This window comes from Pseudomonas sp. PSPC3-2 (assembly GCF_049897085.1).
GTDB classification, from domain to species: domain Bacteria; phylum Pseudomonadota; class Gammaproteobacteria; order Pseudomonadales; family Pseudomonadaceae; genus Aquipseudomonas; species Aquipseudomonas paraveronii.
Genome location: NZ_JAFCVO010000007.1, coordinates 1 through 54,759, shown reverse-complemented (window position 1 = coordinate 54,759; position 54,759 = coordinate 1). Strand labels below are relative to the sequence as shown.

The following is a 54,759-nucleotide window of genomic DNA, read 5'->3' as shown; positions in this document are numbered from 1 at the left end:
TGGCTGTGGAGCGGGTGCGCGTTGAAGCGCGCAACAGTTTCGCCAGCACCATCAGCGGCACCGACCTGATCGTCGGTGCGCGTTCCGGCTCGGTCAACCTGCTGCTGTATTCAGTGTTCCGCATCGGCAACGCCACCAACAATATCCGCTGGGACAGCTACGAACACTTCGCCGCCAGCCCCCAGGTGAAATGGGCCATTCCGATTTCCCTCGGCGACTCCCATCGCGGCTACCGGGTGATGGGCACCAACGCGTCCTACTTCGAGCACTACCAGTACGGCCGCAAGCAAAACCTCGAGCTGGCCAGCGGCCGCGCCTTCGCCACCGATCCGTTCGAAGTGGTGCTCGGCGCCGAAGTGGCCGAAGCGTTGCACTACAAGCTCGGCGACAAGCTGGTGCTGGCCCACGGCGTGGCGGTGGTCAGCCTGGTCAAGCACGATGACAAACCGTTCACCGTGGTCGGCATCCTCAAGCGCACCGGCACGCCGGTGGACCGCACGCTGCATATCAGCCTCGGCGGCATGGAGGCGATCCATATCGACTGGCACAACGGCGTACCCGCCCAGGGCAAAGGCCGCATCAGTGCCGATCAGGCGCGCAACATGGACCTGACGCCGCAAGCCATCACCGCCTTCATGCTCGGGTTGAACAACAAGATTTCCACCTTCGCCCTGCAACGCGAGATCAATGAATTTCGCGGCGAGCCGATGCTGGCGATTCTGCCGGGCGTGGCGCTGCAAGAGCTGTGGAGCATGATGGGCACTGCGGAAAAGGCGCTGTTCGTGATCTCGCTGTTCGTGGTGCTGACCGGGTTGATCGGCATGCTCACCGCGATCCTCACCAGCCTCAACGAGCGCCGTCGCGAAATGGCGATCCTGCGTTCGGTGGGCGCACGGCCCTGGCATATCGCAACATTGCTGATCTTCGAAGCCTTTGCCCTGGCGCTGTCCGGTGTGATCGCAGGCGTGGGTTTGCTGTACGTGTGCATCGCGGCTTCGCGCGGGTATTTGCAGGCCAACTACGGCCTGGACCTGCCGATGGCCTGGCCCAGCGAATATGAATGGACCTTGCTCGCCGGTATCCTGGCGGCGGCGCTGCTGATGGGCAGCGTGCCCGCGTGGCGTGCTTATCGACAATCCTTGGCCGATGGCCTGTCCATACGTTTATGAGGAAGGCTTCGATGCGTCGTGCCCTGTTTACCCTGTTGTTGCTGCTGGCCGCGCCCGCCTGGGCGGAGGATCAGCCCAAGGATTTGTCCTGGCAGGAGATGATTCCACCGGACGCGCCGCCGGAAATCCCCAATATGAAACCGCTGCACGACCTGTCGAAGATGGCCGATGCCTTGTCGGTCGAGGCCGCGCCAGCGGCCAAGCAGGACTTGCCCAACGCGCCGGTGGTGCAGAGCCTCAACGGCCAACAGATCCGCCTGCCGGGCTATATCGTGCCGCTGGAAGTCAGTGAAGAAGGCCGCACCACCGAGTTCCTCCTGGTGCCGTATTTCGGCGCGTGCATTCACGTACCGCCGCCGCCGTCGAACCAGATCGTGCATGTGAAAAGCGAAGTCGGCGTGAAGCTCGATGAGCTGTATCAGCCGTATTGGATCGAGGGCGCGATGCAGGTCAAACCGTCGTCCAGTGAGTTGGCCGACGCGGGCTATCAGATGGACGCCGAGAAGATTTACATCTACGAATTGCCGGAATAGCGCTTATCACCCTTTCATTGAGCTGCGTCAAAAGACCAAGCGGAACGATCTTTACCATTGGATGTACAACCTTTAAACGTCCTCTGGAGCTCCCATGAACAAGTCCCTGCTCGGCGCGTCCCTCTTCGCCCTCGCCCTCGCCGCCCCTGTTGCCCACGCTTACGAGGCCGGTGACATTCTGGTTCGTGCCGGTGCAATCACCGTGAACCCGAATACTGACAGCGGCAACGTCAAAGTTGACCAGGGTCCATTGAGCGGCGCCAACCTGGGTGGCAAGGCGACCTTGAGCAGCAACACGCAACTGGGTCTGAACTTCGCTTACATGTTCACCAGCCACTGGGGTATCGAACTGCTGGCGGCCACGCCGTTCTCGCATGACGTGAAGCTCAAGGGCACCTCCGTGGGCGCAGCCAACGGTAAACTCGGCTCCCTGAAACAACTGCCGCCAACCCTGAGCGTCGTGTACTACCCGCTGGACAGCGCCTCGAAGTTCCAACCGTATGTAGGTGCAGGTATCAACTACACCTGGATCTATGACGAGAGCCTCAGCGGCACCGCGAAACAAAACGGGTTCAGCAACTTCAAGGCCGATAACTCCTGGGGCTGGGCCGCGCAGATCGGCGCCGACTACATGATCACCGACAAGTGGATGATCAACGGCCAGGTCCGTTATATCGACATCAGCACCACGGCCACCGTGGACAACAACGCCCTGGGCCAGGGCACCCGCGCCAAGGTCAATGTGGACGTTGACCCACTCGTTTACATGGTTGGTATCGGCTACAAGTTCTAAGCGATATTTCACAAACGCCACAAAACCAATGTGGGAGGGGGCTTGCCCCCGATAGCGGTGGTTCAGTCAATGATTCTGTTGACTGACACCGGGCTATCGGGGGCAAGCCCCCTCCCACATTTTGCTTTGGGGTGTTTCAGCTACGGCGGTAAAACCGATCCAGCAACGCCGGCAACCCCGCCCGCCACGCCCGTGGTTTGATGCCGAAGGTATGCAGGATTTTCTTGCAGGCCAGCACCGCGTGTTGTGGTTCTTCACCGGCATCCGGCCGAGCCGCATGGGCCTGGGCGGTGGGCGCTTCGATGGCCAGCGCACGGAAACTGCGCGCTTCGGTGAGGATCGCCTGGCCCAGCGCCAACGGCGTGGTCGCCTCGTGACCGGCGTAGTGATAAGTGCCCCACAGCGGCGCCGCGCAATCGAGTTGCTTGAGCACGGAGATGATCACCCGCGCCGCATCGTCCACCGGCGTCGGGTTGCCGCGACGGTCGTCTGCCATCAGCAATTCTTCAGGCTTCTCGGCCCGCGCCAGGAAACGCCCGAGGGTACCGTCGACACTGTCATCCAGCAGCCAGCCAAACCGCAGCAGCACATGTTGCGGGCACGTGGCGCGCACGCTTTGTTCGATACGCCACAACGCCTGGCCGCGCAGGCCCAGGGGCACCGGCTCGTCCTTTTCGCTGTAGGCGGTGGCGCGGGAGCCATCGAACACGCGGTAGCTGGACGGTTGCAGCAAGGTGATGTTGTGGTGCTGGCACAGTTCGGCCAGGCGTTCGATCGCAGACTCCTGGGCGGCCAGACGGCTTTCGCTGACCGCTTCGGCCTGGAACCAGTCGAAATAGTAGGCGAGGTTGATCAACGCATCGGGACGGGTGTCGTCGAGCAATTGGGTAAGGCTCGCGGCATCCCAGCCGTCTTGGGGCGGTTTGGGGGCGAGGAAACCGATGTCTTCCTCTGCACCGAGGCGAATCAGCGCCTGCCCGAGGGCATTCCCGCCGCCCAATAACATAAGGCGCATTCGCATAGATTGAGCAGGCCCGGTCTGTTTGGAACGATGGTTAGTATCGACAGGCGTTTGAGCCTTGCCGTGGGTGTTTGCCAGAATCGTTGCATTTTGCGGGTTTGTAGCGCAACCGTCACGGATAAACTGCGGGCTTGCCAGGTATTGCTCGCCGCAGTAGCTGAACACGTGACCGCCGATAAAGCTCTTTATTCTGCACGATGACGCATTAACAGCGAGGCGTTCTGCATGATTCACACGCCAAACCGGCTGCGATACTCGCTGGGCGCCAGGCCGGTGATTTTCTTGAACGTGGCGCGAAACGCGCTGGGGTCCTGATACCCCACGGTCCAGGCGATATGGTCGATGGTGCCATTGGTAAATTCGAGCATTTGCCGGGCCTTGCCCACTCGCAGGTGCTGGCAATATTCAGTGGGTTTCAAACCCGTCGCGCCGCGAAAGCGCCGCAGGAACGTGCGCTCTTCGAGGCCCGCCTGCTGCGCCATCGCCGCCACCGAGACATCCACCGCGCCGCTCGCTTGCAACCAGTGCTGCACTTTCAGGATCGCGCCGTCGCCATGCCCAAGAATCGGCGCGAAGTTGCTCCCGCACTGGCTGGCGCTGTCGCTGTGTTCGATCACCAAAAAGCGCGCCGTGTCGGCCGCAATGCTCGGCCCCATGAGGCGGTCGACCAGGCGCAGGCCCAGTTCGGACCACGCCATCAGCCCGGCGGTGGTGATCAGGTCGCCGTCGTCAACGATCGGTTTATCCGCTTCCAGGCGCACCGCCGGGTAACGCGCAGCGAAGGTGCTGGCGGAAGACCAATGGGTGGTGGCGCTGCGCCCGTCCAACAGACCACTGCGCGCCAGCATGATCGAGCCGATGCACACGCCACCGAGCACGGTGCCCGCTGCGTGTTGCTGACGTAGCCAATCCAGCAGCGCGGGGGGCGTCTGTTCCTCGGTGAATTCGCCGATCGACGGTGGCACCAGCACGGCCATCAGTGGTTGGCCTGGACCGGGATGGCTGGCGAATATGCGCGCGGGCGAGCCATCCGGCGCCACCTGCCAATGGCTGACCCGCAGCAGCGGCAATTGCGCGGATTGGTGCGCGGCGGCGATCCGATTGGCCACCCCGAACAGATCGGTCAAGCCATGCACCGCCGCCAGTTGCGCGCCCTGGTAGATCAACACACCCAGCTCGATGATCGAGCGTTCCACGGCCATTGTCAGTTTTCCCCCTGTTATTGTCGGTGCAGCCAATCCCCGCTCTGCGCGCCAGCTAAGATACTGGCCCCATCAACCCATCACGAGGCAACACACATGGCCAAGCAAGCGCTCATCCTAATCGATATCCAGAACGACTACTTCCCCCAGGGCAAGTGGCCGCTCGACGGCGTGGAGGCTGCGGCAGACAAGGCCGCGCAGGTGCTGCAGGCATTTCGTCAGGCGGGCGATGCGGTGATTCATGTGCGTCATGAGTTCACCTCGGACGATGCACCGTTCTTCACCCCAGGCTCCGAAGGCGCGCACCTGCATCCCAAGGTGCTGAACGAAGGCAGTGAGCCGGTGGTGCTTAAACACTTTGTGAATGCGTTTCGCGAAACCCAACTGCGCACGGTGCTGGAACAATGCAGCATCACTGACGTGGTGGTGGTCGGCAGCATGAGCCATATGTGCATCGACGCGGTGGTACGGGCGGCGGCGGACCTGGGTTACAAGGTCACGCTGATCCATGACGCCTGCGCCACGCGGGATCAGGAATTCAACGGGCAAGTGATTCCGGCGGCGCAGGTGCACGGTGCGTATATGGCGGCGCTGGCGTTTGGGTATGCGAGCGTAGTGTCGACACAAGAATACTTGCAGGCCCAGGCGGCGGCCTGACCGCCGCGTGCGGGCGTGGCGCTAGCGGGTCGCAATGATGAACAGGCGCGGGAAAGGCAGAAGTACGGTGCCATCATCCAGGGCCGGATAAGCCTGGCTGATCCGCGCCTTATAGTCCTGCAGGAAAGCGGCTTTTTCGTCGTCGCTCAACGGCGCGAGGAACGGCCGCAATGCCGAGGCCTTGAACCACTCCACCACGGCCGCGTGATCCGCCAGCGGGTGCAGGTAGGTGGTGCGCCACACATCGACGGTGCTGCAGTGTTGGCTCAACAGCTCGTAGTAATAGCTCGCTGTGTGCCGTTCATTGTGTTTAACCGTGCCGATCCTGGCGGACCATGGGCCATCGGCCGCGACCTCACGGGCCAGCCGATGGGCGGGCTCGTCGAGGTTGTCCGGGGTTTGCACCGCCAGGGTTCCGCCGCGTGTCAGTTGGCTGACCAAGTGCGGGTAGAGCGTGGCGTGGTCCGGCAGCCATTGCAGGGAAGCATTCGCCAGGATCACATCGAAGGGTTGTGCCGGGGTCCATGCGCCGATGTCCGCCAGTTCGAAGCTCAGCGCCGGCAAGCGTTTGCGGGCGTCGGCCAGCATGTCGTCGGAGCTGTCCATGCCGGTAACGTGAGCCTGTGGAAAACGCTCGGCCAACACTTGCGTGGAATTACCGGGGCCGCACCCCAGGTCAACGGCGGTTTGCACAGCGGTATTGGGGATGGCCGCAACCAGATCGCGGACGGGGCGTGTGCGCTGCTGCTCGAACAGGGTGTATTGCTTGGCTGACCAGGTCATCACGGCTTTCCTTTTGTTTAACGGTTGGCCACAGCCTAAATCGTGTGAGCCATGAGAACAAACGCCAGGGTTCACCTCACCATCCGAAGATGCACAACCCCCCTGCGTAAGGTCCACGAACGATTTTCTGTTTGCGCCATTGCGCACCGAGGGCATGGCCGCCCAAGCGAGCCGTGGGATGGCAGGCTCATTATCCATGGGGGCGACGATCAGAGGGTGCTGGGTTTCGACCGCTGTCTGCACGTTGTAGCCGACGATTCCCGTGCCGCGCGTCATCATGGAGCGGCTGCCTGGGTCGGTCAGTGTGCACTTGAGTTTTATTGTCTTTAATGTCAGAAGCTCGGATATTTCCGTTTCTTACTGCCTGGACGATTTTCGATGAATCTACCTGAGATCAGTACGTTTATTACTCGCTGGCCCTTGCTGGGCCTGGCTCCCCCTGCCGCTTGGCTGGTTTCCCAGGACTGCGAAAACCAAGTTATGGCTTTGCTGGCACGGCTTGGAGAGGGTTATCGACGCCAGGGAAACTGTGCCGTCCACGAAACTGCGGTTGTTGAGCAAGGCGCTGTATTAAAGGGCGCGATTATCATCGGCGCAGGATCCTTCGTGGCGGCGGGTGCCTACCTACGTGGAGGGGTTTATCTCGGCAGCCATTGCATTGTTGGCCCAAGCTGCGAAGTGAAAAGCAGCTTCATGCTTGACGGAAGCAAGCTGGCACACTTCAACTTTGTCGGCGACTCATTGATTGGCGAGAACGTGAATATCGAAGCAGGTGCAATCATAGCCAATTACCGCAACGAGCTAGATGGTGCGGATATCAAAGTCCGCTATGCAGACAATGTGATCGAGATAGGAGTTAACAAATTCGGTGCCCTGGTCGGCGATGGCTGCAAAATTGGGGCGAACGCAGTCATCGCTCCCGGTGCGCTACTGCGGCCAAACACACATGTCCCACGTCTCGGGTTGATTGACCAGTTTGCCTACGACTAGGAAAGCCGGCCAGGCCCTGCTCGTGGCTGCTATTACTTGGCCAGTGAGCTTCGGCGGTAAACTCCTACGGAACTCATTCTTGCGCAAGTTTGGCTGGCCCCACTGATGCGATAGCAACTGCTGCGTCGGCAGTCGCTCCAGCACGTCTTATAGGTATAGGGGTCATGCCCATTCATACGCGCCGATTGGATCAAACTCATAATCGCCGTTGCCCGTTTGCCGCTGCGCAGCGAACCTGCAAAAAGCCAGTTTTTGCGGCCTAATGCCCATGGTCGGATCTGATTCTCGGCCCAATTACTGTCAATGGGTACGGCCCCGTCATCGAGATAGCGCGACTGCGCCGGCGAAAACCGACGATAGGCTCATCGCACAATTGCACGGCCTGGGTGGTCATGGCAGGTGTTAAACGATGGAAATCGCGCGGCCTATGGAAAGCAAACCAATTTAGCGCTGTTAGATAAGCAGAATCAGGAAAGCTCAACCAAAAATTGGCCGAGCATTTTCACCACTGAGTGACCGCACCGCATCGATTTAGAACAACGCTAATGTATAACTGACTATCAACCTATTCTGGTCTGCATCGCGGGAGGCTTCACTGTGTGACCTACCGTTTCGCCATCCGAACCCCACCCCCTTCAGCGCTCCCGACGGTACAATGTAGTCAATTGAGAGGTCTCGCTCCCACTCCGTCTGATCAGAACCCGCGGCCGTCTTTATGCCTCGTCCATCCAGGTACATCAACGCGGCCTTAAGCCCCGGAATACCCAGCGCAGCAAAGTCATAACCATATTGCACGTAGGTCGTATCCTCGCCTGCCCGGATGAAATTCTGGATTAACCTGTCGGTATACAGGTACACCCCCGCTCCACCGCTACCCTTGCCCACCAATCCGCCTTGATTCGGCTGAATGAAGTTACTGTCGTCAGAAACACTCTGATAGCCCATCAGAAACGAATGCGCCCCCAAGCTATAAGTAAACGTTGCACTCCATGTATTGTTGTCGATCTCGCCGTTGGTTCCGCTCGTGTAACCACTTGTCCCATAGCCCTCAGCACGACCTGTAGCTGAACTGTTCTTGCCATCGGAGCGGGTACTAAAATATCGCAGGTCCGAGGTCAACGAACCCACCTGCCCCATAGGCAGTCGGTGCAGTAAACCCAGAAAATGCTGAGTATAAAAATCCTCAAGATGCCCGAAGTAATACTGCGCCGTCAGGTCTTTCCCAACCCTATAGTCAACCCCCCCAAAGAGGAATTTATTCGTGTCCTGACTAGCCCCGGCCACGGATAATCCCGTGGAGTCGCTGGAGCCCCTTGCAGTCGCTGACATCAGTTGCCCTCCGATAATGGTCGCATTGTCCAGATCGTTGGATGTGAACTGCAACCCTTCAAACGACTGCGGCAGCAGTCTTCCGTCAGTGATCGTCAACACCGGCAGCTTTGGGGTGAGCGCACCGTAGCGTAATTCGGTTTTCTGTAGCCGCACCTTCATTGTGGGCTCGAACCTCGTCCAGTAGTCGGCGGCCCGGTCACCATCATCTGGAAACATTGAGCTTGCATAGTGGCGACCTTTTCCGCTGTCCAAGGTTACGCCCAGCATAAGATTCGCATCCACCCCGAATCCCAGTGCACCCTCGGTAAATCCTGACGCATAGCGCAGGATGAACCCTTGACCCCATTCGCGATTTTGGGATGGCCGGGCGTTCCCACTGCGCCAATCATTATCAAAGTAGAGATTTCTAGCTGAGATATCAGCCTTGCCGTCTGTTAGAAAGTCAGCATGCGCTGAAATACAGTTACACGCCATCAAAGCGCATCCGGCCGCACTTCCAAGTTTAATTTTAGTAATCATGGACAAAGCGTTCCCCTACGCGAAACTGCGTATTAAAAAATTAAGGTACGGGGGCAGAGTTATTAACTGTGCAACTTATATTCTTATATTTACCAGCATCGAACTTTTCTCGGACCGACCAACATCGAGCGCTACAGGGCCGCAATCACTTGAATTTCAATCTTATAGTGAGGCTTCGCCAATACGGAGTGAACGCAGGCTCGAACGGGCGGTTGCGTGCCTTCAAGCCACCGTTCCCACACCTGATTCATCGCATCGAAATCACTCATGTCCGTTAACCAGATTTGCGCCCATATAAGTTTTGTTCTGGCCGAGCCAGCCTCAATTAAAAGTTGATCAATTTTCGCGAAAATATCAACCGCTTGCTCCTGAACGCCGCCCGTGCTCTGAGATGTCTGCCCCGAGAGGTAAACGGTTCCGTTATGTACGGCGACTTGGCTGAGCCGAGCGTTGCTGCCGGTTTTTTGGACAATGTGCATTGTTATCTCCCAACCTTTTTATATAAATGCCCAGGCGTATTGCCCATTGGCTTTTGTAATGTGACCCACAGAACACTTGGTAAAATGACTAGTGAATACCGTGGCACAATTAACGTCCGCGTATTCAAGCAGCCATCGTCTGGATACCCGCGCGGCGACTTGTTCGGCGCAGAAAACAGAGTTCCATTGCGGTAGTGCGACCTGCAACGGGCTGTGCATGACATCACCGCAGAAAACGACGAGGCCATCACCGGATTCAATACTGATGCTCATGTGCCCAGGGCTATGACCAGGCGTTGGGTGAAACTTGATGCCTGGCAAGTATTCCTCTCCACCGTTATTGATGGTCGCCAGTTGCCCCGCATCCCTTACAGGCTTGATGCTGTCTTCGAAAATCATCAGTCGCGGGGCCGCAGCAGGTGTCCCGTAAAAGTCCAGTTCCGCCTGGGAGCAGACATGCATGGCGTTGGCAAAGGTGGGCACCCACTTCTCACCGTCCCACACGGTATTCCAGCCAACATGATCCACGTGCAAATGCGTATGCAGGACGAAATCGATGTCTTCAGGACGCACACCTGCTCGCTCAAGGTTTCCCAGCCATGGGCTTTGCAGTTGATGAAATATGCTGCTGAAAGGCCGATCCTTGAAGTTTCCAGAAGCTGTATCTATCAACAGCCGATGCTGAGGCGTTTCTACCAGCCAGCTATGGATGCTCATTTCAACCGGTGTGTCTTGCCTCATCTGCTCGCGGCTTGAGGTTGCTTCAAGCAAGTGAGGCGTTGCATCCGGATAAAGCTGGGCAACGGACAGAGCGCTAAATACCTGCTCGGTAATTTTCGAAATACGTAAATCACCGATTTGATAAACGTCAGATAGGTTCATGAAAGCTCCTGTACCAAACACCGCGAATCATCAGCTTGCCTGGACGGCTGATAGTGAAAGCGATTGTGAGCGTTTAACGGCCAATGCTGCTGTCGTATAGAGGACGGCTGCCAAGGCTGCGGACACGGTTGCGACAATCGCCAGTGCAAAGCCCAGGGCATTCTCTCTGTCGCCCAATTGCTGGCTGATATAGCCAACGGCGTATGGCCCGATCCCACCTCCAAGCACGTTGGTCATGAATACCAATAGCGCGATAGAGCGACCACGCATTCTGTTGGGGATCGCAATTTGCAACGGGATGGGGGCCAATGCCATGACGATGCTCGCTGCAAACGCGCAAAGCCCGTAGAAGATGATCGCCATGTTGAATGAGGCCAAAGGTGCGATGAGCGCAAGAGGGGTTAACAACGTGCAGGCGTAGGCTGCCACCTTGAGAACAGTCCCGAGCGCTTGCTCATCCTTGGCGCGCCTTACCAGAAGGCCAGCGGTAAGAACACCGACTATCCCGCCGAGCATGTAAAGGGGCCCCGTTATTTTCCCGACATAGCTGGCTTCCAGGGCAAAGTGTCGAATCAACACCGTGGGAAACCAGGCGGTGAACGAGTAAAACAACATGATCAAACTGGCGTAGCCAAAAAAGTACGGCAAGCAGAAGCGATTACGAACAAACAATTCACGCAGCACTTCACTGAACGGTGGAGCCACCTCTCGCTCGGTATCCTTGCCTGCGCTCGCATGATCTCGTCTTGCCGGTTCGCTTACGGTTAAGAACACGATAGCCGCAAGCAAAAAACCCGGCAGGCCAACAATCAGAAACACCATCTGCCAGGCGTGCATCGAGGTGCTGGCGAGAAACTCATTGCCTGGTTGACTCAACCAGCCCAGCAATGCCCCGCCCCCCGTCAATGCGACACCACTACCGATGTAAGGCCCCAACATGAAAATACCGGTAGCGCGGCTAAGGCGTCGTGGTGCGTACATGTCGGCGAACAACGACAACACGGCAGGACTCAGCGCAGCCTCGGCAATGGCAGTACCTGCTCGCCAGACCAACAGTTCGGTAAAACTTCCGGCGGTGGCACAAAGCGCCGTGGAACACGCCCAGATCGCCACGCACACGGCAATGATGCGCACCCGGTTTGATCGGTCGACCATGCGCGCAACAATAATCCCTGCGGTTGCGTAGCACAGGGTGAACGAGAAGCCCTGCAACATGCCGATTTGACTATCAGTGATGCCCAGCGTGGCTTTCAATGGCTGAACGAGGATGCTGACGATCTGGCGATCCAAGTACGAAAAAGCAAAGCAGATGAGAAACAGGGCAGCACTGTAGGCTGAGCCATGGTTATCTTGGGCCACGGGTTCTACAGAACGGATTACGCTCATAAGACACACTCCAGACGCGATTCAGTCGTCATTGCCAGGTGGTAGGAGAAGCCAGCACGGCAATACAGTCGCCCGCCGCCACATGAGAAAAGGTCCGCTGAACCATGATTTCGCCATCCCTGCTGAAATACAGCTCCTCTGCTGGTTTCCAGGGTGCATAAATGTCAAACAAACGACCCGCGAGCTGGCCTTTTTCAACTTGATCACCCAGAGAGAAGCAGGGTTCGAAAACACCGCCTGCGGTGGCAAACACGTAGTGTCCTGAATCCTCGACTTTGACCAGGCGCGTCGGTTTGGCCGGCGCGACTGGAACGTCTTTGATAACACCAAGGCTATGCAATACCCGGTGCAATCCGTCTTCGACAATCTTGAGATTCTCAGGGCTGCACGACGCACCGCCGCCAAACTCACCACAAAGAAACAGTTTCCCCTGTCGCTCGGCAGCCGCTCCATAGGTGCGATCTTCGCCCAGCAGGTTCATGACCATGGTGGTTGGAGCCCCGAATGCATCGACAAGACGCAGGTAATCATCGTGCTGCGCCGCATTGGCTGGCAGGGAAGCCAGAAGTGCTGGCGCGTGCTGGAAAGAGGCACCACCGGCATGCATGTCCAGAATAACGTCCGAGATAGGGAACAGTTCTGTATTGACATAGTGCGCAATCATTTCAGTGATACTGCCGCTACGGTTACCTGGGAACAGGCGATTCAGATTGCCCTTGTCGATGGGCGATGTTCTCGTTCCATTCTGGAAAGCAGGGAAATTGAGACCCGGGACGACGATCAAGCGGCCGCTGATTTCCAGCGAACTCATCCGCTGAATGAGCTTCATCAGCGCGATTGGCCCCTCCAGTTCGTCCCCATGATTGCCGCCGGTGAGAAGAACTGTCGGCCCGACCCCGCGTTTGAGCACTACGATGGGGATCGGGATACGGCCATAGGCTGAGCGGTCATGGGAATGCGGAAGCATGAGAGCTCCCTTCTGAAAGCCTTCCAGAGAGAAATCGACCGTGGACGCAATGAGTGATCCTTGGTTATTCATACAAACCCTCCTGAAACTGAAATATAAGCGTGGTAACGGACCACACCCACTATCTGTCAGGACATTGCATGAGAATATTGCCGTTTTATGAGATCAGCGATGCCTGAAAGGCATCACTGGCCAGAATGGCACTTCCGCGCTTCGGTCAACACTTGGAGAAATCGCTGAAGCAGCGGGCTTTCACTGTTTGCGCAGTATGCAAATACCAGCGGCATCGGTACTGACAGATCCAGCAGTTTCAAAAAACTGACAGACGCCGGTGGCCGGCCCAGGTTCGCAGAGTTGACGAGCGCTGCCCCCATACCGGAGCCCACCAACGCCAGAATGGCCGACTCGGTCTGCGCCTCTTGAACGACCTGAAGACTGACTCCCAGCGCTCCACAGGCAGCCATGAGCTGGTCGTAGTAAGTCGGGTACACCCATCGTGGAAAGGTTATGAAAGGCAGGTGGGCGATGTCCGCGAGCGAGACCTCATTACCCCCAAGGTCCCAATCAACTGGTATCGCTAGAACCAGATTGTGTTCTACCAGTTGTAGTACCTCGCATCTGTTTGAAAGGGGACGGTATAGGTACACAAAACCACCATCGAGCATCCCGTCCTCAATACGCTGGACTTGCTCAGGCGTGTTAAGGGGATTGAGTTCCAGACTCGCATTAGGGATTGCGATCTGAAACGCTCTCAGCGCCTTGGGGACAATACCGTCCCAGCTGCTGTTCTCCACAAACCCAAGGCGTAGCTGTCCCTCCCATCCCGTAGAAATACGCTTGGCTTTACGTGTTGCAGCTTCGAGGTCACTCATGATCTGCCGAGCATCAGACAAAAATGATTCACCCGCTGGCGTCAAGGTTAACCCTCGGGGATGTCTGCTAAACAGCTCAAACCCTAGCTGCTCCTCAAGATCGTGAAGCTGGCGAGAAACAGCTGGCTGCGTGACATGGATACGCTCCGACGCTAGTCGAATGCTTTTGTGCTCGGCCACAGCTATGAAATAACGCAGATGGCGCAATTCCATTTATTTTCCTCAGATGTAGAAAAGAGATACTCCCGGCAGCCTATCATCGAACACCTTCGGGAGGTTTAGAGCATTAGCATCCGCAAATGAAGACGCCGTCGATGGGTGAATCGGTTCGCGGGCTGCCCCCGCACCTACAAGTGGCAGCCCGATTTCGGCCAATTGCGACGAAGTGGACTACTCCTTCGCTCCGGGGAAATTGCCGAGACTTTTCCCCATTTTTTTGACGTAAAAAAAGGCCCCATACTCTTTACAGAGATGGAGCCTTCGTCTTTGGCAAAAAATCCTTTGATTACTTGGACTTAACCGTAAGTAGCAATCAGAAAATCTTTACATTCTTACCTTATGAGGGTCAAAACGGGATATCGTCATCAAAGCTGTCGAAATCCGGAGCCGGTTGCGGAGCGGCCTGTTGTGGCGCTGGGCGCGACTCACGCTGCGGCTGCTGGCTTGGCTGCGGACGCGACTGCTGTGGACGCGGTGCCGAGTTGGACATGCCGCCCTGGCCCTGTTGGTCGCCCTGTGGACGGCCGCCGAGCAGTTGCATGGTGCCTTGCATGTCGACCACGATTTCAGTGGTGTAACGCTTGATGCCGTCTTTTTCCCACTCGCGGGTCTGCAGTTTGCCTTCGATGTAGACCTGCGAACCTTTGCGCAGGTATTCACCGGCGATCTCCGCCACTTTGCCGAACATCGACACACGGTGCCATTCGGTTTTCTCGACCTTCTGGCCGGTCTGCTTGTCGGTCCACTGTTCGCTGGTCGCCAGACTCAGGTTGGTCACGGCGTTACCGTTAGGCAAGTAGCGAACTTCGGGATCCTGGCCGCATGTACCGACCAATATGACTTTGTTAACCCCACGGGCCATAACGTTCTCCTAAGCTGGGCGCGCTGTCGGCACTGGGTTGACCAGTTGCTCGAGCGTCGCGCGATCCAATAATTCGGTGTCCAATTTGATGTAAATGGCCGCTTCTTCAGCAACCACGACTGCATCGGTTACCCCAACGACGGCCTTCAGGCGCTCGACCAGGCCAGCTTCACGAACGGCTTCGGGCGACAACGGCAGGCGCAGGCTTGTGACGTATGGGGGTTCGCGCATGGTAACAGCAAAGGCCAGCCAAAGTGCAGCAAGCCCGGCGCATCCAAGGAAGACAACCGACAAACCGCCGTGCTGGAACATCCAGCCACCCATGATGCCGCCGAGTGCCGAGCCCAGGAACTGGCTGGTGGAATACACCCCCATCGCCGTGCCCTTGCCGCCGGCCGGTGAAACTTTACTAATCAGCGAAGGCAACGAAGCCTCTAGCAGGTTGAACGCGGTAAAGAACACCACCGTACCGATTACCAGCGCCCGCAGGCTGTCGCCGAACTGCCAGAAGAATAGCTCAGTGAGCATCAGCGTCACGACGGCGCCGAGTAAAACTCGTTTCATTTTGCGTTTCTTCTCGCCATAGATGATGAATGGGATCATGGCGAAGAATGAAATCAGCAGTGCGGTCAGGTAGACCCACCAGTGCTGTTCCTTGGGCAGCCCGGCTTTTTCCACCAGGGCCAGGGGCAAGGCAACGAAGCTGCTCATCAGCATCGCGTGCAATACAAAGATACCTAAATCCAGGCGCAGCAGGTCCGGATGCTTGAGCGTCGGCAGTAAGGCCTGGCGCGCAACCCCGGATTCACGGTGCTGCAGGGTGCCGGTGGAGCGCGGCACCATAAAGGCCACGATCACGATACCGAACAACGCCATGCCGCCGGTGGCCAGGAACAGTCCGTGCAAACCAAAGGCGCGGGTCAGCAACGGGCCGATCACCATCGCGACGGCGAACGATAGGCCGATGGTCATGCCGATCATGGCCATGGCCTTGGTACGGTGTTGTTCCCGGGTCAGGTCCGACAGCAAGGCCATGACCGCCGCAGAAATTGCCCCGGCGCCCTGCAGGACACGTCCGGCGATCACGCCCCAGATAGAATCGGACTGAGCCGCGAGCACGCTGCCGAGGGCGAACACGATCAACCCGAGGTAGATCACCGGGCGGCGGCCGATGCGGTCGGAAATGATCCCGAACGGAATCTGGAAAATCGCCTGGGTCAGGCCATAGGCGCCAATGGCCAGGCCGATTAGGGCGGGGGTCGCGCCTGCGAGGTCCATCCCATAGGTCGCCAGTACCGGCAACACCATGAACATGCCAAGCATACGGAAGGCGAACACCAGGGCCAGACCGCTTGCCGCTCGGGTCTCGCCGCTACTCATGCGTTCGCTGTGGGGATCGTGCATGGAAAAACCTCGTGTGAACCGGCGGCGATTCTACCAGTCCCATCGATTGAGAGGGTATATGCGGCGCTTTGCCGCGCAGGTTTCATGTAAGGCTGCACCTAGCACCTTGACAGTGTATATTCATCCAGTCTTTATCCGTATACTCCTGCATTATTTACGCCCGCCGTGCGAGGCCATCTTGGACAAGATCCTGATTCGTGGGGCTAGAACCCACAACCTGAAGAATATCGACCTGACCCTGCCCCGGGACAAACTGATCGTCATCACCGGTTTGTCCGGGTCCGGCAAATCGTCGCTGGCGTTCGACACGCTGTACGCCGAAGGCCAGCGGCGCTATGTCGAGTCGCTGTCGGCCTATGCCCGCCAGTTCCTGTCGATGATGGAAAAACCCGACGTCGACACCATCGAAGGCCTGTCGCCGGCGATTTCCATCGAGCAGAAGTCGACGTCCCATAACCCGCGGTCCACCGTGGGCACCATCACCGAGATCTACGACTACCTACGCCTGCTCTATGCGCGCGTAGGTATCCCGCGCTGCCCGGACCACGACATTCCGCTGGAAGCCCAGACCGTCAGCCAGATGGTCGACCTGGTGCTGGCCCAGCCGGAAGGCGCCAAGCTGATGTTGCTGGCGCCGGTAATTCGCGAGCGCAAGGGTGAACACCTTTCGGTGTTTGAAGAACTGCGGGCCCAAGGTTTCGTGCGTGCGCGGATCAACGGCAAGCTGTATGAGCTGGACGAAGCGCCGAAGCTCGACAAGCAGAAGAAGCACTCGATTGATGTCGTGGTCGACCGTTTCAAAGTGCGCGCCGACTTGCAGCAACGCCTGGCCGAATCCTTCGAGACCGCCCTGAAGCTGGCGGACGGGATTGCCCTGGTCGCGCCGATGGACGACGAGCCTGGCGAAGAGATCATCTTCTCCGCACGCTTTGCCTGCCCGATCTGTGGCCACGCCATCAGCGAGCTGGAACCCAAGCTGTTTTCCTTCAACAACCCGGCCGGCGCATGCCCGACCTGTGATGGCCTGGGGGTGAAGCAGTTCTTCGACATCAAGCGCCTGGTCAATGGCGAACTGACGTTGGCGGAAGGCGCGATACGCGGCTGGGACAGGCGTAACGTCTATTACTTCCAGATGCTCGGGTCGTTGGCGTCGCACTATAAGTTCAGCCTGGAAGTACCGTTCAACCAACTGCCGGCAGATCAGCAGAAGGTCATTCTCAACGGCAGCGGCTCGCAGAGCGTCGACTTCAAATACCTCAACGACCGTGGCGACATCGTCAAACGCTCGCACCCGTTCGAAGGCATCGTGCCGAACCTCGAACGCCGCTACCGCGAGACCGAGTCGGCGAGCGTGCGTGAAGAGCTGGCGAAGTTTCTCAGCACCCAGCCCTGCCCGGATTGCCGTGGCACCCGCCTGCGCCGTGAGGCACGGCACGTATGGGTTGGCGAGAAGACTCTGCCGGCAGTGACCAACCTGCCGATCGGTGATGCCTGTGAATACTTTGGTGTCCTCAAACTGACCGGACGCCGTGGGGAGATCGCCGACAAGATCCTCAAGGAGATTCGCGAGCGCCTGCAGTTCCTGGTCAACGTCGGCCTGGATTACCTGTCACTGGACCGCAGCGCCGATACCTTGTCTGGCGGTGAAGCCCAGCGTATTCGCCTGGCCAGCCAGATCGGTGCGGGCCTGGTGGGTGTGCTGTATATCCTCGATGAACCATCGATCGGCTTGCACCAGCGCGACAACGATCGCCTCCTGGGCACGCTGAAGCACCTGCGGGATATCGGCAACACGGTGATTGTGGTCGAGCACGATGAAGACGCGATTCGCCTGGCAGATTATGTGGTCGATATTGGCCCGGGTGCCGGCGTGCATGGTGGACATATCGTCGCCCAAGGTACGCCTGCCGAGGTGATGGCCCATCCGGACTCACTGACGGGCAAGTACCTGTCCGGTCGCGTGAAGATTGAGGTGCCGGCCAAGCGCACGCCACGCAACAAGAAGATGGCGTTGCACCTCAAGGGCGCGCGTGGCAACAACCTGCGCAATGTCGACCTGGAGATTCCCCTGGGCCTGCTGACCTGCGTGACGGGTGTTTCCGGCTCGGGCAAGTCGACGCTGATCAACAACACGCTGTTCCCACTGAGCGCCACCGCCTTGAACGGCGCGACCACTCTGGAAGCGGCTGCACATGACAGCATCAAGGGCCTTGAGCTCCTGGACAAAGTGGTCGATATCGACCAGAGCCCGATTGGCCGCACACCACGCTCCAACCCGGCGACCTATACCGGGCTGTTTACGCCCATTCGCGAGTTGTTCGCTGGCGTCCCGGAATCCCGCTCGCGGGGCTACGGGCCGGGCCGGTTCTCGTTCAACGTCAAGGGCGGGCGCTGCGAAGCGTGCCAGGGCGATGGCTTGATCAAAGTGGAAATGCACTTCCTGCCGGACATCTACGTGCCATGCGATGTGTGCAAGAGCAAGCGCTATAACCGCGAAACCCTTGAGATCAAATACAAGGGCAAGAACATCCACGAAACCCTGGAGATGACCATCGAAGAAGCGCGGGTGTTCTTCGACGCGGTTCCAGCGTTGGCGCGCAAGCTGCAGACACTGATGGATGTGGGCTTGTCGTACATCAAGCTGGGGCAATCGGCGACCACGCTGTCCGGTGGTGAGGCGCAGCGGGTCAAGCTGTCCCGCGAGCTGTCCAAGCGGGATACGGGTAAAACCCTGTATATCCTCGATGAACCGACCACGGGCCTGCACTTCGCGGATATTCAGCAATTACTGGATGTGTTGCACCGCCTGCGTGACCACGGCAACACCGTGGTGGTGATCGAACACAACCTGGATGTGATCAAGACCGCCGACTGGCTGGTCGACCTCGGACCGGAAGGCGGTTCCAAGGGCGGCCAGATCATCGCGGTGGGTACGCCGGAGCAGGTCTCCGAAATGCCGCAGTCGCACACGGGTTACTACTTGAAACCATTGCTCGCACGCGACAGGGCGTGATTTATCCGACCCAATAAAAAGCCCCTGTCACTTCAACGGTGACAGGGGCTTTTTTACAGCCGGGAATCAGAACTGCGATTGCAGGTAATTCTCCAGGCCGACCAGCTTGATCAGGCCCAACTGCTTTTCCAGCCAGTAGGTGTGATCTTCTTCGGTGTCGGCCAACTGCACGCGCAGAATTTCACGCGTGACATAGTCGTTGTGCTGCTCGCATAGCTCGATGCCCTTGCACAGCGCGGCACGGACCTTGTACTCGAGGCGAAGGTCGGCTGCGAGCATCTCAGGCACCGTGGTGCCTACGTCCAGGTCGTCCGGACGCATGCGTGGCGTGCCTTCGAGCATCAGGATACGGCGCATCAGCGCATCGGCGTGCTGCGTCTCTTCTTCCATCTCGTGGTTGATACGTTCATAGAGCTCGGTAAAGCCCCAGTCTTCGTACATACGCGAATGGATGAAATATTGGTCACGAGCAGCGAGTTCGCCCGTCAGCAACGTGTTGAGGTAATCGATTACGTTGGGGTGACCTTGCATCGCCCTACATCTCCCTGCTTGAAAGTCTTCAGTTTGAACCATGCTGACCTATAGGTCACGGAAGCAACGGCAGAAAAGTGAAGATTTACAGAGAAAAGTAGCTAAATTAGCGCAAAAACCGCCCAAATGAGGGCGGTTCTGCTTATCGTTTAGAGTCAGTTAAGCGATACACCCAGTGCCTTTGCGATTGCTTCTCCATAAGCCTGATCGGCTTTGAAGAAGTGCTGCAACTGACGCTGGACCACATCACTGGAAACCCCCGACATGGCGCCGGCGATGTTGCCGGTGAGCAAGGCCTTCTGCTCATCGTTCATCAGGCGGAACAGCGCACCGGCATGGCTGTAATAGTCGGTGTCTTCGCGGTGATCGTAACGATCTGCGGCACCGCTCAGGGCCAATGCAGGCTCGGCGTACTGTGGTGCTTGTTTCGGCGCGTCGGCATAGCTGTTTGGTTCATAGTTGGGAGTCGCACCGCCATTGCTGCCGAAGGCCATCGAGCCATCACGCTGGTAGCTGTTGACCGGACTGCGTGGGGCATTCACCGGCAATTGTTGGTGGTTGGTGCCGATACGGTAGCGATGTGCATCTGCATAAGCGAAAACGCGGCCCTGCAGCATGCGGTCTGGCGACAGACCGACACCCGGGACCATGTTGCTCGGGCCGAACGCAGCTTGTTCCACTTCAGCGAAGTAGTTCTGTGGATTACGGTTGAGCTCCAGTTCGCCGACTTCGATCAGCGGGAACTCCTTTTGTGACCAGGTTTTGGTCACGTCAAAGGGGTTCTCGTAATGCGCGTTGGCTTGGGCCTCGGTCATGATCTGAATGCAGACGCGCCATTTCGGGAAGTCGCCGCGCTCGATCGCACCAAACAGATCGCGCTGTGCGTAATCAGGATCGGTGCCAGCCAAGCGTGCGGCCTCAGCCGGTGCAAGGTTCTTGATGCCTTGCTTGGTCTTGTAGTGCCACTTTACCCAGTGCCGCTCGCCCTTGGCGTTAATCAGGCTGTAGGTGTGGCTACCGAAGCCGTGCATGTGACGGTAACCATCAGGGATACCACGGTCCGAAAATAGGATGGTGACCTGGTGCAGCGCCTCCGGGGAGTGCGACCAGAAGTCCCACATCATCTGCGCACTTTTCAGATTGCTTTGCGGCAGGCGTTTCTGGGTGTGGATAAAATCAGGGAACTTCAGAGGGTCACGGATGAAGAACACCGGCGTGTTGTTACCGACGATGTCCCAGTTGCCTTCTTCGGTGTAGAACTTCAAGGCAAAGCCACGAGGATCGCGCTCGGTATCAGCCGAACCACGCTCCCCACCCACCGTGGAGAAGCGCAGAAAGGTCGGCGTTTGTTTGCCCACGGACTCGAACAGCTTGGCGCTGGTGTATTCAGCGATGTCCTGGGTAACGGTGAACGTGCCGTAAGCCCCCGAACCTTTGGCATGTACTCGACGCTCAGGGATGTTTTCGCGGTTGAAGTGCGCGAGCTTCTCAATCAGGTGAAAATCGTCGAGCAACAACGGGCCACGTGGGCCGGCGGAACGGGAGTTCTGGTTGTCCGCCACGGGAGCGCCGCTGGCGGTGGTAAGAATTTTGTTCTGGCTCATGCTCAATCTTCCTCAGGTCGGACTTGGAACTGCCGGCTAATCGGCTTGCAGTGAGTATTGATCATCAACATGACACCTACAAATTCATTAAATTGTGGGAATCAATAGAAAATTACTACCAATACACCTGGCCACCATCGTGCCAGTGTTGACCTGACGCAGCTTGTACAAATGGCGTTTTTCTTACGCGCACAAAAAACCGGGCACGAGGCCCGGTTCTTCGTTACAGACTGTCGTCTTACTCGGCGCTTACAGCTTCGCCGGCAGTAGCACGATCAACCAACTCGACATACGCCATAGGCGCGTTGTCGCCAGAGCGGAAACCGCACTTGAGGATGCGCAGGTAGCCACCCTCACGGGTAGCGTAACGCTTGCCCAGGTCGTTGAACAGCTTACCAACGATAGCTTTCGAACGAGTACGGTCGAATGCCAGACGGCGGTTAGCCAGGCTGTCTGTCTTAGCCAAAGTGATCAGCGGCTCAGCAACGCGACGCAGTTCTTTAGCTTTCGGCAGTGTAGTTTTGATCAGCTCGTGCTCGAACAGCGACACCGCCATGTTTTGAAACATGGCCTTACGGTGCGAGCTGGTACGGCTCAGGTGACGTCCACTTTTACGATGACGCATGGTTCATTCCTTACCAAACTCACGTTCGGTGATTACGACGATCAGGCAGTCGCCTTGTCGTCCTTCTTAAGACTTGCAGGCGGCCAGTTGTCGAGGCGCATGCCGAGGGACAGACCGCGGGAGGCCAGAACGTCCTTGATTTCAGTCAAGGATTTCTTGCCCAGGTTCGGAGTCTTCAACAGTTCTACTTCGGTACGCTGAATCAGGTCGCCGATGTAGTAAATGTTTTCCGCCTTAAGGCAGTTAGCCGAACGTACAGTCAGTTCCAGATCGTCAACCGGGCGAAGCAGGATCGGATCGATCTCGTCTTCCTGCTCGATTACCACTGGTTCGCTGTCACCTTTGAGGTCGACGAACGCAGCCAACTGCTGTTGCAGAATGGTTGCAGCGCGACGGATAGCCTCTTCAGGGTCCAGAGTACCGTTGGTTTCCAGATCAATAACCAGCTTGTCCAGGTTAGTACGCTGCTCGACACGGGCGTTTTCCACCACGTATGCGATGCGGCGAACCGGGCTGAACGAAGAATCAAGCTGCAAGCGACCAATGCTGCGGCTTTCGTCTTCATCGCTCTGACGCGAGTCGGCCGGTTCATAACCACGACCACGAGCTACAGTGAGCTTCATGTTCAGGGCGCCGTTAGACGCCAGGTTAGCGATTACGTGATCGGGGTTAACGATCTCGACATCATGATCCAGCTGAATATCGGCAGCGGTAACCACCCCCGAACCCTTCTTCGACAAGGTCAGCGTAACTTCGTCACGGCCGTGCAGCTTGATAGCCAGACCTTTAAGGTTCAACAGGATTTCAATTACGTCTTCCTGTACACCTTCGATGGCGCTGTACTCGTGGAGCACACCGTCAATCTCGGCCTCGACTACTGCACAGCCGGGCATTGAGGACAACAGGATGCGGCGCAGCGCGTTGCCCAGGGTGTGGCCAAAACCACGCTCGAGAGGCTCGAGAGTGATTTTGGCGCGGGTTGGACTGACAACCTGCACATCAATGTGGCGGGGTGTCAGGAACTCATTTACCGAAATCTGCATGGATGCACCTATTTTCTAGCCCTTACTTGGAGTAGAGCTCGACAATCAGGCTTTCGTTGATGTCGGCGGACAGATCACTGCGAGCAGGAACGTTCTTGAAAACGCCCGACTTCTTCTCAGTGTCTACTTCTACCCATTCTACGCGGCCACGTTGGGCACACAGATCGAGAGCTTGGACAATGCGAAGTTGGTTTTTTGCTTTCTCGCGGACAGCGACCACGTCACCAGCACGAACCTGGTAGGACGGAACGTTTACGGTCTGACCGTTAACGCTGATCGACTTGTGCGATACCAGCTGACGGGATTCGGCACGAGTAGAACCAAAGCCCATACGGTATACAACGTTGTCCAGACGGCATTCGAGCAGTTGCAGCAGGTTTTCACCGGTTGCACCTTTCTTGCCAGCAGCTTCTTTGTAGTAGCCGCTGAACTGACGCTCGAGAACGCCGTAAATACGACGGACCTTCTGCTTTTCACGCAGTTGGGTGCCGTAATCGGACTGGCGACCGCGGCGTTGGCCGTGGATACCAGGTGCTGCTTCAATGTTGCACTTCGATTCGATCGCGCGCACGCCGCTCTTCAGGAAGAGATCGGTGCCTTCGCGACGAGCGAGTTTGCATTTTGGACCAATGTAACGAGCCATTCTTTACAATCTCCTGGATTACACGCGGCGCTTCTTCGGCGGACGGCACCCGTTGTGCGGGATTGGCGTCACGTCGGTGATGCTGGCGATCTTATAGCCACAGCCGTTCAAAGCACGGACAGCAGACTCACGACCTGGACCTGGACCTTTGACGTTAACGTCAAGGTTTTTCAGGCCGTATTCCAGCGCAGCTTGACCAGCACGTTCAGCAGCTACTTGAGCAGCAAACGGGGTGGACTTGCGGGAACCGCGGAAACCCGAACCACCGGAGGTAGCCCAAGAAAGCGCGTTACCTTGACGGTCGGTGATGGTCACGATTGTGTTATTAAAAGAAGCATGGATGTGGGCGATGCCATCAACCACTGTCTTTTTAACTTTTTTACGAGGACGAGCAGCAGGTTTTGCCATGATTAATTTCCTGTCGATTCGCGTGGGCGATTACTTGCGGATCGGCTTACGCGGACCTTTACGGGTACGCGCGTTAGTCTTGGTACGCTGACCGCGTACTGGAAGACCACGACGATGACGCAGACCACGGTAGCAACCGAGGTCCATCAAACGCTTGATTTTCATGTTGATTTCGCGACGCAGGTCACCTTCAGTGGTGAACTTCGCCACTTCGCCACGCAACAGCTCAATCTGCTCGTCGCTCAGATCTTTAATCTTTGCGGCTGGGTTTACCCCAGTATCTGCGCAAATTTTCTGCGCAGTAGTGCGACCAACACCATAGATGTAGGTCAGCGAGATAACAGTGTGCTTGTTATCTGGAATGTTAACGCCTGCAATACGGGCCATTCAGTGGGACTCCAATTGACAGCTACCTACGCCCCGGAAGCCAAGAAATAGGGCGCGAGATAATATCGCTGTAATAACAAATAATCAACCCGGCAGCGCACTAGCTGCCGGGCTTCAAGCGGATCACACTCAGCCTTGGCGCTGTTTGTGACGCGGTTCCGCGCTGCAAATTACTCGAACAACACCTTCGCGGCGAATAATTTTGCAGTTACGGCACAGCTTTTTCACCGATGCACGAACTTTCATCACCAACTCCTCGAACCTTATGGGTACTCAGCGCAACATGCCGCTGCCGTAACCCTTCAGGTTGGCTTTCTTCATCAGGGATTCGTACTGGTGCGAAACGAGGTGCGATTGTACTTGGGACATGAAGTCCATCACAACCACGACGACGATCAGCAACGAGGTCCCGCCAAGGTAGAACGGAACGTTTGCCGCAACCACCAGGAACTGGGGCAACAAGCACACGGCCGTCATATATAGAGCACCGAACAGGGTCAAACGAGTCAGAACGCCATCAATGTAGCGTGCAGACTGCTCACCTGGACGGATGCCCGGAATAAAGGCACCGGACTTCTTCAGGTTTTCCGCTACGTCTTTCGGATTGAACATCAACGCCGTATAGAAGAAGCAGAAGAAAATAATCCCTGCACTAAACAGCAGAATATTCAACGGCTGACCAGGAGCGATCGACTGAGAAAGGTCCTGCAGCCAGCCCATGTTTTCAGACTGACCAAACCAGGTACCCAACGAAGCCGGAAACAGCAAAATGCTGCTCGCGAAAATTGCCGGAATAACACCGGCCATATTCACTTTCAGCGGCAAGTGGCTGGTCTGCGCAGCAAAAACCTTGCGGCCCTGCTGACGCTTGGCGTAGTGAACAGCAATACGACGCTGGCCACGCTCAATGAACACCACAAAACCGATAATCGCTACTGCCAGCAAACCGATGGCAACCAGGGCAAAAATATTGATATCACCCTGACGTGCAGACTCGAAAGACTGCCCGATTGCTCTCGGAAGACCGGCGACGATACCTGCGAAAATCAACATCGAGATACCGTTACCAACACCACGCTCAGTAATCTGCTCACCCAGCCACATCATAAACATCGCACCAGCCACAAACGTGGATACCGCAACGAAATGGAAGCCAAAGTCACCAGTGAACGCAACACCCTGCCCCGCCAAGCCAACGGACATGCCGACAGCTTGAACCAGGGCAAGGATGACAGTGCCGTAGCGGGTGTACTGGCTAATCTTGCGACGGCCAGCTTCACCTTCCTTCTTCAACTGCTCCAACTGCGGGCTGACGGCGGTCATCAACTGCATGATGATCGATGCCGAAATGTACGGCATGATCCCCAGTGCAAAGATGCTCATCCGTTCCAGCGCGCCGCCGGAAAACATGTTGAACAAGCTAAGAATGGTCCCCTCATTCTGTCGAAACAGGTCTGCGAGTCGGTCCGGGTTGATACCTGGAACCGGGATGTGTGCGCCTATTCGGTAGACGATAATCGCCAGGAACAGAAAACGCAGACGAGCCCAAAGTTCAGACATACCGCCTTTGCCGAGCGCTGAGAGAGCACCTTGCTTAGCCATTTATTCCTCGAACTTGCCGCCAGCTGCTTCGATAGCCGAACGCGCACCTTTGGTGGCGCCGATTCCCTTGCCGATAGTGACAGCGCGGGTCACTTCACCGGACAGCATGATTTTCACACGCTGTACGTTGACGTTGATCACGTTGGCATCTTTCAGGGTCTGCACAGTAACGATGTCGCCTTCCACTTTAGCCAGCTCGGACAAACGCACTTCTGCGCGATCCATGGCTTTCAGGGATACGAAACCGAACTTAGGCAGGCGACGATGCAGCGGCTGTTGACCGCCTTCAAAGCCTGGAGCGATGGTGCCACCGGAGCGGGAGGTTTGACCTTTGTGGCCACGGCCACCAGTCTTACCCAAACCGCTACCGATACCACGGCCCGGACGATGCTTTTCGCGACGGGAACCCGGCGCTGGACTCAGATCATTGAGTTTCATCGATTAACCCTCGACACGCAGCATGTAGTAAGCCTTGTTGATCATCCCGCGATTCTCGGGAGTATCCTGGACTTCTACAGTGTGACCGATGCGACGCAGACCCAAACCCTTAACGCACAATTTGTGGTTAGGGATGCGACCGGTCATGCTTTTGATCAGCGTTACTTTAACGGTAGCCATGATCAGAAGATCTCCTTGACGCTTTTGCCACGCTTGGCGGCAATGGATTCAGGAGACTGCATTGCTTTCAAACCCTTGAAAGTGGCGTGAACCACGTTTACTGGGTTAGTCGAGCCGTAGCACTTGGCCAGAACGTTCTGAACGCCAGCAACTTCGAGGACAGCACGCATAGCGCCGCCAGCGATGATACCGGTACCTTCAGAAGCAGGCTGCATGTACACCTTCGAAGCGCCATGGGCGGACTTCATTGCGTACTGCAGAGTAGTGCCGTTCAGATCAACTTGGATCATGTTGCGACGAGCAGCTTCCATTGCCTTCTGGATCGCAGCAGGCACTTCACGTGACTTGCCACGGCCGAAGCCAACACGCCCTTTACCATCACCAACCACGGTCAACGCGGTGAAAGTGAAGATACGGCCGCCTTTAACGGTTTTGGCTACGCGGTTAACTTGAACCAGCTTCTCAATGTAGCCTTCGTCGCGCTTTTGGTCGTTATTTGACATAACTTAGAACTCCAGCCCAGCTTCACGAGCAGCATCAGCCAGCGCCTTGACGCGACCGTGATACTTGAAGCCAGAGCGGTCGAAAGCCACCTGCGAGACGCCAGCGGCTTTTGCACGCGTAGCGACCAGCTGGCCAACCTTAGTGGCCGCGTCGATGTTGCCAGTGGCACCATCACGCAGTTCTTTATCCAAAGTCGAGGCGCTTGCCAGGACTTTGTTGCCGTCGGCCGAGATGACCTGGGCGTAGATGTGCTGCGACGAGCGGAACACGCAGAGACGCACGACTTCGAGTTCGTGCATTTTCAGGCGTGCTTTGCGAGCGCGACGCAGTCGAGTAACTTTTTTGTCGGTCATTTGCTATGCCCTACTTCTTCTTGGCTTCTTTACGACGGACGACTTCGTCCGCGTAGCGCACACCTTTGCCTTTGTACGGCTCTGGTGGACGGAAGTCGCGGATCTCAGCGGCCACCTGACCTACCAGCTGCTTATCAATACCCTTGATCAGGATATCGGTTTGGCTCGGGGTCTCAGCGGTGATGCCTTCTGGCAGTTCGTAATCCACTGGGTGCGAGAAGCCAAGGGCCAGGTTCAAAACCGTGCCTTTTGCTTGCGCTTTGTAACCAACACCGACCAGCTGGAGCTTACGCTCGAAGCCTTGGCTTACGCCTTGGACCATGTTGTTTACCAACGCACGAGTGGTACCGGCCATTGCGCGAGTTTGTTGATCGCCATTGCGAGCAGCGAAACGCAGCTCACCAGCTTCTTCAACGATCTCAACGGACGAATGGATGTTCAGTTCGAGAGTACCCTTGGCACCCTTCACCGAAAGCTGTTGGCCTGCGAATTTTACTTCGACACCGGCTGGCAGCTTAACGGGGTTCTTAGCGACGCGTGACATGCTTATCCCCCCTTAGAACACAGTGCAAAGAACTTCGCCGCCGACACCGGCAGCGCGCGCAGCACGATCCGTCATCACACCTTTGTTGGTGGAGACGATAGACACACCGAGACCGCCACGAACTTTTGGCAGATCATCGACGGACTTGTACTGACGCAGGCCTGGACGGCTAACGCGCTTCACTTCCTCGATGACCGGACGGCCTTCGAAGTACTTCAGCTCGATGGACAGCAGAGGTTTGATTTCGCTGCTGATCTGATAACCCGCAATGTAGCCTTCGTCTTTCAGGACTTTGGCAACAGCAACCTTCAACGTGGAAGATGGCATGCTTACGACGGACTTTTCAGCCATCTGGGCATTACGGATACGAGTTAGCATGTCCGCTAACGGGTCCTGCATACTCATGGGCTAGACGCTCCTAATACAAAAAAATTAGCCTTGCGGCTACATATGTCGCCGAGAATCTCCGAGCATAAAACACACGGGCTCAGGCGAGCCGCGTATTTTAGACACACTACGGAAATGAAACAAGCCCCAAAAGGGGCTTGTTCCAGATTCAAGGCCACCGGCGGTCAGTATCTTGCGAAACCTACCACCTGGACGCTGAACGTACTTACCAGCTGGCTTTAACCAGACCCGGTACGTCACCACGCATTGCCGCTTCACGCAGCTTGTTACGGCCGAGGCCGAACTTGCGGTAAACGCCGTGTGGACGACCGGTCAGGCGGCAGCGGTTACGCATGCGCGAGGCGCTTGCGTCACGTGGCTGCTTCTGCAGTGCTACTGTCGCTTCCCAACGTGCTTCTGGACTTGCGTTCAGATCAACGATGATTGCTTTCAGTGCTGCACGCTTCTTGGCGTACTTGGCAACCGTGAGCTGACGCTTCAGCTCGCGGTTTTTCATGCTCATCTTGGCCATGGTCCTACTCCAATCAGTTGCGGAACGGGAATTTGAAAGCACGCAACAGGGCGCGACCTTCATCATCGTTCTTGGCAGTGGTGGTCAGGGTGATGTCCAGACCGCGGAGAGCATCGATCTTGTCGTAGTCGATTTCCGGGAAGATGATCTGCTCTTTCACGCCCATGCTGTAGTTACCACGACCATCGAAGGACTTGGCATTCAGGCCGCGGAAGTCGCGGACCCGAGGCAGGGAGATCGACAGCAGACGATCCAGGAATTCGTACATACGCTCACGGCGCAGAGTCACTTTGACGCCGATCGGCCAACCTTCACGGACTTTAAAGCCAGCGATGGATTTCCGAGCGTAAGTCACAACGACTTTTTGACCGGTGATCTTTTCCAGGTCAGCAACAGCGTGCTCGATGACTTTTTTGTCGCCGACCGCTTCGCCCAGACCCATGTTCAGGGTGATTTTGGTAACGCGTGGAACTTCCATCACGTTCGAAAGCTTAAGTTCTTCCTTAAGCTTCGGTGCGATTTCTTTCCAATAAATCTCTTTTAGTCGTGCCATGGTCTTCTACCTAGCAGTGTTCAAGCATCAACCGCTTTTTGGGTCGACTTGAAGACACGAATTTTCTTGCCATCTTCTACTTTGAAACCAACGCGGTCTGCCTTGTTGGTTTCGCCGTTGAAAATGGCGACGTTAGAAGCGTCCAGCGGAGCTTCTTTTTCGACGATACCGCCTTGTACGCCCGACATCGGGTTAGGCTTGGTATGACGCTTAACCAGGTTCAGACCACCAATAACCAGACGGTTATTAGCGAGAACCTTAAGCACCTTACCGCGCTTACCTTTGTCTTTGCCGGCGATCACGATGATCTCGTCGTCACGACGAATCTTTTGCATGTCGGATCTCCTTACAGCACTTCTGGGGCGAGCGAGACGATCTTCATGAACTTCTCAGTACGAAGTTCACGGGTCACTGGCCCAAAGATACGGGTGCCGATCGGCTCTTGCTTGTTGTTCAGAAGAACAGCAGCGTTGCCATCAAAGCGGATAATGGAGCCATCTGCACGGCGAACGCCGTGACGAGTGCGGACTACAACAGCAGTCATCACTTGGCCTTTTTTCACTTTACCGCGAGGAATTGCTTCCTTCACGGTAACTTTGATGATGTCACCGATACCAGCGTAACGACGATGGGAGCCACCCAGCACCTTGATGCACATAACACGGCGAGCGCCGCTGTTATCGGCCACATCGAGCATGGATTGAGTCTGAATCATATAATTTCTCCGACCCCTAGTCCTTAGACTTCCACAGCGCGTTCGAGAACATCAACCAGTGCCCAAGACTTGGTCTTGGCCAGCGGACGAGTTTCACGAATAGTGACTTTGTCGCCGATGTGGCACTGGTTGGTTTCGTCGTGCGCGTGCAGCTTAGTCGAACGCTTAACATATTTACCGTAGATCGGGTGCTTAACGCGACGCTCGATCAAAACGGTGATGGTTTTGTCCATCTTGTCGCTGACAACACGGCCAGTCAGCGTACGGACAGTCTTTTCGGCTTCAGCCATGATCACTTACCTGCCTGCTGGTTGAGCACAGTCTTCACGCGAGCAATGTCACGCTTAACTTGCGAGAGCAGATGAGACTGCCCCAACTGGCCAGTTGCTTTCTGCATGCGCAGATTGAACTGGTCGCGCAGCAGGCCGAGCAGTTGCTCGTTCAGCTGCTGTGCGGATTTTTCACGAAGTTCATTCGCTTTCATCACATCACCGTCCGTTTAACAAAGGCGGTGGCGAGCGGCAGCTTTGCAGCAGCCAGGGCAAAAGCCTCACGCGCCAGCTCTTCAGTTACACCCTCGATTTCATACAGGACTTTGCCTGGCTGAATCTGGGCAACCCAGTATTCCACGTTGCCCTTACCTTTACCCATCCGAACTTCGAGGGGCTTTTTGGAGATTGGCTTGTCCGGGAATACACGGATCCAGATCTTGCCGCCACGTTTTACGTGACGGGTCAGAGCACGACGCGCTGACTCGATCTGACGAGCGGTGAGACGACCACGAGCTACAGACTTCAGCGCGAACTCGCCGAAGCTGACTTTGCTACCGCGCTGAGCCAGACCACGGTTGTGGCCTGTCATCTGCTTGCGGAACTTCGTACGCTTTGGTTGCAACATTTGGCGTACCCCTTACTTAGCAGCTTTTTTACGAGGCGCTGGTGCTTGTGGTTTCAGTTCTTCTTGGCGACCACCAATTACTTCGCCTTTGAAGATCCAAACCTTTACACCGATCACACCATAAGTGGTGTGAGCTTCGTAGTTGGCATAGTCGATGTCGGCACGCAGGGTGTGCAATGGCACACGACCTTCGCGATACCATTCAGTACGTGCGATTTCAGCACCGCCGAGACGACCGCTCACTTGGATTTTGATGCCTTTGGCACCAATGCGCATGGCGTTCTGTACGGCGCGCTTCATAGCGCGACGGAACATGACGCGACGCTCCAGCTGCTGAGCTACGCTCTGCGCAACCAGCATACCGTCGAGCTCCGGCTTGCGGATCTCTTCGATATTGATGTGCACAGGCACACCCATTTGCTTGGTCAGGTCCTGACGCAGTTTCTCAACATCTTCACCTTTCTTCCCGATAACGATACCTGGACGAGCGGTGTGGATGGTGATACGTGCAGTTTGTGCCGGACGATGGATATCGATACGGCTTACGGACGCGCTTTTTAGTTTGTCTTGGAGATACTCACGCACCTTCAGATCAGCGAACAAATAGTCCGCATAAGTCCGACCGTCTGCGTACCAGACGGAGGTGTGCTCCTTGACGATTCCCAGGCGAATGCCAATGGGATGTACTTTCTGACCCATCTCTTCGACTCCGTTACTTGTCAGCAACCTTGACAGTGATATGGCAAGACCGCTTGACGATGCGATCAGCACGGCCTTTGGCACGCGGCATGATACGCTTCAGCGAACGCCCTTCGTTGACGAAAACGGTGCTGACCTTCAGGTCATCAACGTCTGCGCCTTCGTTATGCTCGGCGTTGGCTACGGCCGACTCCAGCACTTTCTTCATGATCTCGGCGGCTTTCTTACTGCTGAAAGCCAACAGGTTGAGCGCTTCGCCCACCTTCTTCCCGCGGATCTGGTCGGCGACCAAGCGGGCTTTCTGGGCGGAGATTCGAGCGCCCGACAACTTAGCGGCTACTTCCATTTCCTAACCCCTTAACGCTTGGCTTTCTTGTCTGCCACGTGCCCACGATATGTGCGGGTACCGGCAAACTCGCCTAGTTTGTGGCCGACCATGTCTTCGTTCACGAGAACTGGGACGTGAAGGCGACCGTTGTGTACTGCGATGGTCAAACCGACCATTTGTGGCAGGATCATCGAACGACGCGACCAGGTTTTCACCGGTTTGCGATCGTTCTTTTCCGCCGCCACTTCGATCTTCTTCAGTAGGTGAAGATCAATAAAAGGACCTTTTTTCAGAGAACGTGGCACTGTCGTATCCCTCTATTTACTTGCGACGACGGACGATCATTTTGTCGGTACGCTTATTACCACGAGTCTTCGCGCCCTTAGTCGGGAAGCCCCATGGCGATACCGGATGACGACCACCAGAGGTACGACCTTCACCACCACCGTGTGGGTGGTCAACCGGGTTCATGGCAACACCACGAACGGTTGGGCGAACGCCACGCCAGCGTTTGGCACCAGCTTTACCCAGCGAACGCAGGCTGTGCTCGGAGTTCGAGACTTCGCCCAAGGTCGCACGGCATTCAGCCAGCACTTTACGCATCTCACCAGAACGCAGACGCAGGGTCACGTAGACACCTTCACGAGCGATCAGCTGAGCCGAAGCACCAGCGGAACGAGCGATTTGCGCGCCTTTACCTGGCTTCAATTCGATGCCGTGTACGGTGCTACCAACTGGAATGTTACGCAGTTGCAGAGCGTTGCCCGGCTTGATCGGTGCCAAGGCACCTGCGATCAGCTGGTCGCCAGCACTCACGCCTTTAGGGGCGATGATGTAGCGACGCTCGCCATCTGCGTACAGCAGCAGAGCGATGTGAGCAGTACGGTTTGGATCGTATTCGATACGCTCGACAGTGGCAGCGATGCCATCTTTGTCGTTGCGACGGAAGTCGACCAGACGATAATGCTGCTTATGGCCACCACCGATGTGACGAGTGGTAATGCGACCATTGTTGTTACGACCACCAGTCTTCGATTTCTTCTCGAGCAGCGGTGCGTGAGGAGCGCCTTTATGCAGCTCCTGGTTGACCACCTTGACCACAAAACGGCGGCCAGGGGAAGTCGGTTTGCATTTAACGATTGCCATGATGCACCCCTTCCTTACTCAGCACTGCTGCTGAAATCGAGATCTTGGCCTGGCTGAAGGGAGATAACCGCCTTCTTCCAGTCATTACGCTTGCCCAGACCGCGAGCAGTGCGCTTGCTCTTACCCAGAACATTCAGGGTAGTAACACGCTCTACTTTCACGCTGAACAGGCTTTCGACGGCCTTCTTGATTTCCAGCTTGGTTGCGTCAGTTGCAACCTTGAAAACGAACTGGCCTTTCTTGTCAGCCAGAACCGTAGCCTTTTCGGAAACGTGCGGGCCAAGCAGAACTTTAAATACGCGTTCCTGGTTCATCCCAGCAGCTCCTCGAATTTCTTCACGGCCGACACGGTGATCAACACCTTGTCGTATGCGATCAGACTAACTGGATCGGAACCTTGCACGTCACGTACATCAACGTGTGGCAGGTTGCGAGCAGCCAGGTACAGGTTCTGATCAACAGCTTCAGACACGATCAAGACGTCAGTCAGGCCCATGCCGTTCAGCTTGTTCAGCAGATCTTTGGTTTTCGGTGCTTCAACAGCGAAGTCCTGAACCACGACCAGACGATCAGTACGCACGAGTTCAGCAAGGATGGAGCGCAGTGCTGCGCGGTACATCTTCTTGTTGAGCTTCTGCGTGTGATCCTGAGGACGAGCTGCGAAAGTGGTACCGCCGCCGCGCCAGATTGGGCTACGGATAGTACCGGCACGAGCACGGCCAGTACCTTTCTGACGCCAAGGGCGCTTACCGCCACCACGAACGTCGGAACGGGTCTTTTGCTGCTTGCTACCTTGACGGCCGCCGGCCATGTAGGCCACGACTGCTTGGTGAACGAGCGTCTCGTTGAATTCGCCGCCAAATGTCAGTTCGGAAACTTCGATCGCTTGAGCGTCATTTACATTTAATTGCATGTCAGCTTCCCCTTAACCGCGAGCCTTGGCCGCTGGACGTACAACCAGGTTGCCGCCAGTAGCGCCAGGAACAGCACCCTTGACCAACAACAGATTGCGTTCAGCGTCGACGCGCACTACTTCGAGGGACTGCACGGTCACGCGCTCAGCGCCCATATGACCGGACATTTTTTTGCCCTTGAATACACGACCAGGAGTCTGGCACTGGCCAATAGAGCCCGGGACGCGGTGGGAAACGGAGTTACCGTGAGTGTTGTCTTGGCCACGGAAATTCCAACGCTTGATCGTACCCTGGAAGCCTTTACCTTTGGACTGACCGGTTACATCAACCAGTTGACCAGCGGCGAAGATTTCAGCGTTGATCAGATCGCCAGCCTGGTAGTCGCCTTCTTCAAGACGGAACTCCATAACAGTGCGACCAGCTGCAACGTTTGCTTTAGCGAAGTGACCTGCTTGAGCAGCAGTCACACGCGAAGCACGACGCTCGCCGACAGTGACTTGCACTGCACGATAGCCATCGGTTTCTTCAGTTTTAAACTGGGTGACGCGATTCGGCTCGATCTCAATGACCGTAACCGGAATGGAGACACCTTCTTCGGTGAAAATACGGGTCATACCGCATTTACGACCGACTACACCAATAGTCATGTTGTAAACCTCATGAGTGTACGGGGCTTTCACCCGCTATGGCCGCCCATTTCAGAGCGTTACACGACTAAGACCCAAGTCTTAGCCGAGGCTGATCTGTACTTCCACACCGGCCGCCAGATCAAGCTTCATAAGTGCATCAACGGTTTTATCCGTTGGCTGGACGATGTCCAGTACGCGCTTATGAGTACGGATCTCGTACTGGTCACGCGCGTCTTTGTTGACGTGCGGGGAGACCAGAACGGTGAACCGCTCTTTACGGGTAGGCAGTGGAATTGGACCACGCACTTGTGCACCAGTACGTTTCGCGGTTTCCACGATTTCCTGGGTGGATTGGTCGATCAGGCGATGGTCAAAAGCCTTCAACCTGATACGGATTTGCTGATTTTGCATTGGATTTCAGACTCCGGCTGCTATTCCCAGCGAGCGCAATACGCCCGTTAAAAGGAGGCGCAATTCTATAGACGCCCCAGATGGGTGTCAACCCAATAAAAAAAGCCCCCGCTAAGCGGGGGCTTTCTCAAAACCTCGAAGCTAACTCAAAAAAGAGCTTACTCGATGATTTTAGCTACAACGCCAGCACCAACGGTACGGCCGCCTTCACGGATAGCGAAGCGCAGACCGTCTTCCATTGCGATGGTTTTGATCAGGGTGACAACCATTTTGATGTTGTCGCCTGGCATTACCATTTCAACGCCTTCCGGCAGTTCGCAGTTACCAGTCACGTCAGTAGTACGGAAGTAGAACTGTGGACGGTAGCCTTTGAAGAACGGAGTGTGACGACCGCCTTCTTCTTTGCTCAGCACGTACACTTCAGCTTCGAACTTGGTGTGCGGCTTAACCGAACCCGGCTTAACCAGAACCTGGCCACGCTCAACGTCGTCACGCTTGGTACCACGCAGCAGAACGCCGCAGTTCTCGCCAGCACGACCTTCGTCGAGCAGCTTACGGAACATTTCAACACCGGTGCAGGTGGTGACGGTAGTGTCACGCAGACCAACGATTTCCAGTGGATCTTGAACCTTAACGATACCGCGCTCGATACGACCGGTAACAACAGTACCACGACCGGAGATCGAGAATACGTCTTCGATTGGCATCAGGAACGGCTTGTCGATAACACGAACTGGATCTGGGATGTAGCTGTCCAGAGTCTCAACCAGTTTACGAACGGACGTGGTGCCCATTTCGTTATCGTCTTTGCCTTCCAGAGCCATACGAGCAGAACCGATGATGATCGGAGTGTCGTCGCCTGGGAAGTCGTAAGTGCTCAGCAGATCGCGCACTTCCATCTCAACCAGTTCCAGCAGCTCAGCGTCGTCTACCAGGTCAGCCTTGTTCAGGTAAACCACGATGTACGGAACGCCAACCTGGCGGGACAGCAGGATGTGCTCACGGGTTTGCGGCATCGGACCATCAGCGGCCGAGCAAACCAGAATCGCGCCGTCCATTTGGGCAGCACCGGTGATCATGTTCTTCACATAGTCAGCGTGACCTGGGCAGTCAACGTGAGCGTAGTGACGGATCAGCGAGTTGTATTCAACGTGAGCGGTGTTGATGGTGATACCACGAGCTTTTTCTTCTGGCGCGCTGTCGATTTTATCGAAATCAACGATTGCAGAACCGAAAATTTCGGAGCAAACGCGAGTCAGAGCAGCAGTCAGAGTGGTTTTACCGTGGTCAACGTGACCGATAGTGCCAACGTTGACGTGCGGTAGGGAACGATCAAATTTTTCTTTAGCCACGACAATTAACTCCTTGCCTAAAGGACTGAATCAGCCTTGTTTTTTGGATACAGTTTCAGCGATGTGCGCCGGAGCTGTGTTGTATTTTTTGAATTCCATAGAGTAGCTTGCGCGACCCTGGGACATGGAGCGAACGTCGGTCGCATAACCGAACATCTCACCCAACGGAACCTCGGCGCGAATCACTTTGCCGGAAACCGTGTCTTCCATACCCAAGATCATGCCGCGACGACGGTTAAGGTCGCCCATGACATCACCCATATAGTCTTCAGGTGTAACAACTTCTACCGCCATGATTGGCTCAAGCAACTCACCACCGCCCTTCTGGGCCAGTTGCTTGGTTGCCATGGAAGCAGCCACCTTGAACGCCATCTCGTTGGAGTCGACGTCGTGGTAAGAACCGTCAAAAACGGTTGCTTTCAGGCCGATCAGCGGATAGCCGGCAACAACACCGTTCTTCATCTGCTCTTCGATACCCTTCTGGATAGCAGGGATGTATTCCTTAGGAACAACACCACCTACTACTTCGTTCACGAATTGCAAACCTTCCTGACCTTCATCAGCAGGAGCAAAACGGATCCAGCAGTGACCGAACTGACCACGACCGCCGGACTGACGAACGAACTTGCCTTCGATTTCACAGTTCTTCGTGATGCGCTCACGATAGGAAACCTGAGGCTTACCGATGTTGGCTTCGACGTTGAACTCACGGCGCATCCGGTCAACCAGGATGTCCAGGTGCAACTCGCCCATGCCGGAGATGATCGTTTGACCAGTCTCTTCATCAGTCTTGACGCGGAAAGATGGATCTTCCTGAGCAAGTTTGCCCAGAGCAATACCCATTTTTTCCTGGTCATCCTTGGTCTTAGGCTCTACGGCAACCGAAATAACCGGTTCCGGGAAGTCCATGCGAACCAGGATGATTGGCTTGTCAGCGTTGCACAAAGTTTCACCAGTGGTGACGTCCTTCATGCCGATCAAGGCCGCGATGTCACCAGCGCGCACTTCCTTGATCTCTTCACGGGCGTTTGCGTGCATTTGCACCATACGACCCACACGCTCTTTCTTGCCCTTGACCGAGTTGATCACGCCGTCGCCGGAGTTCAACACGCCCGAGTAAACGCGGACGAAGGTCAGGGTACCCACGAATGGGTCGGTAGCGATCTTGAACGCCAGAGCCGAGAACGGCTCGCTGTCGTCTGCATGACGCTCCAGCTCGATAGTCTCGTCATCCGGGTCAGTACCCTTGATGGCAGGAATATCAACCGGCGCAGGCAGGTAGTCGATCACGGCGTCGAGAACCAGGGGAACACCCTTGTTCTTGAAGGAAGAACCGCAAACAGCCAAGACGATCTCACCAGCAATAGTACGCTGACGCAGAGCGGCCTTGATTTCCGCGTTGGTGAGTTCTTCACCTTCGAGGTACTTGTTCATCAGTTCTTCGTTGGCTTCGGCCGCAGCTTCAACCATGTTATTGCGCCACTCGTCAGCCAATTCCTGCATGTCTGCTGGGATAGCTTCGCGACGAGGAACCATACCTTTGTCAGCATCGTTCCAGTAAACAGCTTCCATGGCCAGCAGATCGATCTGCCCCTGGAAGTTGTCTTCGGAACCGATAGCCAACTGGATTGGCACCGGGGTGTGACCCAGACGTTGCTTGATCTGACCGATCACGCGCAGGAAGTTCGCACCAGCACGGTCCATCTTGTTTACGTAAACAAGACGTGGAACGCCGTATTTGTTGGCTTGACGCCATACGGTTTCCGACTGAGGCTCAACACCCGAGGTGCCGCAGAACACAACGACAGCGCCGTCGAGTACACGCAGGGAACGCTCAACTTCAATGGTGAAGTCTACGTGGCCCGGGGTATCGATTACGTTGAAGCGGTGCTCATCTTTGTACTGCTTCTCGGAACCCTTCCAGAAGGCGGTAATAGCAGCAGAAGTAATGGTAATACCACGCTCCTGCTCCTGAACCATCCAGTCTGTGGTCGCGGCGCCGTCATGCACCTCGCCCATCTTGTGACTTTTGCCGGTGTAAAAAAGGACGCGCTCGGTGGTGGTGGTTTTACCAGCATCCACGTGAGCGACGATACCGATGTTACGGTAGCGACTAATCGGAGTAGTACGAGCCATAAAGCCCTCGCAAAATTAGTGAAGCTAGAATTAGAAGCGGTAGTGCGAGAAAGCTTTGTTAGCTTCAGCCATACGGTGCACGTCTTCACGCTTCTTAACAGCAGCACCTTTACCTTCAGCAGCGTCCAACAGTTCGCCAGCCAAACGCAGAGCCATAGACTTCTCGCCACGCTTACGGGCGAAGTCTACCAACCAGCGCATTGCCAGGGCGTTACGACGGGACGGACGAACTTCGACCGGAACCTGGTAAGTAGCACCGCCTACACGGCGCGACTTCACTTCGACCAGCGGAGCGATGGCGTCGAGAGCTTTCTCGAAGATTTCCAGGGGGTCGCTGTTCTTGCGTTCTTTAACCTTTTCCAGCGCGCCATAAACGATACGCTCGGCAACGGCTTTTTTGCCGCTTTCCATCACGTGGTTCATGAACTTGGCCAGAATTTGGCTTCCGTATTTTGGATCGTCAAGCACTTCGCGCTTGGCTGCTACGCGTCTTCTTGGCATGGATAAGCCCTCAAACGGTCTTCAGGTTCGCTCGGAATCGGTGCCCTTTCGGGACGCCTCCGACCTTACTCTTATCGACTCAGAAAATAAGATGATTCAGTTTTACAAAAAGCCGCTACTACTTAGGCTTCTTGGTACCGTACTTCGAACGACCCTGGTTACGACCTTTAACGCCGGAAGTATCCAAGGAGCCGCGTACGGTGTGGTAACGAACACCTGGCAAGTCTTTTACACGACCGCCGCGGATCAGTACCACGCTGTGCTCTTGCAGGTTGTGGCCTTCACCGCCGATGTACGAGGAAACCTCGAAACCGTTGGTCAGACGCACACGGCATACTTTACGCAGTGCCGAGTTAGGTTTTTTCGGCGTAGTGGTATACACGCGAGTGCATACGCCACGACGTTGCGGGCAGTTCTGCAGCGCAGGCACGTCGGATTTCTCGACGATACGCTTACGCGGCTGACGTACCAGCTGGTTGATAGTTGCCATCTACTAGCTCCACTGTTGTCTTGCGACGCTATTGTCTTGCAAGAAAAGCAAAATGGCAGGAACGAATTCCCGCCAAATTTAGGGGTACAAGAGTCTAAAGAGGATCTTGTCCCCAGTCAAGGCAAGGCCCCGACCTCCCCTCTCAACGAACCGGGGCAAAACTGCCTCGATCCGACGAATGGGGGCTGCCAGGGCCCAGACTTATTTATCGCAGAACTCAGTTACCGCTTGAGTTCAGCGCTTCGGTCAGTGCAGCTTCCACTTCACTGGCGCTTACGCGCAACGGCTTGTCAGCTTCACGGCGGCGCTTGCGCTCGCTGTGGTAAGCCAAACCGGTACCGGCTGGGATCAGACGACCCACAACCACGTTTTCTTTCAGGCCGCGCAGGTAATCGCGCTTGCCAGTTACCGCTGCTTCGGTCAGTACACGAGTGGTCTCCTGGAAGGAGGCCGCCGAGATGAACGATTCAGTGGACAACGACGCCTTGGTGATACCCAGCAGTACACGAGTAAATTTGGAAACAAATTTCTCGTCGGCTGCCAGACGCTCGTTCTCTACCAGTACGTGAGTCAGTTCCATCTGGTCGCCCTTGATGAAAGTAGAATCGCCGGATTCAGCGATTTCAACTTTACGCAGCATCTGACGCAGGATGGTCTCGATGTGCTTATCGTTGATCTTCACGCCTTGCAGGCGGTAAACGTCCTGGATCTCGTTAACGATGTACTTGGCCAGCGCACTCACACCCAGCAGACGCAGGATGTCGTGTGGATCGCTAGGACCGTCGGAGATAACTTCGCCGCGGTTTACCTGTTCGCCTTCGAACACGTTCAGGTGACGCCACTTCGGAATCAGCTCTTCATACAGATCGCTACCGTCGTTCGGGGTAATGACCAGGCGGCGCTTGCCCTTGGTCTCTTTACCGAACGCGATGGTGCCGCTGACTTCAGCCAGAATCGACGCTTCTTTCGGACGACGAGCTTCGAACAAGTCGGCAACACGCGGCAGACCACCGGTGATGTCACGGGTCTTCGAAGTCTCTTGCGGGATACGCGCGATAACGTCGCCGATCGCGATCTTCGCACCATCCGCTACACCGACCAGGGCGTTGGCTGGCAGGAAGTACTGAGCGATTACGTCAGTGCCTGGCAGCAACAGATCCTTGCCGTTGTCATCGACCATCTTCACGGCAGGACGGATGTCTTTACCGGCAGCTGGACGATCTTTCGCGTCGAGTACTTCAATGTTGGTCATACCGGTCAATTCGTCAGTCTGACGCTTGATCGTGATGCCTTCTTCCATGCCCACGTAGGTCACGGTACCTTTCATTTCGGTAACGATTGGGTGAGTGTGCGGGTCCCACTTGGCCACGATTGCGCCAGCGTCGACCTTGTCACCTTCTTTAACCGAAATCACAGCACCATACGGCAGCTTGTAACGCTCACGCTCACGACCGTAGTCGTCAGCGATTGCCAGCTCACCGGAACGGGACACAGCAACCAGGCAACCATCCACTCGCTCAACGTGTTTCAGGTTGTGCAGGCGGACAGTACCGCCGTTCTTCACCTGAACGCTGTCGGCTGCGGAGGTCCGGCTTGCCGCACCACCGATGTGGAATGTACGCATGGTCAGCTGGGTACCCGGCTCACCGATGGACTGGGCAGCGATAACGCCGACCGCTTCACCGATGTTCACCTGGTGACCACGAGCCAAGTCACGGCCATAGCACTTGGCGCAAATGCCGAAGCGGGTTTCGCAGCTGATCGGCGAGCGAACGATCACTTCGTCGATGCTGTTGAGTTCGATGAACTCGACCCACTTCTCGTCAACCAGGGTGCCGGCAGGAACGATAATTTCCTCGGTACCTGGCTTGAATACGTCACGGGCAATAACACGACCCAATACGCGCTCACCCAGCGGCTCTACAACGTCACCGCCTTCAATGTGCGGTGTCATCAGCAGACCGTGTTCGGTGCCGCAATCGATCTCGGTTACAACCAGATCTTGTGCCACGTCTACCAGACGACGAGTCAGGTAACCGGAGTTCGCGGTTTTCAACGCGGTATCCGCCAGACCTTTACGAGCACCGTGAGTGGAGATGAAGTACTGAAGTACGCTCAAACCTTCACGGAAGTTCGCAGTAATTGGCGTTTCGATGATGGAGCCGTCCGGCTTGGCCATCAGGCCACGCATACCGGCGAGCTGACGGATCTGCGCAGCAGAACCCCGTGCGCCCGAGTCAGCCATCATGTACATCGAGTTGAACGACTCTTGATCGACTTCCACGCCATGACGGTCGATAACCTTCTCTTTCGAGAGGTTAGACATCATCGCCTTCGACACTTCGTCGTTGGCCTTGGACCAAAGGTCGATCACTTTGTTGTACTTCTCGCCCTGGGTTACCAGGCCGGAGGCGTACTGGCTTTCGATCTCTTTCACTTCATCAGTAGCAGCACTGATGATGCGGGCTTTTTCATCCGGGATAACGAAGTCGTTAACACCGATGGAAACGCCGGAAATGGTCGAATAAGCAAAACCGGTGTACATCAACTGGTCAGCGAAAATCACGGTCTCTTTCAGACCAACCACGCGGTAGCACTGGTTGATCAGCTTGGAGATCGCCTTTTTCTTCATCGGCAGGTTGACGACGTCGTAAGACAGACCTTTTGGCACAACCTGATACAACAGCGCACGGCCGACAGTGGTGTCGACGATACGGACATTGCTCACGCTGCCGCCGTCACGGTCGTTCACGGTTTCGTGAATCCGCACTTTGACCTTGGCGTGCAGTGCGGCTTCGCCGGCACGGAACACACGGTCAACTTCCTGCAGGTCAGCGAATACACGACCTTCGCCCTTGGCGTTGATCGCTTCACGGGTCATGTAGTACAGACCCAATACAACGTCCTGCGAAGGAACGATGATTGGCTCACCGTTGGCTGGCGACAGGATGTTGTTGGTCGACATCATCAACGCACGCGCTTCCAACTGGGCTTCCAGTGTCAGCGGTACGTGCACGGCCATTTGGTCGCCGTCGAAGTCGGCGTTGTACGCAGCACAGACCAGCGGGTGCAGCTGGATAGCCTTACCTTCGATCAGTACCGGTTCAAACGCCTGGATACCCAGACGGTGAAGGGTCGGTGCACGGTTGAGGAGAACCGGGTGTTCGCGAATCACTTCAGCGAGAACGTCCCAAACCTCTGGCAGTTCGCGCTCGACCATTTTCTTGGCCGCTTTGATGGTGGTCGCGAGACCGCGCATTTCCAGCTTGCCGAAGATGAACGGCTTGAACAGCTCGAGAGCCATCTTCTTAGGCAGACCGCACTGGTGCAGACGCAGGGTCGGGCCTACGGTAATTACCGAACGACCGGAGTAGTCAACACGCTTACCGAGCAAGTTCTGACGGAAACGACCTTGCTTACCCTTGATCATGTCAGCCAAGGATTTCAGAGGACGCTTGTTCGAACCAGTGATAGCGCGGCCACGACGACCGTTGTCGAGCAGGGCATCGACGGCTTCTTGCAACATACGCTTTTCGTTGCGCACGATGATGTCCGGAGCGGACAGATCGAGCAGGCGCTTCAAGCGGTTGTTACGGTTGATCACGCGGCGGTACAGGTCGTTGAGGTCGGACGTCGCGAAACGACCACCGTCCAACGGTACCAGCGGACGCAGGTCTGGCGGCAGAACCGGCAGAACGGTCAGCACCATCCACTCTGGCAAGTTGCCGGAACCCTGGAAGGCCTCCATCAACTTCAGACGTTTGGACAGCTTCTTGATCTTAGTTTCGGAGTTGGTTTGCGGAATTTCTTCACGCAGACGTCCAATCTCGTGCTCCAGGTCGATAGCGTGCAGCAGTTCGCGGACAGCTTCGGCACCCATGCGGGCATCGAAATCGTCGCCAAACTCTTCCAGCGCTTCGAAGTACTGCTCGTCGTTCAGCAGCTGACCTTTTTCAAGGGTGGTCATGCCTGGATCGATAACGACATAGCTCTCGAAGTAGAGAACGCGTTCGATATCACGCAGGGTCATGTCCATCAGCAAGCCGATACGGGACGGCAGCGATTTCAGGAACCAGATGTGGGCAACCGGCGAAGCCAGTTCGATGTGCGCCATGCGCTCACGACGAACCTTGGCCAGTGCGACTTCAACGCCGCACTTCTCGCAGATCACACCACGGTGCTTCAAGCGCTTGTACTTACCGCACAGGCACTCGTAATCCTTTACCGGGCCAAAGATCTTGGCGCAGAACAGGCCGTCACGCTCAGGTTTGAACGTACGGTAGTTGATGGTTTCCGGCTTTTTAACTTCACCGAACGACCACGAACGGATCATCTCAGGCGATGCCAGCCCAATACGGATGGCGTCGAACTCTTCGACTTGACCCTGGTTTTTCAGCAAATTCAGTAGGTCTTTCAAGGCCTTTCCTCCTGGCGGAGCAGAGAGCGGGCTAAATAGCCCCGCTCTCGATTCGCGTCACGTGTTATTCGGTTTCCAGATCGATATCGATGCCGAGGGAACGAATTTCTTTGATCAACACGTTGAAGGACTCGGGCATGCCCGGCTCCATACGGTGATCGCCGTCCACGATGTTTTTGTACATCTTGGTCCGACCGTTCACATCGTCCGACTTCACTGTGAGCATTTCTTGCAGAGTGTAAGCAGCACCGTATGCTTCCAGTGCCCAGACCTCCATCTCCCCGAAACGCTGACCACCGAACTGAGCCTTACCACCCAGCGGCTGCTGGGTAACCAGGCTGTACGAACCGGTAGAACGAGCGTGCATCTTGTCGTCTACCAAGTGGTTCAGCTTCAGCATGTACATGTAGCCAACAGTAACCGGGCGCTCGAACTTGTTGCCGGTACGGCCGTCGAACAGCTGCATCTGGCCGCTTTCTGGCAGGTCTGCCAGTTTTAGCATGGCCTTGATTTCGCTTTCCTTGGCACCGTCGAACACCGGGGTAGCCATTGGAACCCCGCCGCGCAGGTTCTTCGCCAGATCCAGGATTTCCTGGTCGGTGAAGGTATCCAGCTCTTCTTTGCGGCCGCCGATCTCGTTGTAGATCTCGTGCAGGAACTTGCGCAGGTCAGCAACCTTGCGCTGCTCTTCGATCATACGGTTGATCTTCTCGCCCAGACCTTTGGCCGCGAGGCCCAGGTGGGTTTCAAGGATCTGACCAACGTTCATACGCGAAGGTACGCCCAACGGGTTGAGGACGACGTCGACCGGGGTGCCATTGGCATCGTGCGGCATGTCTTCAACCGGCATGATCACGGAGACCACACCCTTGTTACCGTGACGACCGGCCATCTTGTCGCCCGGTTGGATGCGGCGACGGATTGCCAGGTAAACCTTGACGATTTTCAGCACGCCTGGAGCAAGGTCATCGCCCTGCTGCAGTTTGCGCTTCTTGTCTTCGAACTTGTCGTCCAGCAGACGGCGACGATCAACGATGTAGGCCTGGGCCTTCTCGAGCTGCTCGTTCAGAGCGTCTTCAGCCATGCGCAGTTTGAACCACTGGCCGTGCTCAAGACCGTCGAGTACTTCGTCGGTGATGTCCTGACCTTTCTTCAGGCCCGCGCCGCCTTCAGCCTTGCGGCCTACCAGGGCGGAACGCAGACGTTCGAAGGTCGCGCCTTCAACGATACGGAACTCTTCGTTCAGGTCCTTGCGGATCTCGTCGAGCTGGATCTTCTCGATGGACAGAGCACGAGCATCGCGCTCAACGCCGTCGCGGGTGAAGACCTGTACGTCGATGACAGTACCCTTGGTACCGGTAGGTACACGCAGGGAGGTGTCTTTAACGTCGCTGGCTTTTTCACCGAAGATGGCACGCAGCAGCTTCTCTTCCGGAGTCAGTTGGGTCTCGCCTTTCGGAGTGACCTTACCAACCAGGATGTCGCCTGCGCCAACTTCAGCACCTACGTAAACGATACCGGCTTCGTCCAGCTTGTTCAGTGCAGCTTCACCCACGTTCGGGATGTCTGCAGTGATTTCCTCAGGCCCAAGCTTGGTGTCACGCGCCACGCAGGTCAGTTCCTGGATGTGGATCGTGGTGAAACGGTCTTCTTGAACAACACGCTCGGACAAGCAGATGGAGTCTTCGAAGTTGTAACCGTTCCAGGCCATGAACGCGATGCGCATGTTCTGGCCCAGAGCCAGCTCACCCATATCGGTGGAAGGGCCGTCGGCCATAATGTCGCTACGCTGAACACGATCACCCTTACGCACCAGCGGACGCTGGTTAATGCAGGTGTTCTGGTTCGAGCGGGTGTATTTGGTCAGATTGTAGATGTCGACACCGGCTTCACCAGTTTCAACTTCGTCATCGGCAACACGAACCACGATACGGCTGGCATCAACGGAGTCGATCACGCCGCCACGACGGGCCACGACGCAAACGCCGGAGTCACGGGCTACGTTACGCTCCATGCCGGTACCTACCAGCGGCTTATCAGCGCGCAGGGTCGGTACAGCTTGACGCTGCATGTTGGAACCCATCAACGCACGGTTGGCGTCATCGTGTTCCAGGAACGGGATCAGCGACGCTGCAACCGAAACTACCTGCTTCGGCGAAACGTCCATCAAGGTGACGTCTTCCGGCGCCTTGACGGTGAATTCGTTCAAGTGACGAACAGCTACCAGCTCGTCGATCAGCATTTTCTTGTCGTTCATCGTGGCCGAAGCCTGGGCGATCACGTGATCAGCTTCTTCGATGGCGGACAGGAACACGATCTCGTCGGTGACCAGCGCGTCTTTAACCACACGGTACGGGCTCTCAAGGAAGCCGTACTGGTTGGTGCGCGCATAGGCAGCCAGGGAGTTGATCAGACCGATGTTCGGACCTTCCGGCGTTTCGATCGGGCAAACACGACCGTAGTGCGTCGGGTGTACGTCACGAACTTCAAAGCCAGCACGTTCACGGGTCAGACCGCCCGGGCCCAGTGCGGATACACGGCGCTTGTGGGTGATCTCGGAGAGCGGGTTGTTCTGGTCCATGAACTGCGAGAGCTGGCTGGAACCGAAGAACTCTTTCACCGCTGCAGCCACTGGCTTGGCGTTGATCAAGTCTTGCGGCATCAGGCCTTCACTTTCAGCCATCGACAGACGCTCTTTGACCGCACGCTCAACACGTACCAGGCCAACGCGGAACTGGTTCTCGGCCATTTCGCCTACGCAGCGAACACGACGGTTACCCAGGTGGTCGATGTCATCGACGATGCCTTTGCCGTTACGGATGTCGACCAGAGTCTTCAGGACCGCAACGATGTCTTCCTTGCACAGCACGCCTGAACCTTCGATCTCGGTACGACCGATACGACGGTTGAACTTCATCCGGCCGACCGCAGACAGGTCATAGCGCTCAGGGCTGAAGAACAGGTTGTTGAACAGGGTTTCGGCAGCGTCTTTGGTAGGTGGCTCGCCAGGACGCATCATGCGATAGATCTCGACCAGCGCTTCCAATTGGTTGCTGGTGGAGTCGATCTTCAGGGTGTCGGAGACGAACGGACCGCAGTCGATATCGTTGGTGTACAAGGTTTCGATGCGAACAACCTGAGCCTTGGCGATTTTTGCCAGGATTTCGGTGTTCAGCTCGGTGTTGCACTCAGCCAGGATTTCGCCTGTGGCCGGGTGAACGATGACCTTGGCGGTCGTGCGACCCAGGACGTAGTCCAGAGGCACGTCCAGCGACTTGAGACCGGCCTTTTCGATCTGGTTGATGTGGCGCGCAGTGATACGGCGGCCAGCTTCAACGATGACCTTGCCATTTTCGTCCTGGATATCCAGGACAGCAATTTCACCACGCAGACGCGAAGCAATCAGTTCCAGGCTGAGGGTTTCATCCTTCAGGCTGAAGACGTTGGTGGTGTAGAAAGCGTCCAGCACTTGCTCAGTGGTATAGCCGAGCGCGCGCAGCAGCACGGAGGCCGGCAGCTTGCGACGACGGTCGATACGCACGAACACGCAGTCTTTCGGGTCGAACTCGAAGTCCAACCACGAACCGCGGTACGGAATGATCCGCGCGGAGTACAGGAGCTTGCCGGAGCTGTGCGTCTTGCCGCGGTCGTGGTCGAAGAACACGCCCGGGGAACGGTGCAGCTGGGAAACGATAACACGCTCGGTACCGTTGATAACGAAGGTACCGTTTTCAGTCATCAGTGGGATTTCGCCCATGTAGACTTCTTGCTCTTTGATGTCCTTGATCGCTTTGTTCGACGATTCTTTGTCGAAAATGATCAGACGGACTTTTACCCGCAAAGGTACGGCGTACGTAACACCGCGCAACACGCATTCTTTGACATCAAATGCCGGTTCGCCCAGGCGATAACCGACGTACTCCAGCGCAGCATTGCCGGAGTAGCTGATGATCGGGAAAACGGATTTGAAGGCCGCATGCAGGCCCACGTCGCGGAACTGATCTTTGGTCGCTCCCGCCTGCAAGAATTCACGATACGAATCCAGCTGGATAGCCAGAAGGTACGGGACATCCATGACGTCCGGCAACTTGCTAAAGTCCTTGCGGATACGTTTTTTCTCAGTATATGAGTAAGCCATCAGCGTTCCCCAGCTTGGTCACCTGCTTGTTTGGCCCTCCCGACGGGAGCAGCCAGAAAATCTTGCAAACCCCTTGGTTTGCACCACCGCATCGGGTGGCTACAGCGCGTTAATGGCGGCGACCGAGTCGACAGCCAAGAACGGAAAAAGGCCGGTGGCATGAGCCACCAGCCATCAGCCTTCAGCTTAACGCTTGGGCTGGAGACGCAAGGTCGATGCTTACTTCAGCTCGACTTTAGCGCCTGCTTCTTCCAGAGTAGCTTTGGCTTTGTCAGCGGCGTCTTTCGACACAGCTTCCAGAACAACGCCAGGAGCGCCGTCAACTACAGCCTTGGCTTCTTTCAGGCCCAGACCGGTCAGTTCACGAACGGCCTTGATCACGTTTACTTTCTTCTCGCCAGCTTCCAGCAGCATGACGTTGAATTCGGTTTGCTCTTCAACAACGGCAGCAGCAGCAGCTGGACCGGCGGAAGCAGCGGCAGCGGAAACGCCGAATTTTTCTTCGAAAGCTTTGATCAGCTCAACAACCTGCAGAACCGACATTTCAGCTACGGCGTTGAGGATATCTTCTTGGGAGATAGACATTACTGTATTTCCTGAATTGGGGGACGGCCTACGCGGCCATCGAAATAAACAAAAATACGCGAGAGAAAATGCTCAGCCTTAGGCTGCGGCAGCTTCTTTTTGCTCGCGAACTGCAGCCAGAGTACGAGCCAGCTTGCTGGTAGCGCCTTGAATCACGCTCATCAGCTGAGAAATAGCTTCGTTACGGGTCGGCAGTGTTGCCAGTACGTCGATTTGGTTAGCTGCGAGGAACTTGCCCTCGAACGCAGCTGCCTTGATCTCGAACTTATCCTGACTCTTGGCAAATTCCTTGAACAAACGGGCAGCAGCGCCTGGATGATCTGTGGAAAACGCGATCAGAGTCGGGCCGGTGAACACGTCGTTGAGGACACTGTATTCAGTGTCAGCAACAGCGCGCTTGAGCAGGGTGTTACGTACAACACGTACGTATACGCCAGCTTCACGAGCCTCTTTACGGAGTCCGGTCATAGCGCTTACTGTCACACCACGGGCATCAGCCACGACAGCGGACAGAGCAGCTTTGGCAGCCTCGTTGACTTCAGCGACGATGGCCTTCTTGTCTTCGAGATTAATTGCCACGGGTTAAACTCCTGCTTGTTACCGTTTCATCTGGCCGAAGCCGGATGTCGTTTTGGTGTCTGATTCGGTAAGGAACCGGGAGCACCATCTGCGTAGGCTTGAGGTTTAAGACTTGCGCCGCCTACGGTCTTGGATAGCCCCCGCCAGGCAGGGACCCCAATTTTTTCAATTGACGCGATCGCTCACGCCAACGTGTGTCTTATACGTCCAGCGAACCTTGGTCGATGACCAGACCTGGGCCCATAGTGGTGCTCAGGGTAACGCGCTTGACGTAGATGCCTTTCGAAGAAGCTGGCTTGATACGCTTCAGATCAGCGATCAGGGCTTCAACGTTTTCCTTCAGCTTGACGGCATCGAAGCCGACTTTGCCAACGGAAGTGTGAATGATGCCGTTTTTGTCAGTGCGATAACGAACCTGACCAGCCTTGGCGTTTTTAACCGCGGTAGCTACGTCTGGGGTTACGGTGCCGACTTTCGGGTTAGGCATCAGACCACGTGGACCAAGGATCTGACCCAACTGACCTACAACGCGCATTGCATCCGGGGAAGCAATAACGACGTCATAGTTCAGGTCGCCGCCTTTCATTTCGGCAGCCAGGTCGTCCATGCCAACGCGATCGGCGCCAGCGGCCAGAGCAGCTTCAGCTGCTGGACCTTGGGTGAAGACAGCAACACGTACAGTCTTGCCAGTACCGTGTGGCAGCACAGTAGCGCTACGAACGACCTGGTCGGATTTACGTGGGTCAACACCCAGGTTTACAGCAATGTCAACAGACTCGCTGAACTTGACAGTCGACAGCTCGGTCAGCAGTGCAGCAGCGTCTACAAAGTTGTAGGCCTTGCCTGCTTCGATTTTGCCGGCGATAGCCTTTTGGCGTTTGGTCAGCTTAGCCATTACACACCCTCCACGTTAAGGCCCATGCTACGAGCAGAACCGGCGATGGTACGCACGGCTGCATCCATATCAGCTGCAGTCAGATCCGCGTTTTTGGTTTTCGCGATTTCTTCCAGCTGAGCACGAGTCACGGTGCCAACCTTAACGGTGTTAGGACGAGCGGAACCGCTAGTCAGGCCAGCAGCTTTCTTCAACAGAACCGAAGCCGGGGTCGACTTGGTTTCGAAGGTGAAGCTACGGTCGCTGTATACAGTGATGATCACTGGAGTCGGCAGACCTGGCTCAATACCCTGTGTACGGGCGTTGAAGGCCTTGCAGAATTCCATGATGTTCACGCCGTGCTGACCCAGAGCTGGACCGACGGGTGGGCTAGGGTTGGCCTGAGCGGCCTTCACTTGCAGCTTGATGTAAGCGGTAATCTTCTTGGCCATGAGGCACTCCAATTACGGGTTCGAACGCCTCAAAAGGCTCCCCGGTTACTTGCGCGTTTATCCCAGTGACGACAAAACCCCACAGCCTAGGCTGCGGGGTTGGGATGCTTGCTCAGCTAGACCTTCTCGACCTGACTGAACTCCAACTCTACCGGAGTAGAGCGTCCGAAAATGAGCACCGCCACTTGGATCCGGCTCTTTTCGTAGTTAACTTCTTCGACGGTGCCGTTGAAATCAGCAAACGGACCATCGGTAACACGAACAACCTCACCCGGCTCGAACAACGTCTTCGGCTTGGGCTTGTCGCTACCATCAGCAACACGACGCAGAATCGCTTCTGCTTCTTTGTCGGTGATCGGAGCAGGCTTATCGGCAGTACCACCAATGAAACCCATGACACGAGGGGTATCCTTGACTAAGTGCCAAGTACCTTCATTCATGTCCATCTGAACCAGCACGTAGCCCGGGAAGAACTTGCGTTCACTCTTGCGCTTCTGACCATTCCGCATTTCAACCACTTCTTCAGTGGGAACCAGAATTTCGCCGAAGCCATCTTCCATGCCTGCCAGCTTTACGCGCTCTAGCAAAGAGCGCATAACATGCTTCTCGTAACCCGAGTAAGCATGCACAACGTACCAACGCTTAGCCACGGGACACCCTTAGCCAACAATCAAGGAAACAAGCCAGCCGAGCAGGGAATCAAGCCCCCACAACAGCAACGCCATAACCAGAACAACAGCCACAACAATCAACGTGGTCTGCGTGGTTTCTTGGCGAGTCGGCCAAACGACTTTACGAATTTCGGTGCGAGCTTCCTTTACCAAGACCGCGAAAGACTTGCCTTTGGCAGTCTGCAGGCCTACAAAGGCAGCTACAGCAGCAAGGGCGAGCAAAGCGAGTACACGGTACAGGATCGGCGAAGCAGAATAGTACTGATTGCCAACAACGCCTACGACCACCAATGCGACTACTGCAAGCCACTTGACCAGATCGAAACGAGAGCTTTGAGCTTCAGCCTTAGGAGTCATCTATGAAGATCCTGTGAAAAGAAAGCCAGATACACCACGTGAATCTGGCAGGTCAGGAGGGAATCGAACCCCCAACCTACGGTTTTGGAGACCGTCGCTCTGCCAATTGAGCTACTGACCTAAAACAAAATCAGGCCGACCATTATGCAGGCCTGAAAAAGACTTTACAACAGCAAACCCCAAGAGACTTGATACCACCTGACATAAACGCCAGCTACAACAGAATCAAGCCGAGATAGCCGTTAAAACAAAGGCAGATATTTTCATATCTGCCTTGTTATATGGAGCTCTTGAGCGGATTTGAACCGCTGACCTCACCCTTACCAAGGGTGTGCTCTACCAACTGAGCTACAAGAGCAAAACACGCCGCACAACCTGCAAACTTGGAGCGGGTAGCGGGAATCGAACCCGCATCATCAGCTTGGAAGGCTGAGGTTCTACCACTAAACTATACCCGCGGAGCTTGCAGCTCACGCTAAAAATGGTGGAGGGGGAAGGATTCGAACCTTCGAAGTCGTAGACGTCAGATTTACAGTCTGATCCCTTTGGCCGCTCGGGAACCCCTCCTAAGCGAGCCGGCATTCTACATCACGCCGACCTTCTGTCAAGCATTTTCTCATTAAAAATATGAGGTTAGCTGCGTTGACGTTCGCTTCACGCTGTAGACCTTAAAGGTCTTCACTGCGAAGCGGGCGCCATTCTATGCAAACTATTCGAGAGTTGCAATGCCTTCGCACAGCATTATTTTATGTTTTAACTCATTGAATTCTTTAGCAAGGTTTTCAAACGGCAGATCCTCAGCCAGGCGTCGGCTTTCAGGGGCCACACGAAGCCAGTAACCGGATGCCTCAGGCGTGCTCAACAGTTGAACCTTGACCTTTATATCCAGGCTTGTAAGACGCTGCTCAACAGACTGTGCCTGACGCTGGTCGGCAAAGCCGCCGATGTATAAGCAGGTATTCTGCGCGTCAGGCGCTTTTGCTCGGTCGCGCCGAGACACCGAATCCGAGGATTCACTCAGCAGCCGAATATCCTGCTGAGGGCCACGATAAAGACTCAGGGGCGTGACATCCTTGGCGCGCAACGGAGCCTCTTGCTGATGCCAAACGTAATAGAAGGCATTAAGAACGAGTAAAAGTAAAAACAGCCAACGCATAAACACCTCAGGACAAAGGACACGCCATTGCCAGACCAACGAAAACCAGGTCCGGAACCAACCGCGCCTGCGGTACGGCATCCGTGACCAGATCAGCATCCCCACCCGTGAGGAATACGGTGAAATCATCACCCCAGTAGCTTCGGGCCAACTCAAGCTGGGTCAACACGAACCCCCTGAGCATCAGCGTACAGCCTCGCTCGACAGCCTCTGCGGTCGTGCGCCCAGGGGAAAGCCGCTCCAGGGCACGCTCAGCAGCCGCGTCGTCGTAGCGTATCTTGCGGGTGTGCGTTCGCAACTGGTTGCGCATCAACGGCATGCCGGGGCAAATGAAGCCTCCCAGGTGCTCGCCATTCCCCGCGATGAAATCTGCCGTGGCCGCAGTACCAAAATCCAGCACCAGGCACGCGCCCGGCGCCAGCTTGAAGCCTCCCAGCATCGCCAACCAGCGATCAAGACCAAGACGCTCGAAGTCTTCGTAGCCATTGCGCACTCCGGCCATCTCACGCGAGGATACAGCACAGGATACGACAACACCGAAAGCGCCTTGCAGCACCTCGACGAGCTTATTGGTTTCTTCCAAAGCCCGAACGCTCACCAAGCGGCAACGCGTCAACGACAGCCCAGGTAGCGCTGCCAGGCTTTCAATCAATGCGAAATCCGAACCTACAACACCTTCGGCGGATGCTTTCGCCTGATCCGATTCAAGTACGCGCCATTTGATAAAGCTATTCCCACAGTCGAGCTCAAGAATCATCACGCAACCTCAGGCTTAACTCACCACCGCTAAATATTTTTTCAACACCATCCACGCTCAAACGCAACGCACCCTGGCGGTCGACACCCAGGACCACCCCGTCAATACGATTGACTCCAGCAATGAGGGACACCGCCCTGTCCTGCCATAGGTGATTCTGCTCCCACTCTTCCTGAAGCGCCGCAAAGCCAGAGGCTGTATGTCGCTGCAGGTAGTTTTGCAACTGCAGACCCAGCTGCGCCACAAGTAGATTACGATCCACAGGAAGGCCCGTTTCCAGCTGCACCGACGTCCACTGCTGATCAACTGCAGTGGCTTTCTGCATATTCACGTTAATGCCGATCCCGAGAACAACGTGACAGATATCAGCAGGATCGCCCACCAACTCCAACAGGATTCCGGAAATTTTTTTCTGCCCCACCAGGACGTCGTTTGGCCATTTCAAGGCAGCCCCTTGCACCCCCGACTCACGCAGGGCCTGCATAACCGCAAGCCCCACAACCAGGCTCAGCCCCTCTAGCTGCCGCAGGCCGCCCTCGATGCGCAGCACGAGGCTGTAATACACATTCTGGGCGAACGGACTGACCCACTTGCGCCCCCGCCGGCCTCTTCCTGCGGTTTGTTGCTCCGCGAGCACTAGAAATGGCGCCGCGCACCCCGCATCGACAAGGCGCAAGGCCTCAGCATTGGTGGAGTCAATAGAATCAGAGATGTGGACGGGCCATGCCAATGAAGGCGCCTTCAGCGCAATATCTTCAGCATTCAAGAACACCAGCGGCGATGCCAACTGATACCCCCTGCCACGCACTTTGTGGATGGGCAAGTTTAACTCAGCCTCAAGATGCTGAAGCTGCTTCCATACAGCACTGCGACTGACGCCCAGGGCGGCGCCAAGTGCTTCCCCGGAGTGGAATCGGCCATCTTTCAGAAGTTTTAACAACGTCAGCATGCAAGTATCGCCTCACAATGAGGCACGCATGATAGCCATGCGCAGGGTCATTGCATAGAAAGGCCGGACCTTAGCACTGAAGACTATCGCGATGAGCCTCTTCGCACTTTTCGAGCGGACAAACAAAACCCCTGTCTGCGTAAGCAAACAGGGGTTCTGGAATTTAATCTTGACGATGACCTACTCTCA

62 protein-coding genes, 4 tRNA genes and 1 pseudogene (1 of these 67 only partly in view) are annotated in these 54,759 nt (G+C 56.1%); 6 read left to right on the top strand and 61 right to left on the bottom strand.

Translation table 11 applies throughout. The annotated features are described in order from the left end of the window. The 3 genes from ACP7CJ_RS13335 to ACP7CJ_RS13325 all read left to right on the top strand — a co-directional run. Positions 1-1,169: the 3' portion of an ABC transporter permease gene (locus tag ACP7CJ_RS13335; protein ID WP_253399571.1), read on the top strand. Its footprint begins 97 nt before the window's first position; only the last 1,169 of its 1,266 coding nucleotides appear in the window; its start codon lies beyond the left edge, outside the window; its stop codon occupies positions 1,167-1,169. Between the two features lie 11 nt (positions 1,170-1,180). After that, a complete protein-coding gene (locus ACP7CJ_RS13330; protein ID WP_276195065.1) occupies positions 1,181-1,702 on the top strand; it encodes a DUF3299 domain-containing protein in 522 nt (173 codons plus the stop codon). A 94-nt stretch (positions 1,703-1,796) separates the two neighbouring features. Next, positions 1,797-2,495, top strand: coding sequence for an OmpW/AlkL family protein (locus tag ACP7CJ_RS13325; protein ID WP_276195066.1), 699 nt, complete (start codon positions 1,797-1,799; stop codon positions 2,493-2,495). 136 nt (positions 2,496-2,631) lie between these two features. Here ACP7CJ_RS13325 and ACP7CJ_RS13320 read toward each other — a convergent pair whose 3' ends face one another. Further along, positions 2,632-3,516, bottom strand: a complete 885-nt coding sequence (locus ACP7CJ_RS13320; RefSeq protein ID WP_276195067.1) for a sugar nucleotide-binding protein — start codon at positions 3,514-3,516, stop codon at positions 2,632-2,634. A gap of 230 nt (positions 3,517-3,746) precedes the next feature. Then, a complete protein-coding gene (locus ACP7CJ_RS13315) occupies positions 3,747-4,718 on the bottom strand; it encodes a GlxA family transcriptional regulator (protein WP_276195068.1) in 972 nt (323 codons plus the stop codon). Between the two features lie 96 nt (positions 4,719-4,814). Between ACP7CJ_RS13315 and ACP7CJ_RS13310 the strand changes: the two genes are divergently transcribed. Next, positions 4,815-5,375, top strand: a complete 561-nt coding sequence (locus ACP7CJ_RS13310; protein WP_276195069.1) for a cysteine hydrolase family protein — start codon at positions 4,815-4,817, stop codon at positions 5,373-5,375. Between the two features lie 21 nt (positions 5,376-5,396). On the opposite strand, the gene tam is transcribed toward ACP7CJ_RS13310, so the two are convergent. Next, positions 5,397-6,158: a trans-aconitate 2-methyltransferase gene (gene tam / locus ACP7CJ_RS13305; RefSeq protein WP_276195070.1), complete on the bottom strand. Its 762-nt coding sequence runs from the start codon at positions 6,156-6,158 to the stop codon at positions 5,397-5,399. Positions 6,159-6,536: 378 nt separating this feature from the next. On the opposite strand from tam, the gene ACP7CJ_RS13300 reads away from it, so the two are divergent. Continuing rightward, on the top strand, positions 6,537-7,148 hold the full coding sequence (locus tag ACP7CJ_RS13300; RefSeq protein ID WP_426100510.1) for a transferase: 612 nt from the start codon (positions 6,537-6,539) through the stop codon (positions 7,146-7,148). Between the two features lie 99 nt (positions 7,149-7,247). Here ACP7CJ_RS13300 and ACP7CJ_RS13295 read toward each other — a convergent pair. From ACP7CJ_RS13295 to ACP7CJ_RS13255, 9 genes and pseudogenes are all read right to left on the bottom strand, one after another. After that, a pseudogene (locus ACP7CJ_RS13295) lies at positions 7,248-7,489 on the bottom strand (IS66 family transposase); the annotation flags it as partial. A 190-nt stretch (positions 7,490-7,679) separates the two neighbouring features. Beyond that, positions 7,680-8,954, bottom strand: a complete 1,275-nt coding sequence (locus tag ACP7CJ_RS13290; protein WP_426100666.1) for an OprD family outer membrane porin — start codon at positions 8,952-8,954, stop codon at positions 7,680-7,682. 176 nt (positions 8,955-9,130) lie between these two features. Then, positions 9,131-9,478, bottom strand: coding sequence for a RidA family protein (locus ACP7CJ_RS13285; RefSeq protein WP_426100508.1), 348 nt, complete (start codon positions 9,476-9,478; stop codon positions 9,131-9,133). Positions 9,479-9,496: 18 nt separating this feature from the next. Further along, positions 9,497-10,360 carry an MBL fold metallo-hydrolase gene (locus ACP7CJ_RS13280; protein ID WP_426100506.1) on the bottom strand — a complete coding sequence of 288 codons (864 nt, stop codon included), beginning with the start codon at positions 10,358-10,360 and terminating at the stop codon, positions 9,497-9,499. Between the two features lie 30 nt (positions 10,361-10,390). Continuing rightward, positions 10,391-11,746 carry a spinster family MFS transporter gene (locus ACP7CJ_RS13275; RefSeq protein ID WP_426100504.1) on the bottom strand — a complete coding sequence of 452 codons (1,356 nt, stop codon included), beginning with the start codon at positions 11,744-11,746 and terminating at the stop codon, positions 10,391-10,393. A 28-nt stretch (positions 11,747-11,774) separates the two neighbouring features. Then, positions 11,775-12,785, bottom strand: coding sequence for a succinylglutamate desuccinylase/aspartoacylase family protein (locus tag ACP7CJ_RS13270; RefSeq protein ID WP_426100502.1), 1,011 nt, complete (start codon positions 12,783-12,785; stop codon positions 11,775-11,777). 113 nt (positions 12,786-12,898) lie between these two features. Then, entirely contained in the window at positions 12,899-13,798 is a 900-nt protein-coding gene (locus tag ACP7CJ_RS13265; RefSeq protein WP_426100500.1) for a LysR family transcriptional regulator, read from the bottom strand. Between the two features lie 352 nt (positions 13,799-14,150). After that, positions 14,151-14,666 (bottom strand): single-stranded DNA-binding protein, encoded by a 516-nt coding sequence (locus ACP7CJ_RS13260; protein ID WP_003232445.1) that lies wholly within the window; start codon positions 14,664-14,666, stop codon positions 14,151-14,153. Positions 14,667-14,675: 9 nt separating this feature from the next. After that, positions 14,676-16,070, bottom strand: a complete 1,395-nt coding sequence (locus ACP7CJ_RS13255; protein WP_247396028.1) for an MFS transporter — start codon at positions 16,068-16,070, stop codon at positions 14,676-14,678. A 178-nt stretch (positions 16,071-16,248) separates the two neighbouring features. Between ACP7CJ_RS13255 and uvrA the strand changes: the two genes are divergently transcribed. Beyond that, a complete protein-coding gene (gene uvrA, locus ACP7CJ_RS13250) occupies positions 16,249-19,083 on the top strand; it encodes an excinuclease ABC subunit UvrA (RefSeq protein WP_253399580.1) in 2,835 nt (944 codons plus the stop codon). Between the two features lie 66 nt (positions 19,084-19,149). Here the strand turns inward: uvrA and bfr are convergent, their stop codons facing one another. From bfr to birA, 49 genes are all read right to left on the bottom strand, one after another. After that, positions 19,150-19,614 carry a bacterioferritin gene (gene bfr / locus ACP7CJ_RS13245; protein ID WP_247396024.1) on the bottom strand — a complete coding sequence of 155 codons (465 nt, stop codon included), beginning with the start codon at positions 19,612-19,614 and terminating at the stop codon, positions 19,150-19,152. Between the two features lie 155 nt (positions 19,615-19,769). Next, the gene (locus ACP7CJ_RS13240; protein WP_276195072.1) at positions 19,770-21,218 is read right to left on the bottom strand and encodes a catalase; all 1,449 of its coding nucleotides are present in this window, start codon (positions 21,216-21,218) and stop codon (positions 19,770-19,772) included. A gap of 238 nt (positions 21,219-21,456) precedes the next feature. Then, positions 21,457-21,843, bottom strand: a complete 387-nt coding sequence (rplQ, locus tag ACP7CJ_RS13235; RefSeq protein WP_247396022.1) for a 50S ribosomal protein L17 — start codon at positions 21,841-21,843, stop codon at positions 21,457-21,459. A gap of 41 nt (positions 21,844-21,884) precedes the next feature. Next, positions 21,885-22,886 carry a DNA-directed RNA polymerase subunit alpha gene (locus tag ACP7CJ_RS13230; RefSeq protein WP_003176403.1) on the bottom strand — a complete coding sequence of 334 codons (1,002 nt, stop codon included), beginning with the start codon at positions 22,884-22,886 and terminating at the stop codon, positions 21,885-21,887. Between the two features lie 22 nt (positions 22,887-22,908). Further along, on the bottom strand, positions 22,909-23,529 hold the full coding sequence (gene rpsD, locus ACP7CJ_RS13225; protein ID WP_003176404.1) for a 30S ribosomal protein S4: 621 nt from the start codon (positions 23,527-23,529) through the stop codon (positions 22,909-22,911). Between the two features lie 18 nt (positions 23,530-23,547). Beyond that, a complete protein-coding gene (gene rpsK / locus ACP7CJ_RS13220) occupies positions 23,548-23,937 on the bottom strand; it encodes a 30S ribosomal protein S11 (RefSeq protein WP_002555466.1) in 390 nt (129 codons plus the stop codon). 30 nt (positions 23,938-23,967) lie between these two features. Further along, positions 23,968-24,324, bottom strand: a complete 357-nt coding sequence (rpsM, locus tag ACP7CJ_RS13215; RefSeq protein WP_003210063.1) for a 30S ribosomal protein S13 — start codon at positions 24,322-24,324, stop codon at positions 23,968-23,970. A gap of 129 nt (positions 24,325-24,453) precedes the next feature. Further along, entirely contained in the window at positions 24,454-24,570 is a 117-nt protein-coding gene (gene rpmJ / locus ACP7CJ_RS13210; RefSeq protein WP_002555468.1) for a 50S ribosomal protein L36, read from the bottom strand. Positions 24,571-24,597: 27 nt separating this feature from the next. Beyond that, a complete protein-coding gene (gene secY / locus ACP7CJ_RS13205; RefSeq protein ID WP_276195103.1) occupies positions 24,598-25,926 on the bottom strand; it encodes a preprotein translocase subunit SecY in 1,329 nt (442 codons plus the stop codon). Then, the gene (gene rplO / locus ACP7CJ_RS13200) at positions 25,927-26,364 is read right to left on the bottom strand and encodes a 50S ribosomal protein L15 (protein WP_003176407.1); all 438 of its coding nucleotides are present in this window, start codon (positions 26,362-26,364) and stop codon (positions 25,927-25,929) included. 3 nt (positions 26,365-26,367) lie between these two features. Continuing rightward, a complete protein-coding gene (gene rpmD, locus ACP7CJ_RS13195; RefSeq protein ID WP_003176408.1) occupies positions 26,368-26,544 on the bottom strand; it encodes a 50S ribosomal protein L30 in 177 nt (58 codons plus the stop codon). 2 nt (positions 26,545-26,546) lie between these two features. Continuing rightward, entirely contained in the window at positions 26,547-27,047 is a 501-nt protein-coding gene (rpsE, locus tag ACP7CJ_RS13190) for a 30S ribosomal protein S5 (RefSeq protein ID WP_003186035.1), read from the bottom strand. A gap of 3 nt (positions 27,048-27,050) precedes the next feature. Then, positions 27,051-27,401, bottom strand: a complete 351-nt coding sequence (rplR, locus tag ACP7CJ_RS13185; protein WP_003186037.1) for a 50S ribosomal protein L18 — start codon at positions 27,399-27,401, stop codon at positions 27,051-27,053. Positions 27,402-27,411: 10 nt separating this feature from the next. Then, positions 27,412-27,945, bottom strand: coding sequence for a 50S ribosomal protein L6 (rplF, locus tag ACP7CJ_RS13180; RefSeq protein WP_003176412.1), 534 nt, complete (start codon positions 27,943-27,945; stop codon positions 27,412-27,414). Positions 27,946-27,957: 12 nt separating this feature from the next. Further along, the gene (gene rpsH / locus ACP7CJ_RS13175; protein WP_003186040.1) at positions 27,958-28,350 is read right to left on the bottom strand and encodes a 30S ribosomal protein S8; all 393 of its coding nucleotides are present in this window, start codon (positions 28,348-28,350) and stop codon (positions 27,958-27,960) included. A gap of 208 nt (positions 28,351-28,558) precedes the next feature. Continuing rightward, positions 28,559-28,864 (bottom strand): 30S ribosomal protein S14, encoded by a 306-nt coding sequence (gene rpsN, locus ACP7CJ_RS13170; protein ID WP_003176414.1) that lies wholly within the window; start codon positions 28,862-28,864, stop codon positions 28,559-28,561. 13 nt (positions 28,865-28,877) lie between these two features. Then, positions 28,878-29,417 carry a 50S ribosomal protein L5 gene (rplE, locus tag ACP7CJ_RS13165; RefSeq protein WP_003176415.1) on the bottom strand — a complete coding sequence of 180 codons (540 nt, stop codon included), beginning with the start codon at positions 29,415-29,417 and terminating at the stop codon, positions 28,878-28,880. 20 nt (positions 29,418-29,437) lie between these two features. Next, a complete protein-coding gene (gene rplX / locus ACP7CJ_RS13160; protein WP_003176416.1) occupies positions 29,438-29,752 on the bottom strand; it encodes a 50S ribosomal protein L24 in 315 nt (104 codons plus the stop codon). Positions 29,753-29,763: 11 nt separating this feature from the next. After that, positions 29,764-30,132, bottom strand: a complete 369-nt coding sequence (rplN, locus tag ACP7CJ_RS13155; RefSeq protein ID WP_002555479.1) for a 50S ribosomal protein L14 — start codon at positions 30,130-30,132, stop codon at positions 29,764-29,766. A gap of 23 nt (positions 30,133-30,155) precedes the next feature. Continuing rightward, positions 30,156-30,422, bottom strand: coding sequence for a 30S ribosomal protein S17 (gene rpsQ, locus ACP7CJ_RS13150; RefSeq protein ID WP_003176419.1), 267 nt, complete (start codon positions 30,420-30,422; stop codon positions 30,156-30,158). A gap of 2 nt (positions 30,423-30,424) precedes the next feature. Beyond that, the gene (gene rpmC / locus ACP7CJ_RS13145) at positions 30,425-30,616 is read right to left on the bottom strand and encodes a 50S ribosomal protein L29 (protein ID WP_002555481.1); all 192 of its coding nucleotides are present in this window, start codon (positions 30,614-30,616) and stop codon (positions 30,425-30,427) included. Next, positions 30,616-31,029 carry a 50S ribosomal protein L16 gene (rplP, locus tag ACP7CJ_RS13140; protein ID WP_003232424.1) on the bottom strand — a complete coding sequence of 138 codons (414 nt, stop codon included), beginning with the start codon at positions 31,027-31,029 and terminating at the stop codon, positions 30,616-30,618. The genes rpmC and rplP overlap by 1 nt, the downstream gene beginning before the upstream one ends. A 12-nt stretch (positions 31,030-31,041) precedes the next feature. Next, positions 31,042-31,728 carry a 30S ribosomal protein S3 gene (gene rpsC, locus ACP7CJ_RS13135; RefSeq protein ID WP_003176422.1) on the bottom strand — a complete coding sequence of 229 codons (687 nt, stop codon included), beginning with the start codon at positions 31,726-31,728 and terminating at the stop codon, positions 31,042-31,044. 13 nt (positions 31,729-31,741) lie between these two features. Then, positions 31,742-32,074, bottom strand: coding sequence for a 50S ribosomal protein L22 (gene rplV / locus ACP7CJ_RS13130; protein ID WP_003103908.1), 333 nt, complete (start codon positions 32,072-32,074; stop codon positions 31,742-31,744). A gap of 11 nt (positions 32,075-32,085) precedes the next feature. Then, positions 32,086-32,361 (bottom strand): 30S ribosomal protein S19, encoded by a 276-nt coding sequence (gene rpsS / locus ACP7CJ_RS13125; RefSeq protein WP_003232420.1) that lies wholly within the window; start codon positions 32,359-32,361, stop codon positions 32,086-32,088. A 16-nt stretch (positions 32,362-32,377) separates the two neighbouring features. Then, complete coding sequence (gene rplB / locus ACP7CJ_RS13120) at positions 32,378-33,202, bottom strand: 50S ribosomal protein L2 (protein WP_003210080.1); 825 nt, start codon at positions 33,200-33,202, stop codon at positions 32,378-32,380. Between the two features lie 14 nt (positions 33,203-33,216). After that, positions 33,217-33,516, bottom strand: coding sequence for a 50S ribosomal protein L23 (rplW, locus tag ACP7CJ_RS13115; RefSeq protein ID WP_002555488.1), 300 nt, complete (start codon positions 33,514-33,516; stop codon positions 33,217-33,219). Beyond that, positions 33,513-34,115: a 50S ribosomal protein L4 gene (gene rplD, locus ACP7CJ_RS13110; protein WP_003210082.1), complete on the bottom strand. Its 603-nt coding sequence runs from the start codon at positions 34,113-34,115 to the stop codon at positions 33,513-33,515. Before rplD ends, rplW begins: the two co-directional genes overlap by 4 nt. Positions 34,116-34,127: 12 nt before the next feature. Then, on the bottom strand, positions 34,128-34,763 hold the full coding sequence (rplC, locus tag ACP7CJ_RS13105; protein ID WP_007253310.1) for a 50S ribosomal protein L3: 636 nt from the start codon (positions 34,761-34,763) through the stop codon (positions 34,128-34,130). A gap of 81 nt (positions 34,764-34,844) precedes the next feature. Beyond that, the gene (gene rpsJ, locus ACP7CJ_RS13100; protein ID WP_003186070.1) at positions 34,845-35,156 is read right to left on the bottom strand and encodes a 30S ribosomal protein S10; all 312 of its coding nucleotides are present in this window, start codon (positions 35,154-35,156) and stop codon (positions 34,845-34,847) included. Positions 35,157-35,314: 158 nt separating this feature from the next. Next, a complete protein-coding gene (gene tuf, locus ACP7CJ_RS13095; protein WP_247396021.1) occupies positions 35,315-36,508 on the bottom strand; it encodes an elongation factor Tu in 1,194 nt (397 codons plus the stop codon). A gap of 30 nt (positions 36,509-36,538) precedes the next feature. Beyond that, the gene (fusA, locus tag ACP7CJ_RS13090; protein ID WP_247396020.1) at positions 36,539-38,644 is read right to left on the bottom strand and encodes an elongation factor G; all 2,106 of its coding nucleotides are present in this window, start codon (positions 38,642-38,644) and stop codon (positions 36,539-36,541) included. Between the two features lie 30 nt (positions 38,645-38,674). After that, positions 38,675-39,145 carry a 30S ribosomal protein S7 gene (rpsG, locus tag ACP7CJ_RS13085; RefSeq protein WP_002555493.1) on the bottom strand — a complete coding sequence of 157 codons (471 nt, stop codon included), beginning with the start codon at positions 39,143-39,145 and terminating at the stop codon, positions 38,675-38,677. 118 nt (positions 39,146-39,263) lie between these two features. Next, a complete protein-coding gene (gene rpsL, locus ACP7CJ_RS13080; protein WP_002555494.1) occupies positions 39,264-39,635 on the bottom strand; it encodes a 30S ribosomal protein S12 in 372 nt (123 codons plus the stop codon). 217 nt (positions 39,636-39,852) lie between these two features. Then, on the bottom strand, positions 39,853-44,052 hold the full coding sequence (gene rpoC / locus ACP7CJ_RS13075) for a DNA-directed RNA polymerase subunit beta' (protein ID WP_247396019.1): 4,200 nt from the start codon (positions 44,050-44,052) through the stop codon (positions 39,853-39,855). 64 nt (positions 44,053-44,116) lie between these two features. Further along, entirely contained in the window at positions 44,117-48,190 is a 4,074-nt protein-coding gene (gene rpoB, locus ACP7CJ_RS13070; protein ID WP_247396018.1) for a DNA-directed RNA polymerase subunit beta, read from the bottom strand. Positions 48,191-48,409: 219 nt separating this feature from the next. After that, entirely contained in the window at positions 48,410-48,775 is a 366-nt protein-coding gene (rplL, locus tag ACP7CJ_RS13065; RefSeq protein ID WP_276195109.1) for a 50S ribosomal protein L7/L12, read from the bottom strand. Positions 48,776-48,853: 78 nt separating this feature from the next. Next, positions 48,854-49,354, bottom strand: a complete 501-nt coding sequence (gene rplJ / locus ACP7CJ_RS13060) for a 50S ribosomal protein L10 (RefSeq protein ID WP_276195110.1) — start codon at positions 49,352-49,354, stop codon at positions 48,854-48,856. A 199-nt stretch (positions 49,355-49,553) separates the two neighbouring features. Then, positions 49,554-50,249: a 50S ribosomal protein L1 gene (rplA, locus tag ACP7CJ_RS13055; RefSeq protein ID WP_150642949.1), complete on the bottom strand. Its 696-nt coding sequence runs from the start codon at positions 50,247-50,249 to the stop codon at positions 49,554-49,556. Further along, positions 50,249-50,680: a 50S ribosomal protein L11 gene (gene rplK / locus ACP7CJ_RS13050; RefSeq protein ID WP_003210097.1), complete on the bottom strand. Its 432-nt coding sequence runs from the start codon at positions 50,678-50,680 to the stop codon at positions 50,249-50,251. The genes rplA and rplK overlap by 1 nt, the downstream gene beginning before the upstream one ends. A 116-nt stretch (positions 50,681-50,796) precedes the next feature. Next, positions 50,797-51,330: a transcription termination/antitermination protein NusG gene (nusG, locus tag ACP7CJ_RS13045; RefSeq protein WP_003176436.1), complete on the bottom strand. Its 534-nt coding sequence runs from the start codon at positions 51,328-51,330 to the stop codon at positions 50,797-50,799. A 9-nt stretch (positions 51,331-51,339) separates the two neighbouring features. Further along, on the bottom strand, positions 51,340-51,708 hold the full coding sequence (gene secE / locus ACP7CJ_RS13040; RefSeq protein WP_003194658.1) for a preprotein translocase subunit SecE: 369 nt from the start codon (positions 51,706-51,708) through the stop codon (positions 51,340-51,342). Positions 51,709-51,753: 45 nt separating this feature from the next. Then, positions 51,754-51,829: transfer RNA gene (locus ACP7CJ_RS13035), tRNA-Trp, on the bottom strand. Positions 51,830-51,990: 161 nt separating this feature from the next. Then, positions 51,991-52,066: transfer RNA gene (locus tag ACP7CJ_RS13030), tRNA-Thr, on the bottom strand. Positions 52,067-52,092: 26 nt separating this feature from the next. Further along, positions 52,093-52,166, bottom strand: a tRNA-Gly gene (locus ACP7CJ_RS13025). A 24-nt stretch (positions 52,167-52,190) separates the two neighbouring features. Beyond that, positions 52,191-52,275: transfer RNA gene (locus tag ACP7CJ_RS13020), tRNA-Tyr, on the bottom strand. Between the two features lie 142 nt (positions 52,276-52,417). Continuing rightward, positions 52,418-52,864 (bottom strand): hypothetical protein, encoded by a 447-nt coding sequence (locus tag ACP7CJ_RS13015; protein WP_247396014.1) that lies wholly within the window; start codon positions 52,862-52,864, stop codon positions 52,418-52,420. 7 nt (positions 52,865-52,871) lie between these two features. Then, the gene (locus ACP7CJ_RS13010; protein WP_276195111.1) at positions 52,872-53,621 is read right to left on the bottom strand and encodes a pantothenate kinase; all 750 of its coding nucleotides are present in this window, start codon (positions 53,619-53,621) and stop codon (positions 52,872-52,874) included. Continuing rightward, positions 53,611-54,570 (bottom strand): bifunctional biotin--[acetyl-CoA-carboxylase] ligase/biotin operon repressor BirA, encoded by a 960-nt coding sequence (gene birA / locus ACP7CJ_RS13005; RefSeq protein ID WP_276195112.1) that lies wholly within the window; start codon positions 54,568-54,570, stop codon positions 53,611-53,613. The genes ACP7CJ_RS13010 and birA overlap by 11 nt, the downstream gene beginning before the upstream one ends. Positions 54,571-54,759 lie beyond the last annotated feature (189 nt).

Excerpts from the sequence above, each read along its gene's own strand:
- ACP7CJ_RS13330 (WP_276195065.1), top strand. The coding sequence starts at position 1,181 with ATGCGTCGTGCCCTGTTTACCCTGTTGTTGCTGCTGGCCGCGCCCGCC.
- ACP7CJ_RS13325 (WP_276195066.1), top strand. The coding sequence starts at position 1,797 with ATGAACAAGTCCCTGCTCGGCGCGTCCCTCTTCGCCCTCGCCCTCGCC.
- ACP7CJ_RS13320 (WP_276195067.1), bottom strand. The coding sequence starts at position 3,516 with ATGCGAATGCGCCTTATGTTATTGGGCGGCGGGAATGCCCTCGGGCAG.
- ACP7CJ_RS13315 (WP_276195068.1), bottom strand. The coding sequence starts at position 4,718 with ATGGCCGTGGAACGCTCGATCATCGAGCTGGGTGTGTTGATCTACCAG.
- ACP7CJ_RS13310 (WP_276195069.1), top strand. The coding sequence starts at position 4,815 with ATGGCCAAGCAAGCGCTCATCCTAATCGATATCCAGAACGACTACTTC.
- tam (WP_276195070.1), bottom strand. The coding sequence starts at position 6,158 with ATGACCTGGTCAGCCAAGCAATACACCCTGTTCGAGCAGCAGCGCACA.
- ACP7CJ_RS13300 (WP_426100510.1), top strand. The coding sequence starts at position 6,537 with ATGAATCTACCTGAGATCAGTACGTTTATTACTCGCTGGCCCTTGCTG.
- ACP7CJ_RS13290 (WP_426100666.1), bottom strand. The coding sequence starts at position 8,954 with ATGGCGTGTAACTGTATTTCAGCGCATGCTGACTTTCTAACAGACGGC.
- ACP7CJ_RS13285 (WP_426100508.1), bottom strand. The coding sequence starts at position 9,478 with ATGCACATTGTCCAAAAAACCGGCAGCAACGCTCGGCTCAGCCAAGTC.
- ACP7CJ_RS13280 (WP_426100506.1), bottom strand. The coding sequence starts at position 10,360 with ATGAACCTATCTGACGTTTATCAAATCGGTGATTTACGTATTTCGAAA.
- ACP7CJ_RS13275 (WP_426100504.1), bottom strand. The coding sequence starts at position 11,746 with ATGAGCGTAATCCGTTCTGTAGAACCCGTGGCCCAAGATAACCATGGC.
- ACP7CJ_RS13270 (WP_426100502.1), bottom strand. The coding sequence starts at position 12,785 with ATGAATAACCAAGGATCACTCATTGCGTCCACGGTCGATTTCTCTCTG.
- ACP7CJ_RS13265 (WP_426100500.1), bottom strand. The coding sequence starts at position 13,798 with ATGGAATTGCGCCATCTGCGTTATTTCATAGCTGTGGCCGAGCACAAA.
- ACP7CJ_RS13260 (WP_003232445.1), bottom strand. The coding sequence starts at position 14,666 with ATGGCCCGTGGGGTTAACAAAGTCATATTGGTCGGTACATGCGGCCAG.
- ACP7CJ_RS13255 (WP_247396028.1), bottom strand. The coding sequence starts at position 16,070 with ATGCACGATCCCCACAGCGAACGCATGAGTAGCGGCGAGACCCGAGCG.
- bfr (WP_247396024.1), bottom strand. The coding sequence starts at position 19,614 with ATGCAAGGTCACCCCAACGTAATCGATTACCTCAACACGTTGCTGACG.
- ACP7CJ_RS13240 (WP_276195072.1), bottom strand. The coding sequence starts at position 21,218 with ATGAGCCAGAACAAAATTCTTACCACCGCCAGCGGCGCTCCCGTGGCG.
- rplQ (WP_247396022.1), bottom strand. The coding sequence starts at position 21,843 with ATGCGTCATCGTAAAAGTGGACGTCACCTGAGCCGTACCAGCTCGCAC.
- ACP7CJ_RS13230 (WP_003176403.1), bottom strand. The coding sequence starts at position 22,886 with ATGCAGATTTCGGTAAATGAGTTCCTGACACCCCGCCACATTGATGTG.
- rpsD (WP_003176404.1), bottom strand. The coding sequence starts at position 23,529 with ATGGCTCGTTACATTGGTCCAAAATGCAAACTCGCTCGTCGCGAAGGC.
- rpsK (WP_002555466.1), bottom strand. The coding sequence starts at position 23,937 with ATGGCAAAACCTGCTGCTCGTCCTCGTAAAAAAGTTAAAAAGACAGTG.
- rpsM (WP_003210063.1), bottom strand. The coding sequence starts at position 24,324 with ATGGCCCGTATTGCAGGCGTTAACATTCCAGATAACAAGCACACTGTT.
- rpmJ (WP_002555468.1), bottom strand. The coding sequence starts at position 24,570 with ATGAAAGTTCGTGCATCGGTGAAAAAGCTGTGCCGTAACTGCAAAATT.
- secY (WP_276195103.1), bottom strand. The coding sequence starts at position 25,926 with ATGGCTAAGCAAGGTGCTCTCTCAGCGCTCGGCAAAGGCGGTATGTCT.
- rplO (WP_003176407.1), bottom strand. The coding sequence starts at position 26,364 with ATGAAACTCAATGATCTGAGTCCAGCGCCGGGTTCCCGTCGCGAAAAG.
- rpmD (WP_003176408.1), bottom strand. The coding sequence starts at position 26,544 with ATGGCTACCGTTAAAGTAACGCTGATCAAAAGCATGACCGGTCGCATC.
- rpsE (WP_003186035.1), bottom strand. The coding sequence starts at position 27,047 with ATGTCAAATAACGACCAAAAGCGCGACGAAGGCTACATTGAGAAGCTG.
- rplR (WP_003186037.1), bottom strand. The coding sequence starts at position 27,401 with ATGACCGACAAAAAAGTTACTCGACTGCGTCGCGCTCGCAAAGCACGC.
- rplF (WP_003176412.1), bottom strand. The coding sequence starts at position 27,945 with ATGTCACGCGTCGCTAAGAACCCCGTTAAGCTGCCAGCCGGTGTCGAA.
- rpsH (WP_003186040.1), bottom strand. The coding sequence starts at position 28,350 with ATGAGTATGCAGGACCCGTTAGCGGACATGCTAACTCGTATCCGTAAT.
- rpsN (WP_003176414.1), bottom strand. The coding sequence starts at position 28,864 with ATGGCCAAGATGAGCATGAAAAACCGCGAGCTGAAGCGTCAGCTCACG.
- rplE (WP_003176415.1), bottom strand. The coding sequence starts at position 29,417 with ATGGCACGACTAAAAGAGATTTATTGGAAAGAAATCGCACCGAAGCTT.
- rplX (WP_003176416.1), bottom strand. The coding sequence starts at position 29,752 with ATGCAAAAGATTCGTCGTGACGACGAGATCATCGTGATCGCCGGCAAA.
- rplN (WP_002555479.1), bottom strand. The coding sequence starts at position 30,132 with ATGATTCAGACTCAATCCATGCTCGATGTGGCCGATAACAGCGGCGCT.
- rpsQ (WP_003176419.1), bottom strand. The coding sequence starts at position 30,422 with ATGGCTGAAGCCGAAAAGACTGTCCGTACGCTGACTGGCCGTGTTGTC.
- rpmC (WP_002555481.1), bottom strand. The coding sequence starts at position 30,616 with ATGAAAGCGAATGAACTTCGTGAAAAATCCGCACAGCAGCTGAACGAG.
- rplP (WP_003232424.1), bottom strand. The coding sequence starts at position 31,029 with ATGTTGCAACCAAAGCGTACGAAGTTCCGCAAGCAGATGACAGGCCAC.
- rpsC (WP_003176422.1), bottom strand. The coding sequence starts at position 31,728 with ATGGGTCAGAAAGTACATCCCATTGGCATTCGCCTGGGAATCGTCAAG.
- rplV (WP_003103908.1), bottom strand. The coding sequence starts at position 32,074 with ATGGAAGTAGCCGCTAAGTTGTCGGGCGCTCGAATCTCCGCCCAGAAA.
- rplB (WP_003210080.1), bottom strand. The coding sequence starts at position 33,202 with ATGGCAATCGTTAAATGCAAACCGACTTCCCCTGGCCGCCGTTTTGTG.
- rplW (WP_002555488.1), bottom strand. The coding sequence starts at position 33,516 with ATGAACCAGGAACGCGTATTTAAAGTTCTGCTTGGCCCGCACGTTTCC.
- rplD (WP_003210082.1), bottom strand. The coding sequence starts at position 34,115 with ATGCAATTAAATGTAAATGACGCTCAAGCGATCGAAGTTTCCGAACTG.
- rplC (WP_007253310.1), bottom strand. The coding sequence starts at position 34,763 with ATGACTATTGGTGTAGTCGGTCGTAAATGCGGTATGACCCGTATTTTC.
- rpsJ (WP_003186070.1), bottom strand. The coding sequence starts at position 35,156 with ATGCAAAATCAGCAAATCCGTATCAGGTTGAAGGCTTTTGACCATCGC.
- fusA (WP_247396020.1), bottom strand. The coding sequence starts at position 38,644 with ATGGCTCGTACTACTCCGATTAGTCGCTACCGTAACATCGGTATCGTC.
- rpsG (WP_002555493.1), bottom strand. The coding sequence starts at position 39,145 with ATGCCAAGAAGACGCGTAGCAGCCAAGCGCGAAGTGCTTGACGATCCA.
- rpsL (WP_002555494.1), bottom strand. The coding sequence starts at position 39,635 with ATGGCAACTATCAACCAGCTGGTACGTCAGCCGCGTAAGCGTATCGTC.
- rpoB (WP_247396018.1), bottom strand. The coding sequence starts at position 48,190 with ATGGCTTACTCATATACTGAGAAAAAACGTATCCGCAAGGACTTTAGC.
- rplL (WP_276195109.1), bottom strand. The coding sequence starts at position 48,775 with ATGTCTATCTCCCAAGAAGATATCCTCAACGCCGTAGCTGAAATGTCG.
- rplA (WP_150642949.1), bottom strand. The coding sequence starts at position 50,249 with ATGGCTAAGCTGACCAAACGCCAAAAGGCTATCGCCGGCAAAATCGAA.
- rplK (WP_003210097.1), bottom strand. The coding sequence starts at position 50,680 with ATGGCCAAGAAGATTACCGCTTACATCAAGCTGCAAGTGAAGGCCGCT.
- secE (WP_003194658.1), bottom strand. The coding sequence starts at position 51,708 with ATGACTCCTAAGGCTGAAGCTCAAAGCTCTCGTTTCGATCTGGTCAAG.
- ACP7CJ_RS13015 (WP_247396014.1), bottom strand. The coding sequence starts at position 52,864 with ATGCGTTGGCTGTTTTTACTTTTACTCGTTCTTAATGCCTTCTATTAC.
- ACP7CJ_RS13010 (WP_276195111.1), bottom strand. The coding sequence starts at position 53,621 with ATGATTCTTGAGCTCGACTGTGGGAATAGCTTTATCAAATGGCGCGTA.
- birA (WP_276195112.1), bottom strand. The coding sequence starts at position 54,570 with ATGCTGACGTTGTTAAAACTTCTGAAAGATGGCCGATTCCACTCCGGG.